Here is a 57,115-nt window from a genome sequence, read left to right as displayed (position 1 = left end):
GTTTAGCATCGGCCGCATGACTGTTCCCAGCCGAGAACTGACCCCCGACGACCTCGAACTCATCGAGTTCGCCCGCGAGATCGTCGACGCGCACTCCGACGGCGACGTCAGCGCCCACACCATGGCCGCCGCCGTCAGGGGCGCCGACGGGAAGGTGTACGGCGGAATCAACGTCTACCACTTCACCGGTGGCCCCTGCGCGGAACTCGTCGCGCTCGGCCACGCTCGGGCATCCGGCGCCAGAGACCTGTCCACGATCGTCGCGGTGGGTGATGCGGGCCGGGGACCCGTCGGCCCTTGCGGCAGGGACCGCCAGGTGCTGTTCGACTACCATCCCGGCATCCGGGTCCTCCTCCCCACCCCCGACGGCGTCAGGAGCGTCCGGATCGAGGACCTTCTGCCGCTCGCCGAACACGCCGGCCGCGCACAAGTCCTGAGCCGGCTCCGCAAGAATCGCCGGGCACGGACCGAGCCGCCCTCCCCCACAGCCCGCGCCTGCCGATGACCTTCCCCGCGAGAGCGCGGGGCACCTGCGTGCGGAACCACGCGTCAGCCCAGAAGGCCGTCCACGCTCCCGCCCAGCCACTCCGCGGTGGCCTCCTCCTCCACACCGAGTTCCTCGGTGAGCGAGGTCGCGAAGACCCGGTCGGTGTGCCCGCAGGCCCACGCCACCGGGCGGGCAAGGCCGTATGCGGCGACCGCGTCGAGGACCGACGCGCGTTCATCGGCGTCGAGCCGGCGCCACTCCCGCAGCACCTCGGCCACCTGGGACAGATTGGCGCCCTTGAGCCGGGCGAACCGGTCGACCCACCCCTCACGGAACAGGTGCAGGCACACGAACAGGAAGGAATGCGCGCTGGACAGCGCGGGCAACGACACCCCGCCCACCGTCAGACTCCGGCGCCCGGCCAGCACCTCATCCATCGGCACCTGCCACTCCGCGCCGTGCCAGGTGAGACTGTTGGCGACATCCAGGACGAACACCGGTACGACCGGGTCCGGGCCGATCCGGTGGAAGTGCGGCAAGTGGTCCGGTGACAACTGGTAGATGCGCAACTCGGCACGGGACCGGGGCAGCAGGCGGCCCGAGACCGAGTCCCAGACCCGCTCCGCGGCATACCCGGCATCGAGCAGCGCGGCGCTCAGCCGGCCCCGGTCCTCGGGCCGGATCATCAGGTCGATGTCGTTGAACTGACGCACCGCGCGTCCGTCATAGAGCCGGTCACGCGCGACCACTCCCTTGGTCCAGGCGGCATCGATCCCGGCCGCGGCGACGGCCTGCGACACGCGCGCGGCCTCTGCCGTCAACACGGCCTCCCGGTGACGGGCGCTCTGCAGGAACGACAACAGCGGAACCCGCAGCTGGACGGGGAACGAGCGGCGCAGTCCGTGCCGGTGCACATAGTCGGAGAGCGCCGCGCCGAGCTTGTGCCGCAGAGCGTGCTCGATCAGCCGCCCGTGGTCGAAACCGGGCCGGCGCAGCAGGTCCGCGACGCCGTCCGGCGCATGGTCGAGTCCCTGATGCTCGGCCACCGCCAGCAGCACGGCCCGCACATCGCCTTCCAGCGGAAAGTGTCGCGTTGTCCTGCCGGCCGCGGGGGCCGGCGCGTGTGTCGATGAGGTGGTCACTCGTTCCTCCACGAGGACGTGGTGCCCGGCGGACGCTCCGCGGGCCGCTGGTGGACGCTCTGACGAAAGCCGCCGGCCCAGCCGTCGGCGGCGAAGGCGACGGCGGGCGGCAGCGTGAGATCACCGGAGGAACGATCGCCGCCCGGGTATGTGGTCTCCACGACCGCGCCGAGCAGCGAAGCCGTCGCGCCGTCACAGTGCCGCGCGGGGCTCCAACTCAGCTGCCGCACGGGCACGTCCGCGACGAGTCGGCCCAGTGCCCGGCGCGCGGCGGCCGCATCCTCCCGGAAGGGCCGGGCGGCGAGCCAGTGTGTCCGGTACGCGGGGTCGGGCACGAGCAAATGGGCCTCGACCGCGGCGAGCGGATCGGCGAAGTGGGTCGCCTCCGGCCGGGCGATGTCCTGCGCCCGCAGCACGACGATCTGGTCGAGCGGGGCGGCGCTGAGGAAGCCGCCGCCCACCAGGGTGCGCACGTCCCTGTTGCTGAGCGACAGCTTGCCGGCGCTCCGGGAGGCCTCGTTCAGCACGCCGGAGCGGGCCAGCGACGCCAGCCAGTCGGGCCTGGACCGTCCCAAGGCGGCTTCGCCCGCGAGCCGGGGGGCCAGCCCGAGTGCCGCCACCGCCCCGGCACCGAGCCGGGTGGTGGACGGCAGGCCGACCATCCACCAGCCGCCCGAACCGCCCGCGCCACCCGGCGGCAGCAGGAGCAGACGGTCGGTGGCGACGACCTGGCCGCCCGCCTCGGCCACCCGGACGGCCGACGAGGTCTTGCCCGCTCCGGCGTCGCCGGGCAGCATCACGGCCCGGCCGCCGGGCAGCACGGCGGCCCCGGCATGGAACATCAGCGCTCCCCGCCGTACCAGGTCCTCACGGATCAGCTCGCGCAGCAGCCGGCCCACGGCGACAGCGGCTCCGTCCACTGTCGTGCCGACCACCGTCCAGGAAAGGAAGTCCTCGGTGAGCAGGACGTGGTCCCACTCCTGGCCCTCGCCGGAGGCCAGTACCCGCCCTCCGCCCTCGCCCGGCCAGGTCTCGTACCACCATCCGGCGAACGACTCCACCGAAGCGGACGGCCGTTCGGTGCCGCCCGAGCGGACGCGCTCAACAAGGCCGGGGTCGATGACCAGCGTCACCCGGCGGTCCGTGCGGGACCCGCCGGCGGCGTCCAGAACCTCGTGCTGCGCCGCGATCTCGGCGCGGACGCCGTCGAGGCCGGTGACCACCTCCAGCCGCAGGTCGAACCACGACAAGGTGAGAGGCAGGCCGGCGCCCCCAGCAGGGGAGGGTGTCCAAGGGAAGTCCGGTACCGCGTGTGGCCCGTTCACAGCAGCCCCACCTTCCGGTCGAGCAGCGCGAGGGAACCGTTGGCCGTCAGCAGACGGTCGTTGGCGTAGTTGAGGGCGGCCGACCGCAGGTCGCGGAAGGCGCGCTCCAGGCGCAGCGGGCTCTCGGCGCTGTAGCCCGCCGAGAGCCCGGCCAGCTGGACCATGCGGTCCACCGCGCTGAACGACAGCTCGGAAGCGGCGAGTTTGAGGGTGTTGAGCTGAATCTGCGTGGCTGGGGAGTCGAGGCTGCCACCGGCGGCGCGTACCTCGTCGACCCGTTCACGCATCCGCTCCAGATAGGCACTGACCAGCTCCAGTTCGAGCCGTACGCGGGCGATGCGCTCCCGGACCAGCGGGGACGACGTGTCGTGCGCGGAACTGTCGCGCAGCCACGCCAGCAGGCCGCGCAGCGCACCACGTGCCGCGCCGAGCCAGCACGCGCTCCAGCCGAGATGGGCGAGCGGAATCATGCTGTCGGTCGCCACCCGGCGAAACCCGCCCGGAGTACCGACGATCTGGTCGGCCGGGACACTGCCGCGCAGCCGTAGCGGCCCGCTGTCGGTACCGCGCATTCCCAGGGTGTTCCACCTGCCGGTGGACTCGACGGTCAGGGCCGACCGGTCGGCGTAGACGAGGGACACGGAGTGCCGGCCCGCGTCCTGCGCCGCGCGCATGGTGACGAGGAAGCCCTCGGCCCGGCTGCCCCCGGTGACGACGGGGGCGGTCCGCTCCAGCCACAGATCGCCGTCCGCCTCCGAGGCGTCGTCGCCCGTTACGCGCCGCAGTGGCTCGGCGGCGGTCAGCAGATGCCCGCCCGTCACCGGCCCGGTGGTGACGGAGGCCAGATACAGCTCCCCGCGGGCGACCGCAGGCAGGAGCCGGTCCAGCAGATCAGCGTCGGCGTGCCGCACCAGGACGTCGACCTGCTGGCAGTGCATCACCCAGATCATGGCGGTCGACAGACAGCCCCCCGCGAGGGCCTGGGCGGTCTCCACCAGCCCCGCCAGGTCGCGGCCCATCCCCCCGTGTTCGGTGGGGACCAGGAAGCCGAGATAGCCCGCGCGCCGCAACGCGTCCACGCTTTCCTCGGGGAACGCCGCCGTATGGTCGGCCGCATCGGCGTGCTCGGCGAGGACCTCGACGAGCCGGGCGAGCGTGTCGGGCTCCTCGCGGCACGAGGGCCGGCTCCGCTCGGGTTGCGGGCGGCGCTCACGAGGTGCCGAAGGACGCTGCGCTCCGCGCAGGCCGGTATCAGTCATTGGTGTCAACTTCCGTTGTCTGAAGCGTCAGTTGCCGGGCCGCCACCAATGTGGGCCCGTCCACTGTGATCTCGACGGGGGCCGGACGGCTGAGAAAGCCCACCAGGCTCGCGGTCAGTCCGTAGGCCCCGGTGTTGGGCACGGCCAGCAACTGGCCGGGCCGCGGATCGGTCAGCTCGACGGCCGGGTTGAGCACGTCCAGGGGGGTGCACAGCGGCCCGACGAGGCTCACCCGCACCGTGCCCGCCCCACCCGGCCCGGCTCCCTCAGCGGGCAGGACGGGCACCGGCACCGTCCGGGGAGCCATGAGACGGCCCAGCCCTGACATCCCGCCCAGGACGTTGACGCCCGCGTCCAGGACCACGAAGGTCCGGTCCCCGGACCGTTTGACGTCGACGACCGTGGTGAGCAGCGTGCCGGCGGCCGCGGTCAGATGACGGCCCGTCTCGAAGGCCACACGCGGTCCACCATCCTGGCCACGGCCGGGGAAGTGCGCGTCGAGAGCGGCCGCGAGCGTCCCCGCCAGGGCGGGAAACCGCCGAAGTGGGCCCGGCTGTGCCATCGGTGCGGGAAAGCCCCCGCCGAGGTCGAGGAGTTCCGGCACGAAGCCGGCGCTCCGGGCCACCTCGGCCGAGGTGGCCAGCGCCTGCCGGAGTTCGACGGCCAGCGCCTGCGGGTCCTCGACGTTGGTGGCCGAGAAGGTGTGGGTGCCGATCGGCCGGGCGGGCCCGGCCGAGGTGAACAGCGCGGCCAGGTCGTCCCGCGCCCGCCAGTCGGTGCCGAAGGCCGTCGGCCGGCCGGTCATCCGCAGCGACCCGCCGCGGCTGCCGCGCGGCCCGTTGAGCCGCACCAGATACTCCGCCTGCGTTCCGGTGTCCCGGCAGGCCCTGGCCAGCCGGTCGCGGTCGGCGAGCGACTCGACGGAGAACTGCCGGACACCGGCACCGAGCGCGCTGCGCAGCTCACCGGGCGTCTTGCCCGGCCCCGTGTACAGGACACCCTCGATCCGGGCGCCGGCGCTGCGCACCGCCGCCAGCTCGCCCAGCGAGCTGATCTCGGTGCGCAGGCCGCACGCGGCGAGTTCACGGATGACCAGCGGATGCGGATTGGCCTTCACCGAGTACAGCAGCTCGGCCCCGGCGGGCAGGTCGGCGCGCAGAGCGGTGGCGGCCTCGCGCAGGGCGGCCAGGTCGTAGACGTAGGCGGGGGTGCCGAAACGCTCCGCGAGGGCGTGCAGCCCGGCGTGGTCCAAGGGACGCGGAACGCCGTCGGCCAGGACGGCCGTGTCGCGGCTCATCGCGCGGCCCCTTCCGGCCGGGGCAGTGCGGCCCGGTCGACCTTGCCGTGCGCGGTGCGCGGCAGGTCGGCGACGACGACGCACCGGTCGGGGGTACGGGCGGCGCCGAGGCGCTCGAAGAGACCGCTCAGCACCCGCTCCGGCGCGAGGTCGGTGACCGCCCACACGGTCAGGGTGCCGTCCGGGGCGGGCGGGACCGCTGCCGCGGCCCGCACGCCGGGTATGTCGAGCATCGCGAGCTCCAGTTCCTGAGTGCCCATGCGCCAGCCGCGCCGTTTGAACAGGTCGTCCGCGCGACCGGCGAAGTAGAGCCGCCCCTCGGCGTCGAGGCAGCCGTGATCGCCCGTGAAAACGGCCGGCCCGTCGCCGTCCGGCGCCGGGCGGAAACGCCGGGCGCTCTGCTCCTCGGCCCTCCAGTAGCCGGCCATCACGTGGGAGCCCGCCGCCACGATCTCCCCGCTCTCGCCGGGCGGCAGGGGCGTCCCGGAAGAGTCCACCACCCATAGGCGGGTGCCGGGCAGGGCCCGGCCCACGGTCGCCGGGTGGGCGAGGTCCTCGTCGGGGTCGGCGACGGTGATCCGCTTGCACTCGCTCATGCCGTACATGCAGACCACCGCCGCACCGGGAAAGGCGCCGCGCAACCGTTCGACGTCCTGACCGACCAGCGCGGCACCGGTGTTGGTGAACAGACGGACCGGCAGCGGGCGTTGGTCGCGGGCCGCGAGCCGCGCCAGCATGGCGGCGTACGTGGGGACGACCGGCACGACGGTGGCCCCGGCCGCGCGCAGCGCCACCAGCTCACGGGACGAGGCGGTGCCCTGCGGCAGCACCAGTTCGGCCCCCGCGAGGGCGCAGAGGAAGATCTGGTAGAGCCCGTAGTCGAAGGAGAGCGGGAGCCGGGTGAACACCACGTCGTCCGGGCGGTAGTCCAGCCGCCTAAAGATCGCCCCGGCGGCGAAGGTGACCGCCCGGTGCGGGCAGACGATGCCCTTCGGGCGGCCGGTGGAGCCCGAGGTGTACAGCAGCAGGGCCGTGCCGTCGGCAGGGACCGCCACCGGCTCGGCCACCGGCCCGTCCAGCAGCTCCGCCGGGGTGATGGCCCTTGCTCCCACGCGCTCGGCGAGGGCGGTGAGTTCGGCGCGGTCCGACACGAGCACACGGGGCTCGGCATCGGTCAGCACCCAGTCCAGTTCGAACGGCGAGGCGGAGCCGCCTGCCGGTACGACGGCGGCGCCGACGCGCATCGCGCCGAAGAGCACTGCCGCGAACTGACGGCCGGGCGGCAGCACCACCAGCACCCGGTCGCCCGGGGCGACCCCCAGGGCCAGCAGAGCACCGGCGACGCGACGACTCGCGGCCTGGAGCCGGCGCCAGGTCCAACTGCCCGCGTGGTCGGTGACACCGGGACGTGCCCCGAAGCGTCCGGCCGCTCCGTCGAGCAGCGCCACCACGTCCGGCACGGCCTCGCCCGCACCCGCGAGTCGGTCGTCGGCCTGCGGCGTCGTGGACCTTCCGGCCGCGGCGCTCACGAGGCCAGCTCCCGGTACGGGCCGTCGGCGGCCATGAGATCGCGGTGCCGGCCGTGCTGCACGACGCGGCCCTTCTCCAGCACCACCACCTGGTCGGCATCCTCCACCGCGGTCAGCCGGTGGGCGATCACCACCAGGGTGCAGTCCAGCGCGGTCAGGCGGCGGAACACCTCCCGCTCGACCACCGGATCGAGCGCGCTGGTCGCCTCGTCGAGGATGAGCAGCCGCGGTCTGCGTACCAGCGCACGAGCCAGCACCACTCGCTGCCGCTGGCCGCCCGAGAGCCCGCCGCCGCCCGGGGCGAGGAGGGTCTGGTAGCCCATGGGCATGGCCGCCACGTCCTCGTGGATGCCCGCCACCCGGGCCGCCTCCTCCACGTCCGCATCCGAGACGTCGGTGCCGCCCCAGGCGATGTTGTCGCGGATGCTGGCGCCGAACAGCCGTGCGTCCTGGGCGACGAAGGCGATGGCGCGGCGGTATTCGGCGGTGTCGACCGAGGCGAGGTCCTGACCGCCGGCCAGCACCCGGCCCGCGGTGGGGGCGTACAGACCGGCCAGCAGCAGCCCGCAGGTCGACTTGCCCGAGCCCGACGCCCCGATGAGCGTGGTGAAGCTGCCGGGCGGCACGTCGAACGAGACGTCGGCGAGCACCGCAGGACCGCCCTGGTAGGCGAAAGAGACGTGCTCCACCGCGAGATCGCCCGCCTCGCGAGGCCCCGCCGCGCCGGGCATACGCTCCGCCGGGGACTCCAGGATGTCGCTCAGCCGGGAGAGGGACGCGCCCAGCGCCGACGTCTGCAGGCAGACCTGGGCAAGGTTGGCGAGCGGCACCAACAGACCCATGGCCAGCACGCTGAAGCCCAGCACCCTGCCTTCGGAGATCCCGCCCTGCGAGATGCGAACCGAACCAGCGACCAGGATGAGCAGCGGAGCACCGACCTGCAGAGCGATGCTCAGGCTCGACGCCAGGGCCGCCAGACGCCGACTCCGCAGCCGGGTGTTCAGCTCCTCGGCGAGGGTCTGGCTCCACCGGCGGCCGGCCACGGCTTCCAGACCGGCCGACTTCAGGGTTCCCATGCCTTCCAGAAGTTCGGTCAATTCCCCGTCCGCCCGCGCCTGCGCCTCCAAGGCGTCGGCGCCCGCGTACCCCTGGCGCCGCCAGAACAGGGCCACGAGCGCGACCTGGAGGAGCGCCAACACGATGACGAAGGCGGCGAGCAGCGGATCGGCGATCAGCAGCAGGGCCATGTAGACGAGGATCAGCAACCCGTCGAAGACACTGGCGAAGGCGGTGGCGGAGAGTGTCTGCCGCACGGTCGAGCTGGTCCGTACCCGCTGCTGGAGATCACCCGGACTGCGGCTGGTGAAAAACCCGTACGGCAGCGCGAACAGTCGGTGCACGATGCCCAGGGTCACCGTCTCGTCGACCAGCGTCTGGATGGCGAGGAACGCCGCGGAGCGGACGAACTGCAGGACGAAGTCGAGGCCGACGAGGCAGGCAAGCCCGACGGCGAGGAACTCCAGGTGGCCGAGGGCGTGCCCCGGCGCCACGTTCTCCACCACGTAGTTCGTGGCCAGCGGGGTGGCGAGGTTGAAGCCGAGCAGCAGCAGCGAGCACACCACGAAGGGCGTCCAGCGACGCGTTCTGGGAAGGAACAGCCGCAGATAGCGCCAGGGCCGGTCGGTTCCGGCCGGGCGCTTCGGGGACGGCCCCGCGGAGGGATTCTTCAGCGGCGGGGTCAGGACCAGCGCCACACCGGTGAACGAGTCTCCGACCTGCTCCAGCGGCAGCCGCCTGCGGCCGTGCTGCGGGTCGACGAGGTAGACCCACTGCCCGCTGACCCGCTCCAGCACCACGAAGTGGTCGAAGTTCCAGAACAGGATGGCGCCGGTGGGCAGATCGTGCAGCCGCTGCAACGGCACCCGCACGCCCCGCCCCTCGAACCCGTACCCGCGGGCGGCGTCCAGGAGCCGGCGGGCGGAGACGCCGTCCCTGCCGGTGGCGGTGGCATCCCGCAGGTCCCGCACCGGCACGTCGACGCCGTGCAGGGCCAGCACCATGGAGAGGCTGGCCGCACCGCAGTCGCTGGTCTGCGCCTGGAGCCGCACCGGCACGCGCCGTCGATCGCGCGAGGGCAGCCACCTTTCGGCCAGCCGCCGCACCAGGAGCGGACGGCTCAGCAGTCGGCCGGTCTCCAGTGCCTGGCCGCACTCCCTGGATCCGCCGCGTGCCTTGACCGCCTGGCGGCGGTAACGCAGCGGGCCGGAACGGGACGCCGAGGCCGGTGACGGGGTGTCCGCCGCGGGTGTGCCGTCCCCGTTCTGGGGCGACGCCGGCCGGGACGGGGAGGACGGGGACATGGTCACGAGGGGTCTCCCGGGAAGACGGCCCACGGCGATTCCGAGCGGGCGACGGCGCCGAGCGCCGTGTTCAGGTCCGCCGTGAAGCGGTCCGCCTGCGCCACCGAGAACTCACGGGGATCGAAACAGAGGACGAACGTCACGACCTGGCGGAATTCATTGACGATGAAACTGATGCCGTCGCAGGTGTAGCTGACACGCGGGGCGAAAGCGTTGTGTGTGATACGCAGCCCGCCGGGACCGGCGTCCACGAAACGCTCTGCATGCAGGGTGTAGCGGACTATGGCCTCGCGAAGACCGCCGCCCGCCCGGCCCGGCAGGTTCTGCGCCCGGTACAGGTCGGCGTACGAGATGTGCTGATGACGCATCGTCTGCATCAGTTCGGAGCCGATCCGGCGAAGAAGCGTCGTGATGTCGTCGGAGCGTTCGATGAGAATCGGAAGACCCCGTGAGAATTTTCCCATGATGGTCCGTTCCCCGGCGCTCCGTGCATCCAGTGGAAGGGTCATCGAAAGACCGGAGTGCGTCGTGTGCAGGAAAAACGTGCGGGCGAAATGGGCGAGCGCAAACTGGAAGAGCGTCACTTTGGCCTCCCGGCAGCTTCGCTGAAGGGAAGCGACAGCCGGGCCGGGAATGAACGAAAAACGTGTGATCGCGGGAGGCGCCGGGCCGTCGGAGGGGGCGTCAGCTCTACTCCCGGAATCTTCCAGGGGGTTGTCGGACAGCGCGGCCATGGTCTCGAATTTCCGGGACCAGTAGCGGTGCTCGACCGTGGCGGAGCGCTGGGCGTGCTTCTCACGGGCCTGCCCGATCGCGGCGAGCAGCCCGTCCCCCTCGGCATCACTCACGTAGTCCTGGCCCGCCAGCGCCGCGCCGTAGGCCTCCCACAGCCGGTCGCGGAAGAGGGACCGGCTGGCGAGATCGGCGGTCAGCGTCGGCAGATCGGCGGTGAACGCGTGCAACTGCTCGGAGTAGCGGAAGAGACGGAAACGGAAGGGAGGCCGGCTCGTCAGGTCGAAGGGCTCCGAGAGGGCTTGGGCGCGAACCCCGGCCAAGTACGTCCCGAACTGCTCCGGTGAACGGGCCTTGATCCGACGGGCGTCGAGCAGGCCGTCGGGCGGGGGCGCGTCGGCGAGCCACTGCACGGGCCGTCCGTCGGAGGCCTTGCCCACGCGCAGCCGCAGGGTCTCGTGCATGCTCACCAGCGCCGACAGAGCGCGGTGCAGGGCCCGCACGTCCAGCGGGCCCTCGATCCGCTCGGCGAGCTGAACGACCTTCATGGGCTGCCGCTTCTCCTGCTGCCGCCCGTACTCGTGCTCCTGAGCGTAGGAGAGCTCCGACACGGCGCCGGTTCGCTGCTGGGTCACTGGGCTGCCTTTCCGTACATGCTCCGGACGCGACGGTGGCCGGGACGGGCGCGCAGCGCCCTCCCCGGCCACCGTGCTCACTCAACGGGTTTGCTCAGCGAGCTCAGATGCACCCGGCGGCGATGACGGGTGCCGTGCCGCCGACGATCTCGTCGAGCTCCTCGTCCGTGAGAGCGTCGATTTCGACGGTCTCGAATGAAACATTCTCCATATGCCTACTCCTTTGTTGTGAAGGAATCCCCGGGCAATGATGTTGTTTCGGAGTTCACCGGAACAACATCCACGTCACAGTTCGAGTGACGGTAATTCCGGGGCGCAGAAAGAAAATATCAGCGCGGCGTCGGACCATTCCAGTCACGCAAGTTCGTGACACGTGGACCGGAATATGCGACTTATTGAGCGACCTTCGCGTCGCGCGCCAGAATATTCCGCTTGGACCTCAGCCGGCGCATTGCCTCGGTACGGGAGATGGGGTGCGCGTCGTCCCACTCGATGGTGCGGCGCATCATTTCACGCAGCGTCGGATGGACCGTTTCGAGGTAGCCGGGCTCGCGCATGAATTTCCACGACGTCTGGCCGCCCGCCGGCTCGTCCGCGGCCTGGAGGTTCATGTGGAGCGTCCGGCGGGGGCCGCCGTTCTCGCAGGAACCCCGGTGCACCGCGTGGTGGTTGAAGAAGAGGACGTCGCCCGCTTCGCACGGCACCCGTACCTCTCCCGGCAGCTCTCCGCTGCCCAGACGGCCGATCTCCTCGCGCTCGGCGTCGGTGAGAGGCCTGCGGTGCGAACCGGGCACCACACGAAAGGCGTCGTCCGCGGTGAGACAGACGTTGAACTGGACATGGGTGGGCCGGCCCGACGCCTCGTAGTGCTCGTGCTCCTCGTTGTCCTTGTGCCAGCTCAGCTCGTAGTCCACCGCCTCGGGTGACCACAGCGCGTGCGCCGTCCAGAACCGCAGGCGCGGGCCCAACACCTCCTGCACGAAGCCCAGCAGGCCCGGATGGGCGAGAACCTCGGCGAGCCGGTCGTCGTACAGCTCGGGAGTCATGATGTGGCTGACACCCCACACGTCGATCGGGCCCGGCGGGCGCGAGCTGTAGCGGACGGCATGCTTCTCGGGACCGGCCAGGACGGTGTCCCTGAGCTCCTCGAGGGCGGCCAGGGCCGGCGCCACCTCGGCGGGGGAGAACAGGCCGGGGACACGGACGAATCCGTCCCTTCGGAAGGCGTCCGCCTGTGTACTGGTCATCGGCTCTCCTCCTTGTTCTTGGCGCACACGAGAACCAGGTGCCGCGAGGTGGCGGTCCACGGCTCGCCGGCGAAGCCCCCGTACCGCTGGGTCACGGTGAACCCGCCCTCGGCCAACAGCCGTTCGACCTGTTCCAGGGCGAGCATCCGGCTGTGCCTGGTCACCCGCTCGACGTGTTCGACGCCGTCCCTGCGGTACTCCATCTCGTCCACCAGGACCTGGCTGACCGGGTCGTAGTGCCGGGCCCGGCTCACTTCGACGGCCTGGCCACTGCGCGGGTCGCGGTACTGGAAGGCGGGGCGCCACCGGCCGTCCGCCTCGGCCGTCAGGGTGGCTGCCGGGTTCACCATGTCGAGGGCGAAGACGCCGTCGTCGACGAGGTGTTCGCGCACCCGCGCCAGACAGGCGGCGATGTCGCTGTCGTTCAGCAGGTGACTGATCGAGCTGCACGGCAGCAGGACCAGGTGGAAACGCCGGCCCAGGTCGAAGTCGCGCATGTCGGCCTCGTGCAGCTTCAGGGGCAGCCCGGGGTTCCGCTTGCGCTCGGCCTCGCGCAGCATGGCAGGGGCGACGTCGATTCCCGTGACGTCGTGTCCGTCTTCTGCCAGCGGAATACTGATCCGGCCGGTACCGGCGGCCAGTTCGAGGACATCGGGACCGTGCCGGCGGGCGAGATCGCGCCAGAACGGCACGTCATCGGCGTAGTCGGCATAGCGCTGGTCGTACACCGCCCCGTCGTAGTAGAGATTGTCGACCAGAGCGGCGGCCTTCACGGGGCTCGGCCGCCGGGCGCCCGACGCGGACAGGAACCAGGCCAGCACCTGCTCGGAACCGGGAACATCGAGGACCTGTTTGAGGTACTCCGCGCTCCCGGGCCTCCCGGGGTAGCGATCGGGCAGCCCGACGCGGCGGAAGGGCATACCGCCTCCCGCTTCCGCGATCGTCTCGGCGACCGCGCTGCCCAGGCCCCCGATCACCGAGTGCTCCTCGAACGTGGCGACGGGGCGTCCCTCCGCGACGAGTTCCTCCACCCGCGCCGTGTCCAGCGGCTTGATGGAAGGCATGCTGACGAGCCGTACGGCAAAGCCCTTGCGGCGCCACTCGTCGACCCAGGCGACCGCCTGCTCCAGAACGTGACCGGTGGCGATCAGGGTGCCGAGATCGCCCTCACGCAGCACCGCGGAGCGGCCGAGCCGGATACGGGTGCCCTGCGGATGCAGGACGGGCAGCACCGTGCTCTCCATCGGCAGGCGGATGTAGGCGGGCCCCGGCAACCGGTCGATCTCGGCCAGCAGATCGAGGAGTTCGGTGCGATCACCCGGCGCGACCACGGTCATGTTGGGCAGGGCACGCAGGACCGCGATGTCCTCGATGGAGATGTGGGCGTTGCCGTACATCGCCCGGCTGAAGCCGGCGCTGGTGCCGATCAGCCGCAACCGCGCGTTCGCGTGGGCCGCGTCCAGCCGGATCTGGTCGAACGGCCTGTACAGCAGGAACGTGCTGATGTTCGACAGGTAGACGTTCTTGCCGGACTGGGCAAGGCCGGAGCCGATGGACACGGCGTTCTGCTCGGCCATCCCCACGTTGACGAAGCGCTCCGGATACCGCTGGGGGAAGGGATCCGACTCGGACATGCTGTCCGCGGTGATGTAGTACAGGTCCTCGTCCACCGCGGCCCGGTCGGTGATGAAACGCCCGAACAGCCGGCTGACCCCCTCCTCCTCGATGACGCCGGCCGCGGGCATCGCCGGGGCGCTCACCGCAACTCCCGCAGGGCTTGCGCGAGTTCGGGTCTGGTGATCCTCCGACCGTGCCAGGACACGTCGTTCTCCATGAATGTCAGTCCCTTCCCTTTGACCGTGTGGGCGACCACGCAGCGAGGACCCTGTTTGGGCCGCAGCAGGACGTCCGCGAGCGCGTCGCCGTCGTGTCCGTCGACGTCGTGGACGTCCCAGCCGAAGGCCGCGAAACGCCCGGAAGCACCGGAACGGGGCATCAGGGTCTCGGACGACGAGAACGCCTGGAAGCCGTTGTGATCGACGATGAGCGTGAGATTGTCCAGTCCCAGCGCGGGGGCCAGCGTCGCCGCCTCCCACATCTGGCCTTCCTGGCACTCACCGTCACCGGCCAGGACATACACCTGGTACGGGCGGTCCATCGACTGCGCCGCCAGCGCCATGCCGATACCCAGGGAAAGGCTGCGTCCCATGGACGTGGTGGAAGCCTCGACGCCCGGCAGCAGTTCCGAGCGTTCCGTGACCGGGAACAGGCCGCCGTCGGCCTTGTAGGCGGCCAGCCGCTCGGCGGGGAAGAACCCGCGGTCGGCGAGGACGGTGTAGAGCACCGCCGACGCGGTGCCCTTGCACACGAACCGGTCCCGGCCCTCCCAGTCGGGGCGGGCGGGGTCGACGTCGAGCACCCTCGAGTAGAGGGTGTGCACGATCTCCACCGCCGAGAGATTCCCGCCGATGTGCGCGCTTTCGGCCCGCGCGACCATCTTGATCATCGAGCGCCGGATGTCCTGTGGAGTGATCACACCATTCCTTTCTGTACGGTTCGGGTCCGATCGGTCAGGGGACCAGGTCGATCGGCTCGGCGGGCGCGCCGTCGGTGAGCAGGTCGACGAGCCTCGGGTGCAAGTCGTCCGGGACCAACCGGTCCGCTGTCGCGGCGAGTTCGTCCAGCGACCACCAGCGGTGGCCGACGATGGAGGTGCGTTCGTTCTCGGTGAAGCCGTCGGTGCTGATGTCGAAGGCGGGGACGCGGGCCAGGTAGTAGCGCTCATGGAAGAGGTAGGCGACGCCCCCCATGGACCCGGTCTTGCGGCGCCGCCACACCTCCGTCTCGGGGACGAGCCCGGTCAGCCCGGTCTCCTCGGCGACCTCGCGCGCTCCGGCCTGCTCATAGGTCTCACCGGCCTCCACGCCGCCACCGACCGGGTACCAGAACGTGTGCCCGTCGCTCTCGTCCTGGCTGGAGAAGAGCAGCAGACGGTCGGCCTCGTCGACCAGGAGCACCCGCACCGTGGGCCGCAGGACGAGGTCCGCTTCAGTGGGCTCGGCGTGTGCTTCATGCGCTGTTCTCTCGTGCATTTTCGAGTTCCTTTCCTTCAAAAACCTGACGATCACGCCCCGTGGGCCATGTACTAGAACGCGGGGCGTCGTCCTCAGGGACGTTCGGGGCGTTGGTCCTGATACGGCGGGTGCGTACCCTTCGGTGCCGGCCTGCGGTGCGCCCCCGAGCACGGCGTGACACCACTTCGACGGGAGATGCCACGGGAGACGGCGGCCTGCGACAGGCGGGCCGCCCTGTCGGGGCCGAAGCCGGACAGGAAGTCGGCGAGAGGCTGGTCGAGGCAGATATGAGCCGAGCGGGCGCAGGCCTCGTCCGCCCCCTCCACCGCCACCCCCAACCTGCACGAGGCCAGCAGGCAGGCGTCGTTGAACGCGTCACCGAAGGCGGTCACCGCGTCCAGCCCCGGACGCCCCGCCCGGTTCGCGAGATGGGCCGCGAGTCCGGACGCCTTGCACGTCCCACGCGGACGGATCAGCAAGGCCGCGAACGGGCCGATGCGGTCGGTGTCATGCCGCACCGCGAGCCGCCGGGCGAGGTCCTCAGGCGCGTCGAACACCGTGATCCCCGTCAACTCACCGCGGGCGGGGGCCGACTGGGCGTCCACCGTGACGGCGGAGCGGCCCAGCGCGTACATGCGCGTGTACAGCAGGGCCGCGCGCCGGGACGAGGAGACGAGCTCACCGTCGGCCTCGGCCACGAAGTCCCGGGCGCCGGCGTCCACAAGGGTGCGCACGACGCCCGCCGGTAGCCGACGCAATGCCGTGACCTGGCCGGTCGAGCGCCGCAACACCACGGCGCCGTCCCCCAGCAGCACCTCGTCCTCCAGCACGGACGACGGAAGACGGGCCAGCGGGAGCTCGCGGAAGGAACGGACGGCCCGGCCGCTGACCACCAGCGGAGCCAGGCCGCTCGCGGCGAGTTCGGCGAGACGGTCGGCCAGTTGCGGCCGTAACCGGCCACGCGTGTCGAGCAGCGTCCCGTCGAGATCGAACGCCGCGAAACGCACGGCGGGCAGAGACTCGGCTGCGGCGACGACCATGGCGGGGCGGCTCAGACGATCCGGTACTGGCGCAGGACGCGCGTCGCACCGTAACTGGCCGGCACCGGCCGGCCCGTCGACGGCGAGATGCTCGTGGTCCGGGCCACTCGCACCGGCTTGCGCCGGTCGGTGAGCAGTTGGTGACCGCCGAGCGCACGGTCCAGCAGGGCGGCGCCGTCCTCTTCGCCGACGAGCAACCGGCCCGGCGGGCGTTCCCCGGTGGAGTACGTGATGTCGCACAGGAGAGTGACCAGCACCGACCCGCCCGCGCGGGTCCGGTCGGCGAGCAGCGCGACCGTCTCCTCGACGCGCTCGGGGTCGGCACTGCTGTGATGGACCGAGTCGAAGCAGACGACGGCGTCGAGCGTCGACGGCGCCAGCTCGCGGAGCCAGGCGAACGCGTCCCCCTGGATGATGTCGCAGCCGTCGATCCGCTCCTCGTCGACCGCGCCTTGGAGCTCGGCGACAGCGTGGGCGCTGTGGTCGATCGCGGTCACCCGCAGGCCCTGGCGTGCGGCGTGCAGAGCGTGCCGGCCCGCACCGCACCCGAGGTCCGCCAGGTGAGGCCGCGGCCCGTCTGCCGAAGGAGCCAGCGCGTCGATCATCGCGCGCGCCGTGTCGGAGGGCGGACGGATGCCCTCCTGGGCCCAGATGTCCCGGTACACCAGGCGGTCACGGGCCGTCTGGCTCGCCCCGGTCGGCCGGGCACCGGGCTCCGACGCCGCGGCGGACCGGGCGGGAATCAGCCGGGATATTTCCATGGAAGTCCCTCGCATTGTTGGCTGAAAAGGCTTTGATGGTCTGCGTGCCTTCTGCCGAAGGGCCGCGATCTTCGACCTGGAGTGACGGGATGAGGACATCGCAGCGAACGCCTTGCGTTTAATCTGCGGTGCGGTCGATTGTAGTCGGCGATGCGGAGCGGCACGCGCCGCAGGGCGTCACGAGATTTCGCTACTTTTTTGTCCTGCACCCCCTGTGACAGGCTGCTCGCCATAAGAAGCGCGGTGTTGTCCGGCAGTTGCTTCGCCGCGTGTGCCCCGAGACCGGGGACGTCCATCGCGCCGCTCAGGCACCGTACTTGGGAGTGAAGAATGCGAGGGCTCGCGGGAAAGACCGTTATCGTCACCGGCGGTGCGCAGGGAATCGGGCGCGCGGTGGTCGACAGGGTCGTCCATGAAGGCGGAAACGTGGTGATAGCCGATTCCCATGCGGAATTCGGAAAGTCGGCCGCCCAGGAAGTCGACGAGACCGCGGGCCGACCGGCCGCACTTTTCGTCCACACCGACGTGTCCGACGAGGAATCGGTCCGCAGCATGACCGAAAAAGCGGTCGAGCATTTCGACGGCCTCGACCAGCTGGTGAACTGCGCCGCGGTGTTCATCATGCGCGGCCTGGAGGCCACCGTCGAGGAATGGCGTCGGATCATGGACGTCAACATCATGGGCCAGGCGCTGTGCGTGAAGCACGCGGCACCGTACATGCGGGAACGCGGTGCGGGATCCGTCGTCAACATCGCCTCGATATCCGGGCACATCGCGCAACCGGGATACCTCACGTACAACGCGACCAAGGCGGCGGTGGCCAACATGACCCGCTGCATGGCGATGGACCTGGCACCGGACGGCATCCGCGTGAACGCGGTCAACCCCGGCACGGTCTGGAACAAGAACAACGAACGCTTCCACCGCGAGCAACTCGGGATGGACCGGGCCCAGGCGGACGCGGACCCGGAGATCGGCGGCCGGCACATGCTGGCCCGTACCGCCGACCCCGAGGAGATCGCGTCCGCCGTGGCCTTCCTCCTCTCGGACGAGGCCAGTTACATCACCGGCGAGAACCTGATGGTCGACGCCGGCTACACGGCGATGTGAGGCGAGTACGTTGATCTTCGACCTGCACACCCACCACCGCCGTTGCGGTCACGCCCGCGGAGAACTGAGGGACTACGTCGAGGCGGCGCTCGCCGCCGGCCTGGACACCCTCGGGTTCTCCGACCACTCGCCCTTCTTCGCCCAGGAAGCGGACCACCACAAGCCGTGGGTGGCGATGGCCAGATCGGAGTTCGGGGCCTACCTGGCCGAAGCGGCCCGGCTGCGCGAGGAGTACCGCGGCCGCATCCGGCTGCTCATCGGGGTGGAATCGGACTTCTTCCCGGAGCACGCGCGGCTCTACGCGCAGACCTACGCGGGCCTCGACCTCGACTACCTCATCGGCTCCGTGCACGTAGTGGGCGACACGGACATCTTCCACCAGGACCGATGGGCCGGCGCCACCGAGGAGTACCTGCTCGCGGAGAAGGAGCGGTACTGCGACCTCGTCGCGGCCTCGGCCCGGTCGGGCATGTTCGACATCCTCGGCCACATCGACGCCCTACGGGGCAACTACCCCCGCCTGGACGAGATCGAGACGCCGGCCGAGGAACGCATGATCGAGGCCATCGCCGAATCCGGTGTCGTGGTAGAGGTCAACACCTCGGGAAGCACCAAGCGGTGCGGCGGCTGGTATCCGAGCGACCGTCTGCTCAGGCGGCTGCGGGAACACGACATACCGCTGACCTTCGGCTCCGACGCCCACGATCCTGAACGTGTCGGGGACCAGTTCCAGGAAGTCCGCCGGCACCTGCGGGCACTCGGCTACCGCGAATGGCACGTCTTCGAGCGCCGCGAACCCCGCCCGGTCCCCCTGTGACCGCACCAGGCACGAGGACGGGCACGACGGGCCGGCCGGCAACGCCCCAAGCACCGGCGGAAATCCCAGAGAACTCTGCTTTCGCACTGATCGTGAGGTGTCTGATGACCAAACGCAACGTCAGGGTCGCGCTCGCCGGCGCAGGCTCGTGCGCATCGAGCTTCGTCCAGGCGGTGGCCGCCGCCGCCCTCACCCGTGGTGAGGGACAGCCGGGCGTGATGTACGACCGGATCGGGGGCTACCACCTGTCCGACCTGACCTTCGTGGCGGCCTTCGAGGCGGACGCGAACAAGATCGGACGGGACCTCGCCGACGCCCTGCGCCAGCACCCCACCGTGGCCGTCCAGCACGTCCAGGTGCCCGACACCGGCGTGCTGGTCCGTCCAGGACCGGCACTGGACGGCATCGCCGGACGCCTTGCGGACGTCGTCGACGTCGCACCGGCCGCGCAGACGACCACAGTTGAGGACGTGACCGCCGAACTGCGCAGGACGGCCGCCGACGTACTGGTGTGCTTCCTGCCCACAGGGGCCACCCACGCCGTGCGGGCCTATGCGCGGGCGTGCGCCGCGGCCGGCACGGCGTTCGTCAACGCGACGCCGGAGGCGGTCGCGGGCGACGCCGACCTCGCCGCCCTCTTCGAGGACAGCGGCGTCCCCCTGCTCGGCGACGACCTGCGCAGCCACCTCGGAGCGACCACCCTGCACACCGCGCTGCTCGACCTGCTCATCGGCCGCGGACTCACGGTCAAGGACACCTACCAGCTCAACGTCGGCGGCAACACCGACTTCCTCAACCTCTCGGACCCCGCGCGGTCGGCCAGCAAGCAGGTCTCCAAGCGCCGTGCCCTCACCAACGCGGGGATCGACGCGACCGATGTGGCCGCCGGACCCAACGGCTACGTGAAGCATCTCGGCGACCGCAAGGTGTGCTTCCTGCGCATCGAGGCCGAGAACATCATCGGCGCGCCCGTCGCCATGGAAGTGCGGCTGGAGGTCGAGGACAGCCCGAACGCGGCGGCCGTGGTCGCCAACGCCGTACGGGTGGCGAAGGCCGCGGCCGACCGCAAACTCGCCGGCGTGGTCGACCCGGTCTGCGCCTTCCTCTTCAAGAGTCCCCGCGAGGGCATGTCCGAGCCGCAGGCACTCGCCGCCTTCCGCGCCTTCGTCACCGCCGTGCAGACAGAGCCCGGCGACGTTCACTCACCCCCGCCCTTCACCGCTTCGCTGGACGACCACTCTCTCGTAAGGACGGCCTGACATGGACCGGAAGATGGTGCAGGACATCATCCGCACCGAGCTGGAGCGGCTCCTGGGCACCGCTGTCACGTTCGGCGACGACGAACCGCTCGTCGACCACGGGCTCGACTCGCTCCTCAGCGTAGAACTCACCCTCAACCTGGAGGACGCCTTCGCCATCACCTTCGAGGACGACGAGCTGTCGTTCGAGAACTTCGCCTCCGTGGGGGCCGTCACCGACCTCGTCCGGGCGAAGGACTCGGCGTGACCGCCGAGGTCTCGGCCGGGCATCCGGCCGCCGCCGGCCCGGTGCCCGCCGCGGCCGGGCCGGCGGACACGACCGGCTGGCAGCCATGCGCCCCCGGCGACCCCGGCCCGACGGTCCTGCTCACCGGCTGGGGCCTTCACGCCTCCCACGCCGAGCGGCTGTACCGCGAAAGCGTCAACGACCTCTGGCGGTTCCGCACCGACCAGGGTGTCCTCATCCTCAAGGCGCTCGGCCGGCCCGCCACCACCGCCTGGCTCGACTTCCAGACGGCGGCCGGCGAACTGGCCGCCGGGGCCGGGCTCCCCGTCCCGCTGCCCATGCCGACCTCCGACGGCGCCCCGATGGTGCACCGCCACGGCCGGCAGTGGCAGCTCCGCCCCTACCAGCAGGGACGGCCCTTCGCCCCCGACTCGCCCGGCCACCTCGCGCAGACCGCACAGGCGCTGAACACGCTGCACCGGCTGCCGGTGACGGCATTCGGGCACGCCCCGACGTGCCCCGGCGACGAGACCGCGTTCTGGCGCGCCGCCGGCGATGAACCCTGGAACCACCTCGACCGTGCGCTCGCACACGTGCTCACGGCGCCGCAGCGGGCGAGCGCCCTGTCCACCTGGCGCACCATCCACCAGCGGGCCATCGCCGAGCTGGACGGCGCCGGATACGACACCCTGCCCGCCGTCCTCACCCATGGCGAGATCGCCGGCTCCAACCTGGTCTTCGACCAGGAGGGCACCCTGCGCGCGCTCCTGGACTGGGACGCCGTCCAGCTACGACCCCGTGCGTACGACCTGGCGAAGGCGGCGCTGTTCCTCGGCCGTGTGGCCCGCGGCAGCCTGGACATCGATCCGGACCGCGCCGCCACCGTGGTCGCGGGCATCGCCGGAGGGCAGCCACTGGAGGGCCGGGAGGCCGCGGTCCTCACCCCGCTCCTGGAGCTGTACTTCGTACCCACCCCCGACCAGCTGCACCGCATGGCGCACACCGTCCCCCAGCACCTCGACTGGTACGTCCACTGGGCCCTCGACGGGGCCCGACGCGCCCGCCGTCTGCTGGCCCCGGTGATCCGGCGCCTCGAGGGCGCGAGCACGCCATGACAGCCGTGCGCGGTCCGGGCCGGGCCGGCGAGCATACGGCGGTCCACCTGTCCGTCCCCGGCGCACAGGTACACCTGACGGGACCCGCGCGCCTCGTGAGCGGCGCGGCGGCCCGGCTGGCTCCGTTCGTCGCCTCTTCGGAGCCGGGCCTGCTGGATCAGCCGGGAAACACCTGGTCGATCCAGCACCCGACCGAGGCAAGGACGGACACAGCCGAACTCGAACACGTGACGATCACCGCCGCCACGGAGCCCACGGCCACGCTCGCGGTGGACCACGAGCGACGCCGCCTGATCCTCGACCCCGCCTGCACTCTTGAGTTCGCCACACACCTCGCCGCCCGGTACGCGAGAATCCTGCTGCGCCTGCAACGGGCCACGCGCGCCCAGGAGTTGTTCCTGCACGCCGGGATGGCGGCGAGCGCGCCCGGCGCCGGCGAAGCCGACCGCGGCATCGCCGTGATCGGGCCCAAGCGCGCGGGGAAGACCTCCACCGTCATGGCGGCCATGCGCGCCGGCGCCGCCTTCGTCGGCAACGACGACCTCAGCGTCACGCGATCCCCGGACGGATGGACCGGGCACGGCTGGCCCCGGTCGGTCTCTGTACGGTCCGACACCTTCACCGCTCTGGGGATCTCGCCGCCCGAGCGATCCGCGCACCCGGGCCGCCCACCCCGCCCGCAGGAACCGGCCGCGGGAGCCGCCCCGGTCATGCTGCTGCCCTCGGAACTGGCGAGCCTGCTCGGCGCACCCGGCGTCCGCCCGTCGGCACCGCTCACCGCACTGGTCTTCCCCCGCTTCGCCCCCGACGCCGGAGACACCGCACTGCGGGAACTGACCCCCGATGAGACGGCGCAGCGCCTGCGGCGTGAACAGCCCGTCCATGTGGTCAAGCAGGCCGACTTCCTGCTGCCCCACTTCCCGCGCCCCTCGCCCGCCGAGACGGAAGAGGTATGGCGGGCCCTCGTCACCGACGTACCAGGCTTCGAGCTGGCCCAGTCCTTCACCGGCCTGACCGTCGGAGCCCGGCGCCTGAAAAGCCTCTGGAGCTGAGGACCGCCCGCCTCCCGACTCCCGACCCACGACACGGCCCCGCCCCGGTCCGTGACACCCCCCCCATGCCCCGCACGCGGCACCCCGCGGTCGAGCCGGTCCACCCGCCGAGCACCCCGCACCGATCCGTTCCCCGATCCCGAACAGGGCCGTTGGGCCCACCCGAATGAGGAGCAGCCATGTCCGCAGCCACTACTCCGCACAGCGTCTCGGTGTACGCCGACCACGCCCAGCAGATCGAGGAGCTGCCCTACGAGCTCGTGGAACGCAAGGGCATCGGGCACCCCGACACGATGTGCGACGCCATCGCGGAGCGCGCCTCCCAGCTGTACTCCCAGTACTGCCTGGAACACTTCGGCCGGGTGGCACACCACTGGTTCGACAAGGTGATGATCTTCGGCGGAGAGGCCTACCTGGAGTACGGCCGAGGCGAGCTGACCAACCCGTACACCGTGCTCTTCGCGGGCAAGGGCGCCTACCGGTGCGGCGACCGGCCCATCCCCCTGGAAGAGATCCTGCGCCAGGCCGCCGCCGAGGTCCTCGACGCGGTGAGCACCGGCTTCGACGCCGACCGCCACCTCGTCATCGACTGCCGGATCGTGGACCACCAGGGCGCGGGGCGCCGCAACTCCCGCTACCGCCCGCGGTCCGCGGACGACCTGATCGCCATCGGCGACCCCGGCCTGGTGTCCAACGACACCAACCTCCTGCACGCGTACGCGCCCTTCAGCCGGCTGGAGCAGGCCGTGCTGGACGTGGAGCGGTTCATCAACGGGCCCGACTTCAAGGACCGCAACCCGGACACCGGGTGGGACGTCAAGGTGTTCGGCAGCCGCAGCGGCGAGGCGTTCAACTTCGTGGTGAACATGCCCTTCCTCGCGGGCCACATCACCTCCTTCGCCCACTACCTGGAACGCAAGAAGGCATGCCAGGCCGAGATCCTCGCCCTGCTCACCCGGAGCGTGGGCAGCACGCCGACGCTCACGGTCAACCCCACGGACCGCAACGGACTGCCCTACCTCACCGCACTGGGTTCGGTCGCGGACACCGGCGACGTCGGCGCGGTGGGCCGGGGCAACCGCGTGACGGGGCTGATCACACCGATGCGATCGATGAGCATCGAGGCACCGGCCGGCAAGAACCCGCTCGACCACACCGGCAAGCTGTACGGGGTCCTGGCCAGGCAGCTCGCGGTCCGGCTGCACGAGCTGCTCGGCAAGCCGGTCGAGACACACATCTTCACCTCCAAGGAAGCCCCGCTCAACCGGCCCGACGAGGTGGTGGTCCGGGTCCACGGACTCTCGCGAGACCCGGCCGAGGAGGACCTCGTCCGCAAGACCGTGGACGACGCGCTGGCCGACACCGCCGAACTGACCCGCGAGATCATCGTCACCGGGGTGACGATGTGGTGACAGCACACCCTTCGCTCGCCACCGACATCCTCACCGCGGCCGCCGCCGTCACCACGGACGGCCCCGCCGCCGCAGGGGGCGGCTGGGTCCGCCACTACACCCCGCCGGGCCCGGACGACGGCAGCCAGTTCCTGCTGATGCTGAAACCGGAACTGCTCGCCGAGGCCTCCACGGACGCCTCGGACGGCGGTGGGCTGCTGGGCCGGGTGCTGGACCGGTTGGCCGCCGGCGGCCTGCATCTGGGCGCCGTCCGCGTGGTCGGCGCGGCCGAACTCACCGCGCGGCGCGTAGTGGAGCACCACTACGCCGTACTCAACCGAGTCTCCACCCAGGGCCTCGACGCCCTACCGCCCAACGCCCGGCACCGGCTCGCCGAGCGGTACACCCACACCACCGAGCACTCGGACACCGTCCCGACCCGCATCCTCGGCGGCCACCAACTGCTCGCACAGCGACCCGACTTGACGCCGACGGCCCTGGACGCGTTCGCCCGCAATCTGCCGGTCGCCAAGGCCGCGGCCGGGGTCTACACGACGGAACTCCTGCTCGACGGCGAGAGGCTCGTGGTACTCAACGCCTTCCACCCCATGCAGCTGGCCCACTTCCAGCAGCCCGGCGGCGCCGTCGCCCTCCTGACCTGCACGACGCACCGGCCCACCGACCTGGTGCGACGCGAAGTGATCGGCGCGACCGACCCGGCCCAGGCACAGCCCGGCTCGGTCAAACACATGCTGTACCAGGACCGCGCCACCTTCACCGAATGGAAGGTCTGCACGCGACTCAACGGCGTCCACCTGTCTCCAGGACCGGTCGAAGCGATGTTCACCATCCAGAGGTACTTCACCGACGACTGGACGCCGATGCCCCTCGCCCGCACGGCGTTGGGCAGGAGGCTGCTGGCCGCCGGCGCGGACGAGCGCGCACTGTCGGCGCTCGGCGACAACCCGGTGGTCGAGTACGGCGGCGGTGGACACCTCTTCGACGTCACGGAGGACCTGACCACGCAGGAGTGCGAGCACATGCTGCTCCGGCTGCTGGAGCGCCCGCCGGCCGCCCGCCCGTACGCGGACCAGGAGACGACGGCGTGACCCGCGACCCCGAGGGCACGGACCTGCCAGGACTCGCCTCGGTGCCCCAGCGGATCTGGCTGCTCGGGCCGCCCGGCTCGGGCAAGACCACACTGGGCCGACGGCTCGCCGAGCGACTCGTCCGCCCCCACCACGAACTGGACGCGTACTTCTGGCACCGGGGATGGACCCGCGCCGACAGCGACGCATTCCACGCCGCGGTGACCGAACTGGCGGCAGGGGAGACGTGGGTAATCGACGGGCAGTACCACGACGCGCACCCGGTGCTGGCCTCGCGAGCCGACACCGTCATCTGGCTGGACGTCCCGCTGGGGGTGGCCCTGTGGCGGGTGACACGCCGCACGCTGCGTCGCCTGCTCACCCGGACGGCGCTGTGGAACGACAACCGGGAAACCCTTGGCAGTGCCCTGGGGCTGCTGGTGTGGACCGTACGCAGCCACCGCGCTGTCGCCGCCGTCAACCGGCCGCTGCTGGCCCGCCTCGCGGCCCGTGACGTGCGCACGGTCCGCACCGCCTCGGCAGAGGCCGCACTCACCGAACTGCTCGGCGCGCCCCCGCCCGCTGGAAACAACCCCCTCGCACCCGTCAGGAGACAGTGATGCCGCCCCCGCACACCACCCCACTGGCGCTACTCGGCGGCGAACCCACGACAAGCAGGCCGCCGGACCCGCGGCCGAGGCCGCCCACGGAGGAGGACCTGGCCCTCGTCACGGCGATGCTCCGCCGGGGCGAGGGTGCCTACGTCGGCGACGAGGGCCAAGTACGCGAACTGGAAAGCGAGTTCGGCCGGCTGGTCGGAGCGCGACACGCACTCGCCGTCAACTCCGGTACGTCCGCGTTGTACTCCGCGTTCTTCGGGATCGGCCTCGAACCCGGCGACGAGGTGCTCGCACCCACCTATACGTTCCTCGCCACCGTGATGCCGTTGTTCGCCGTGAACGCCGTGCCCGTCCTTGCCGACGTGGACGAGCGGACCGGGAACCTCGACCCGGCCGACCTGGAAAGGCACCTGACCCCCCGCACCAGGGCCATCGTCGTCACCCACCTCAACGGCGTGCCCGCCGACATGCCCGCGTTGACGGCGTTCGCACGCAGGCACCAACTCGCCGTCGTCGAGGACTGCTCGCAGGCGCACGGCGCGATCTGCGCCGGCAAGCACGTGGGCTCGTTCGGCGACGCGGCCGCATTCAGCCTCCAGGCCAAGAAGACGGTGAGCGCCGGGACGGGAGGCATTCTGCTCACCGACGACCAGCGGGTGTACGAACGCGCCGTGATGCTCGGGCACTTCCTCGACCGCGCCGAACAAGCCGTGACCAGCGACGAGTACGCCTGCTTCGCGAGCACCGGGTTCGGCCACAACCTGCGCATGCATCCGGTCGGCGCCGCTCTGGCCCGAGGCTCCCTGCGAGCACTCCCCGGGACACTGCGCAACCGGAAGGCGAACTACGACCTCCTGGACCAGCTGCTGACCGGCATCCCCGGCCTCCGCCCACCGGTCCGCGAGCCCTACATGGACGAGCTCGGCTACTACAGCTATCAGCCGCTGTACGTCCCCGGCGAACTCGGCGGCCTGTCCGCCGAGTTGTTCGTACGCGCGGCGGTCGCGGAAGGGGTGCCGCTGTCAAGGCCGCGCTCAGCACCACTGCACTGCCTGCCCGTCTTCACGGACCCCAGCTGGCACTCCCGGACCTTCACCCCGGGCGCCGGCACGGACCGCGGCTACCGGCACTACCGCCCGGAGCAGTTTCCCGGCTCGCTGCGCTACCTGGAGCGTGCTCTGCGCCTGCCCGTGTACTCGACCGACATCCGCGACCATGTGGAACGCTGGGCGCAGGCGCTGGCCAAGGTGGCCACACAGGCAGATGCGCTCCGGGCCTACGAGTCACGCTGAGCCCGTGCCCGGGCGATGCAGCGCGACGCCTCCCTCCACGAACTCTTCGGGCGGCTCCTGCCCAGCGACAGTTAGATAAGTCCGTTTTGGCGCGTTCTGCTTACCGTTCCCCATGCTGCCGGGCCACTTGCTGAAGAGGAAGCGTGCTGGAGGCCGAAGCCGACGCGATGACATTCTCGTCATGGGTCGCGGGGCGAAGTGGTAGGCACCTCCACAGCCCCTGGGGAGGGTGAGTGATCGCGCCCCGATGCTTCAGCCGGAAATCGCACTGTCCCGAAGAATCAGGGAGTCACGGTGAACTCGACCAACTCGACACAACCCCTCATCACTCCTCGCGAAAAGCAGGTTCTCTCACTCCTCGCGGAAGGCCTCACATACGGCAGCATCGCGAGAAGGCTCGGGATCAGCCCGCATACCGTCGACACGCACTTGCGCCGCCTTCGGGAAAAGACGGGTGCGGCCAACCGCATGCAACTCGCCGTCTTGAGCCACGTTTTGGGTAACGACAGCATGCGGAGCGCCGGCTGACGGCACACCTCATGCAGTCGGCAGACCTGGGGCACGCACTTTCTCACGAAACAGGGATCCCATGAATTCGACTGAAATGCATCGTTGGGTGGGCGATGTCGAGGCGTTCGGCTCCACGTATTGGCGGCAAGGGCCCGCGGTGTTCGACACGGCGCCGCCTCCGCCCATGAGCCTTGACGAAATTGACGCCGCTCTGGCTGGGGGAACGCTCAGGTCTCCCCACGTCGAGATGGTTCGAGCGGGTAAGGAAATGGCGCTCAGGGAATACACAGAAGCACGTGAGGTGGGTTCGAAGCCGGTCGGCGGTTTTGCAGACAGCACAGCGATACTCGCCCTTCTGCAGAAGGGAGCGACACTCCTCCTGCGGAACACCGAGCAGTGGCACCGCCCCACGGCCGAACTCGTAGCTCGGCTCGCAGACGAGGTGGGGCGGCGAGTGGAGGCCTTCTTCTTCGTCACGCCACCGGGAGGGCAAGGGCTTGCCGTACATCGGGATGACGCGGATGTGCTCCTCCTGCAAGTGGCGGGCAGCAAGCGGTGGACAGTCCAAAGCGGTCCGCCCGATCCCCATTGGCAGGCCGGAGAGGTGTCGGGAGACGCTGGTCCCGTTCTACTGAATGCCACCGTGTCCACAGGGCAAGTGCTCTACATCCCGCGTGGATACGCCCATTCCGCCGTGGGGGATCAGGGCTTGTCGGCTCATGTGTCCCTGACCATCCGGGAGATAGGCGGACTTCACCTCACGCGTGCCATACCGCGACTGCTCTGCGAAGGAGTGCGGCTGCCTGCGCGCCCCCTTGAGGAGTCCGGACTGCTGGAGTCCGCGAGCCGGCTGCTCGAGGCCGCACGTGAGCGGCTGGCGACCCTTGAGCCAGGCGACCTGGTGCGGTACGCGCGGGAGATGCAGCGTGACCAGAAGCTCAACAACGCAGAACCCGCATCCGTGGCCCGATTCGCTGAGCAGCTGACCGAATAGAAATGCCTCCTCTGTGAGCCGGAGTGGCTTTGAGGCCCCTGCTCGTGACAGTTGGCACGCTCCCTCGCTCGTGACGATCGGGCGCGGACCTTGGTCCCGATCACGTCCTCCTCCGCGAGGACGGGTCCGTACGGGTTGGTCTAGAGCCAGTCCCGCCGCTTGAAAATCACGTACAAACTGACGCACACCACCCCCATCAAACCGATCGCGAAGGGGTATCCGAACCTCCAGCCCAGCTCCGGCATGTTCTCGAAGTTCATGCCGTAGATCGTTCCCACCAATGTGGGAGCGAAGAGGATCGCCGCCCAGCTCGAAATCTTCTTGATCTCTTCGTTCTGTTCGAACCCCGCCTCCGCGAGCGCCCGCATCTCCGCGTTCTGTTGCTGCGTGACCAGCGTCGCGTTCACCGTGAGGATGTCGGCGAGCGCCTGCCGGAAGCCGTCGACGCGTTCGCTGGTGTGGGTGACGTGGTCGGCGACGTCGCGCAGGTAGCGCTGCAGTTCCTCGTCCGTGCCGTACTTCGCGAAGCCCGCCATCAAGGCGTGCAACATGCCGACCAGGGGGCGGGTCGCGCGCTGGAACTCGACCATTTCGCGGGAGAGTTCGTAGATGCGGCGCGAGACCTGAGGGGCGCCGGAGAAGACCTCCGTCTCGATCTCGTCGATGTCGTTCTGGACGCCGTCGACGACGGGGACGTAGCCGTCCACGACCGCGTCGAGGATCGCGTACAGGATCGCCTCGGGGCCCAGCTTGAGGAGTTCGGGACTCGCCTCCATGCGGTGCCGTACGGCCGAGAGGTCGGGGGCCGCGCCGTGCCGCACCGTGATGACGAAGTCCTCGCCGACGAACACGTGCAGCTCGCCGAAGTCGACCTCCTCGGACGCGTCCAGGTAGCGGGCGGCGCGCAGGACGACGAAGAGGGTCTCGCCGTAGCGCTCCAGTTTCGGGCGCTGATGCGCTTCGAGCGCGTCCTCGACCGCGAGCTGATGCAGGTCGAACTCGGCGGCCAGCGACTTCAGTTCGGCCTCCGTCGGGCGGGCGAGTCCGATCCAGGCCACCGTCCGCGGATGCTCGTGCAGTTGCCGGTACGTGTCCGTGAGGGTCTCGGGGCTCGCCACCCGCAGCCCGTCGCGGTACAGCGCCGTGTGCACGACGCTGTCCTCCGGTTCCAGCGAGGGTGCCGCGCCGCAGGCGGGCGACGCGGGCGGTTCGGCCGCCGGGCCCGAGGCCGTGCCCCGGCGCCAGGTGTAGCGGCGCCCACTGCCGCGCTGGTCCCGGTCAGGTCGCTCCTGCCGTCGCGGCATCGCCGCCTCCTTCCGCCGTCGGGTCCTGGGCAGCGTAACCAGCGAAGGTGTCCCACCTCGGCAGCGGCATCCAGCGGCATTGAGCAGCCACAGGGAGCATCTAGGACACCGTCTGGCCTCGATGGCCGCTACCGTCCTCCTATGACGACGAAGCCGATGACAGCCCGAGCCCTGGGCCGGGCCACCCTGGAGCGCCAACTGCTGCTGCGGCGCGCCCCGATGGGCGCGGTCGAGGCCGTCGCCCATCTCGTCGGGCTCCAGGCGCAGGACGTCCGGCCGCCGTACGTCACGCTCGCCGCCCGCCTCGCCGACTTCACGCCGGCTGCTCTCTCGACAGCATTGGAGGAGCGGCGCGTCGCCCGCCTCGTCACGCTGCGCTCCACGATCCATCTGCACACCGCCGAGGACTGCATGAGGTTGCGTCCCCTCGTGCAGCCCGCGCGCGAGCGTGAGCTGCACATGTTCCGCAAGGGGCTCGTCGGTGTCGACCCGGCGCGGCTGCGCGCCCTGACCCGGGAGTACGTCGAGGCGGAGCCGCGTACCTCGAAGGAACTGCGCGAGCTGCTCCTGAAGGAGTGGCCCGGGGCCGACCCGCAGTCCCTCTCCGTCGCCGCCCGCTGCTCACTGCCGCTCGTTCAGGTCACCCCGCGCGGCCTGTGGCGGCGCAGCGGTGGCGTGCGGCTGACCACCGCCGAGCAGTGGCTGGGGCGGGCGCCCGAGGCGACGCCGACGGCCGACGCCACCGTCCTGCGCTATCTCGGTGCTTTCGGTCCCGCCTCGGTGAAGGACTTCCAGCAGTGGTCGGGGCTCACCCGCACCAAGGACGCCTTCGATCGGCTGCGCCCGCAACTCGTGACCTTCCGCGACGAGCACGGCGTCGAGCTGTTCGACCTGCCCGACGCGCCCCGCCCCGACGAGGACGTCCCGGCGCCGCCACGGCTCCTCGCCGAGTTCGACAACCTGCTGCTCTCGCACGCCGACCGCACCCGTGTGGTGAGCGACGCGGACAAGGCCCGCACCTGGCACGGGAACGCGCCCCATGCGGCCTTCCTCGTCGACGGCACGCTCGCCGGACTGTGGGCCCTCAAGGAGGGCAAGGAGGGGGGTGGCGAGGGCAGTGCTCTGACCCTGGAACCCTTCCGCGAGCTGACCCGCACCCAGCGCGACGAACTCGCCGCCGAGGCAGAGCGCACCGCCGCCGTCCTGGAGGCCCCCGGCACGGTCACAGTGGACTTCGGCACCATACGGAAGAAATAACGGAAGAAACAGGCATAGGCGGAAGCCGGCGCGGACCTGAGGCCCGCGACGTCCCGAGGCCGCGACGGCCCCGCGACGACCCGAGGCCTCGACGGCCCCGCGACAACCCGAGGCCGCGGAAAAGTCAGTCCGCGCGGCCCGTCACCGCAACTGTCACACCCAGGCCTATCAGCGCGAAGCCACCCGTCCCGCCGATCAGCGAGAGACGGCGGTCCGAGTGCGCGAACCAGTTGCGCGCCGCCGACGCCGTCAGACCCCACAGCGTGTCCGTGACCAGGCCGATGGAGATCGGCACGAGCCCCAACAGCAGCATCTGCGCGGGCAGTCGACCCGCATCGTGGTCCACGAACTGCGGCAGCACAGCGGCGAAGAATACGATGCCCTTCGGATTGGTGACGCCCACCAGCGCACCGTCGAGCACGGTACGCAGATCACCGCGCGCCGGGCCCACGGGCCCGCTGATGTCCGCCGCCTTCATGGCGTGCCGGTGCCGGAACGCCCGTATACCCAGATGGACGAGGTACGCGGCGCCCGCGAGCTTCACCGCGACGAACAGCTCCGCCGAGCGCTCCACCAGGGCGCCGATACCGAGTGCCACGGCCACCACCAGCAGATAGGAGCCCACCACATTGCCGAGCGCCGTCGCCACCGCCGTGCGCCGACCGTGCGCGAGCGCCCGGCCGATCACGAACAGCACGCTCGGCCCAGGAACCACGATCACCAGCAACGACATCGCGGCGAACGCCAGGAACCGGTCCGTCGACACCATGTGCCTCACCCCCGCACACCATTGAAGCCCACCCCACCGACAATCGGGCCCTAGGGTCACGGTCATGGAACTGCGCCAGCTCTCCTACTTCGTGGCCGTCGCCGACGAACTGCACTTCGGGCGGGCGGCGGAGCGGCTGCACATCGTCCAGTCGGCCGTCAGCCAGCAGATCCGCCGGCTCGAACGGGAGCTGGGCGCCGCCCTGTTCGACCGCTCGCCCCGGCATGTGCGGCTGACCGGCGCCGGTGAGCGGCTGCTGCCCGAGGCGCGGGCCGTGCTCCTCGCCGCCGACCGGGCCAGGGCCGCCGTGGCCCGGCGGCCCGCGCTGCGCCTTGGCACCGGCAGCGGACTCGGAGCCCATCTCGACCGGATGCTCGCCGCCCACGCCGAACTCGCCCCGGACACCGACGTCGAGCTGGTCGACGTACCGGCCGACGAGCGGCTGCTGCGGGTGCGCGACGGCCGGCTCGACGCCGCGTTGCTACGGTTCGGCGCGGCCGGGCCCGATCCGGAGGCGGGTCTGCGCACCGTGCCGGTGTGGTCCGAGCCGCTGGTCGCCGTGGTGCCCGCCCGCCACCCGCTTGCCGCCGGGCCCGACCTCGACGTCGCCGACCTCGCCGGACTGCCGCTCGCCCTGACCGGGCGCCGCAACCACCCGGCGCTCGTCGACCTGGTGGTCGGGGCCTGTCACGATGCCGGGTTCGAGCCGGTTCCCGCGTCCGTCAGCGGGCCGTTGCAGAACATTCTCGCCGTGATCGGCACGGGCACGCGCGCGTTGTGGACGGTCGCGTACGCGGCGCACGCCCGTGTCCTGCACAGCCCCCGGGTCGCGTTCGTTCCGTTCAAGGCCCCGGGGCTCGCCCTGACCACCGGTCTCGTGCTGCCCGCGGGGGCTCCGGACCCGGCTCTCGAACTTCTCCGGAAAGCCTGCTCGTCCCGCTCGGCCTGTTCATCCCGCCCCACCAGCGACGATCACGAAAGCTGATCGCTGCGGTCGCGGACTGCTTCTTGGTCACCGGCCGCCACCGCGATGAACTGTGGATGAAGCAGGAAGCAGAACACAGGACGTAGGAAGCAGACAGGAAAAGGGAGTTCAGTCATGCCGATCGTCACCGTCCAGCAGGGTCCCCGCGATGTCGAGCTCAAGCGCGACCTCGTGCAGCGGATCACCGACGCCTTCGTCGACGCGTACAAGATCCCCGCCGAGACCGTCCAGGTCTGGATCCACGAGGTCCCGACCGACAGCTGGGGCGCGGCCGGGACGCTGACCGTGGACAAGTAACGGACGTGGAAGGGCAGGACAAGCAGCCGCCTGAGCGCGAACGGCGGGGCCGGCACCGGAAGGACTACGGCAGCAGCCCCGCCCGCCGCGCCGCCACCACCGCCTCGCCCCGGGTGTGCGCCCCGAGCTTGCGCATGGCGGCGCGGAGATAGCCCTTGACGGTTTCCGGGCGCAGCCCGAGCCGCTCGGCCGCCACCGCGTTCGTCGTGCCCGCCGCCACGCAGACGAGGACGTCCACCTCGCGCGGGGCGAGGACCACCGCCACCTCCCGCGCCTGCGGTGCCGAGGCCGACGCCAACCGGCCGCACACCGCGAGGAGTTCGGCCCGCAGCCCCGGGTCGGCGATCTTCGGGGCGAGTGCCCGCAACGCCCCGTGCGCCTCGCGGACCTCCTCCCAGGCCCCGGCCCCGTCGCTCACCGGCGTGGTCGCCGCCGCCAGCAGCGTCCGGGCCTCGTCCCGCACCACCAGCGCCTGCTCCACGTCACGGGCCGCCGCCATCGCCGCGTCCAGCGACCGGTCGCCCAGCGGATGAGCCGCGCGCAGCGCCCCGTACAGCACGCCCCGTACCCGGCGGCGTACGACGACGGGCACCGCGAGGACCGAGCGCAGCCCCTCGGCCCCGACGGCGGCGTCGTACTCGTGGCTGATGTGCCGCGAGCCCTGGTAGTCGGTGACCGCGCAGGCCCTGGCCAGGGTGAGGGCCTTGCCGCCCAGGCCGTGGCCCGCCGACACCGCGAGGCCGCGCAGCGCGCCCGTCGCCGTGCCGCTCAGCTCGGCGATGCGGACCTGGCCCGCGCTCGGGGTGAGCCCGCCGAACGCCACGGGCAGCCCCGTGCCCCGGCGCAGCCGGACCAGCGCCGCGCGCATCTCGACCGCCTCGGCGGCTTCTGCCGTCACCCTCGATCTCCTTGCCGTGCTCTGTTCACCCCCGTTCGGGGGTGGTGAGACCTGCGTCACGCATACACGATGGCAGACACGGTTCCCCCTCACACGGGTCGGGCATGACACGGTCCGCGACGACGCGGGACGAGCAAGGACTCCAGGAGCGCACATGACGACGCCGGACAGCCCCACGCAGCAGTTCCGCAGGGCCCGTGACTTCCTGCTGCGGCATGCCCAGGACTACGAGACGGCGTACGAGGGCTTCGCCTGGCCCCGGCCCGACCGGTTCAACTGGGCCCTCGACTGGTTCGACGTCATCGCCGACGGCAACGAGAAGACCGCCCTGCACATCGTCGAGGAGGACGGCGACGACAACCGTTTCTCCTTCGACACCCTGCGCCGGCGCTCCAATCAGGTCGCCGGCTGGCTGCGTGCCCAGGGGGTGCGGCCCGGCGACCGGGTCCTGCTGATGCTCGGCAACCAGGTCGAGCTGTGGGAGGTGATGCTCGCCGCGATGAAGCTGCGGGCCGTCGTCATCCCCGCGACCCCGCTGCTCGGCCCCGCCGACCTCACCGACCGCGTCGAGCGTGGCCGCGCCCGGCACGTGGTCGTCCGTCCGGAGGACACCGCCAAGTTCGACGAGGTGCCGGGGGAGTACACCCGGATCGTCGTCGGTGGCGGCGGGGCGCCCGTCGAGGGGTGGCTCGCGTACGAGGACGCCGCCGACGCCGCCGACACCTTCGAGCCCGACGGGGTCACCCTCGCCGACGACACGCTGCTGCTGTACTTCACGTCCGGCACGACGGCCCACCCCAAGCTCGTCGAACACACTCATGTCTCCTACCCTGTAGGCCACTTGACGACGATGTTCTGGATCGGCCTGCGTCCCGGCGACGTCCATCTGAACATCTCCTCGCCCGGCTGGGCCAAGCACGCCTGGTCGAACTTCTTCGCGCCGTGGAACGCGGAGGCGACCGTCTTCCTCTACAACTACACGCGCTTCGACGCGGGCAGGCTGATGGCCGCGATGGACCGCGCGGGTGTCACGTCGTTCTGCGCGCCGCCCACCGTCTGGCGCATGCTCATCCAGGCCGACCTCAGCCAACTGGCCACCCCGCCACGGGAAGTGGCCGCCGCCGGGGAGCCGCTCAACCCCGAGGTCATCGAGCAGGTCAAACGCGCCTGGGGCGTCACCGTCCGCGACGGCTTCGGGCAGACCGAGACGTCCGTACAGGTCTCCAACAGTCCGGGCCAGCTGCTCAAGTCGGGCTCCATGGGCCGCCCGAGCCCCGGCTTCACGGTCGAACTCCTCGACCCCGTCACCGGCGAACCCGGCGCGACAGAGGGCGAGATCAGCCTCGACCTGTCCGCGCGCCCCGTCGGCCTGATGGTCGGCTACCACGGCGACCCGGAGCGCACGGCGGAGGCGATGGCGGGCGGCTACTACCGCACCGGCGACATCGGATCCCGTGACGCCGACGGCTACTTGACGTACGTGGGCCGGTCCGACGACGTCTTCAAGGCCAGCGACTACAAGATCAGTCCGTTCGAGCTGGAGAGCGCGCTCCTGGAGCACGAAGCCGTCGCCGAGGCGGCGGTCGTGCCCGCGCCCGACGCGCTCCGGCTCTCCGTCCCGAAGGCGTACGTCGTGCTCGCCGAAGGCTTCGAACCCGGCCCGGACACGGCAAAGCTGCTCTTCGAGCACTCCCGGGCCGTCCTCGCGGCGTACAAGCGGCTGCGCCGCATCGAGTTCGCCGAGCTGCCCAAGACCGTCTCCGGCAAGATCCGCCGCATCGAGCTGCGCGAACGCACCGCGCAGGGCTCGGCCGCCGAGTACCGCGAGGAGGACTTCCGGTGACGACAGATCCAATGGCGACAGACCCAATGGCGACAGATCCGGTGACGGCAGAGCTTTCCTACGCGCACGGCACCGGCACCGCGCCCCTCCTCGGCGACACCATCGGGCGCAACCTTCGGCGTGCCGTCGAGGCGTGGCCGGACCGGGACGCCCTCGTCGACGTGCCGAGCGGGCGGCGCTGGACGTACGCCCAATTCGGCGCGGCTGTCGCCGAGTTGGCGCGCGGGCTGCTCGCTCGCGGTGTCGCCAAGGGGGATCGCGTCGGCATCTGGGCGGTCAACTGCCCCGAATGGGTCCTCGTCCAGTACGCGACCGCCAGGATCGGCGCGATCATGGTCAACATCAACCCGGCATACCGTGCGCACGAGTTGGCGTACGTGCTGAAGCAGTCCGGCGTCTCGGTACTGATCGCGTCCCCCGGCAACAAGGGCGTCGACTATCGGCAGCTGGTCCGCGAAGCCGGCCCCGAATGCCCGCAGCTGCGTGAGCGGGTCTACATCGGCGAGGAGAGCTGGGACGCGCTCGTCGCCGCCGCGTCAGCCGCAGCGGACGAGCAACTGGCGGCGCGAGAGGCGGAGTTGTCCTGCGACGACCCCGTCAACATCCAGTACACCTCCGGCACCACCGGCTTCCCGAAAGGTGCCACGCTCTCCCACCACAACATCCTGAACAACGGCTACTGGGTGGGCGAGACGGTCGGCTACACCGAGCAGGACCGCGTGTGCCTGCCCGTGCCCTTCTACCACTGTTTCGGGATGGTCATGGGGAACCTGGGGGCCACCTCCCACGGTGCCTGCATCGTCATCCCCTGCCCGTCCTTCGAACCGGCGGCGACGCTGCGGGCCGTGCAGGACGAGCGGTGCACGGCGCTCTACGGCGTACCGCCGATGTTCATCGCCGAGCTGAACCTGCCGGACTTCGCCTCGTACGACCTGTCGTCGCTGCGCACCGGCATCATGGCGGGCTCGCCGTGCCCCGCCGAGGTGATGAAGCGGGTCGTCGCCGAGATGCACATGGCCGAGGTGTCCATCTGCTACGGCATGACCGAGACCTCGCCCGTCTCGCTGCAGACCCGCCGCGACGACGACCTGGAACGCCGCACCGGCACCGTCGGCCGCGTCCTGCCGCACATCGAGGTCAAGGTGATCGACCCGGTCAGCGGCGTCACGCTGCCCCGAGGCGAACCCGGGGAGCTCTGCACCCGCGGTTACAGCGTGATGCTCGGCTACTGGGACGAGCCGGAGAGAACCGCCGAAGCCGTCGACGCCGGGCGGTGGATGCACACCGGGGACCTCGCGGTGCTGCGCGAGGACGGCTACGCGCAGATCGTCGGCCGCATCAAGGACATGATCATCCGCGGCGGCGAGAACGTCTATCCGCGCGAGATCGAGGAGTTCCTCTACGGGCATCCCGGCATCGCCGATGTGCAGGTGGTGGGCGTACCGCACGAGAAGTACGGCGAAGAGGTGCTGGCCTGCGTGATCCTGCGGGACCCGGCCGCCGGACTCACCCTCGACGAACTGCGCGCCTACTGCCGCGACCGGCTCGCGCACTACAAGGTGCCGACCCGGCTGCGGATTCTCGACTCCTTCCCGATGACGGTGAGCGGGAAGGTCCGCAAGGTGGAACTGCGGGAAGGATACGGGGAGGTGTAGACAGGGAGCCGGAGCGGGAATGGACGCTACAGCTCCCGCCGCATGCAGACCCTCGGCCACCGGTCGAGTCCGCTGTCCGCCTCCGCCGCGCGGAGGGAGCGCAGGCCAGGCGTGAGGTCGGATTCGGTGAGCCGGCGGAAGCCAAGACGCTCGTAGTAGGGAGCGTTCCACGGCACGTCGGTGAAGGTGGTCAGGGTGAGACCGGCCAGGCCTTGGTCGCGCGCGCAGTCGGCGGCACACGCGATCAGGGCCTGGCCCACGCCGCGCCGGGCGGCGTCCGGATGCACGGTCACCTTGCACGGGATCACTGGATCAGGCCCCGCTCGCGATCAGTTCGTCCGCCGGGCTGTTCACCGGCTGGGGCACCCCGGCGAGGTCGAGGACGAAGAGCGGGACGCCCAGTTCGTCCGCGCGGGTACGGGCCCCGTCCGCGTACCCCGCGAGGGAGAAGAACACGGACGTCGCGGACTCCGTCATCGACTGGAGCCACAGGCACTCCACGTCGCGCTCCGTCGCGGGCCGCACCGACGGCTCGACCTGGGCGACGACCCCCTGTGCCGCGAGACCGATACCGGACACGGGGCGCTGGTCGGCGCGGCGCACGTCCCGGTAGCCGAGCCAGCCCAGGTACAGCGCGGCGGCGGTCACCGCGTCACGCGCGGTACGGATGGCGACGGGCTGGAACGCGGGCCGGGGTGTGGCCGCCGTCCGTGGCAGCGGTATGTGGGAGGGCGCGGGGGCCTGGTCGCTCTGGACCGGGACGCGCAGCAGGGTGCCGCAGTCACAGCCCAGCTCGGGGCGTGGCCAACGGTCCCGGCGGCCGCACATGGGGCAGCGCAGGGTGACCCAGTCGTCGGCCCAGGTGCGGTCGCTGACCCGCTCGGCCTCGGCTCCGCGCAGCAGCGGGGGAGCGACGGGGGCGCCGCACGCGCAGGGCAGTACGGCGGGTGTGTAGAGGTGCTCGCGCAGGCAGGCCGGACACCGTACGCGTACTGGCTCGGCGATGGCGCACCCCCCTCGGGCCCCGCGGGTTCCACTTCGACGTCCGTCTCATCATCCACCTTGACGGCCTTCAAGACCCCCCTCTACATTGCTTCCATATAGCAGAACATAGTTTCCACATTGTGGAAACTGTGCTTTGTGGAAGCACGACGGAATTCAGAGCTCGCCGCGGGGCGCGACGGGAGCGCGAATCCGACATCCGGACCCAGACGTAGTCAGTCACATACGTACTCAGTCACAGCAGAAGTCGGGAGCACCTCATGGCTCGAATGACCGCCGCCCGCGCGGCCGTTGAGATCCTCAAGCGCGAAGGCGTCAGCAATGCGTTCGGCGTGCCCGGTGCCGCCATCAACCCCTTCTACAAGGAGCTCAAGGAGAGCGGTGGCATCGACCACACGCTCGCCCGCCACGTCGAGGGCGCCTCGCACATGGCCGAGGGCTACACCCGCGCCAACCCCGGCAACATCGGGGTCTGCATCGGGACGTCGGGCCCGGCCGGCACCGACATGATCACCGGCCTGTACTCCGCCATCGGCGACTCGATCCCGATCCTGTGCATCACGGGCCAGGCACCGAGCCACCTGCTGCACAAGGAGGACTTCCAGGCCGTCGACATCGCCTCCATCGCCAAGACGGTGGCGAAGATGGCCGTGACGGTCCTGGAGGCCGCACAGGTCCCCGGCGTCTTCCAGCAGGCGTTCCACTTGATGCGCTCCGGCCGTCCGGGGCCGGTCCTCATCGACCTGCCGATCGACGTCCAGCAGACCGAGATCGAGTTCGACCCGGAGACGTACGAGCCGCTGCCGGTCTACAAGCCGGCCGCGACCCGCGCCCAGATCGAGAAGGCGATCGGCTTCCTCCTGGAGTCCGAGCGGCCGCTGATCGTCGCGGGCGGCGGCATCATCAACGCGGACGCGAGCGACCTGCTCGTCGAGTTCGCCGAGCTCACCAACACCCCGGTCGTTCCTACGCTGATGGGCTGGGGCACCATCCCCGACGACCACGAGCTGAACGCGGGCATGGTCGGCCAGCAGACCGGTCACCGCTACGGCAACGCCACGTTCCTGGAGTCGGACTTCGTCCTCGGACTCGGCAACCGCTGGGCCAACCGCCACACCGGCTACAAGCTCGACGTGTACCGCGGTGAGCGGAAGTTCGTGCACGTCGACATCGAGCCGACCCAGATCGGCAAGATCTTCGCCCCGGACTACGGGATCACGTCCGACGCCAAGGCGGCCCTGGAGCTGTTCGTCGAGGTCGCGCGTGAACTCAAGGCCGCGGGCAGGCTCCCCGACCGCTCCGCCTGGGTCGCCTCGCACCTGGAGCGCAAGGAGACCCTCCTGCGCCGTACGCACTTCGACAACATCCCCATGAAGCCGCAGCGCGTCTACGAGGAGATGAACAAGGCGTTCGGCAAGGACACGCGGTACGTCAGCACGATCGGCCTCTCGCAGATCGCCGGCGCCCAGATGCTGCACGTCTACAAGCCGCGGCACTGGATCAACTGCGGCCAGGCGGGCCCGCTCGGCTGGACCATCCCGGCCGCGCTCGGCGTCGCCAAGGCCGACCCGGACACGCAGGTCGTGGCCCTGTCCGGCGACTACGACTTCCAGTTCATGATCGAGGAGCTGGCGGTCGGCGCGCAGCACCGCATCCCGTACGTCCACGTCCTGGTGAACAACGCCTACCTGGGCCTGATCCGCCAGGCCCAGATCGGCCTGGACATCAACTTCCAGGTCAACCTGGAATTCGAGAACCAGAACAGCCCCGAGCTCGGCGTCTACGGCGTCGACCACGTCAAGGTCGCCGAGGGCCTGGGCTGCAAGGCGATCCGGGTGACCGACCCGAACGAGCTGGGCGAGGCCCTGGAGCGGGCCAAGAAGCTCGCCCAGGAGCACCAGGTGCCGGTCGTCGTCGAGGCGATCCTGGAGCGCATCACGAACATCTCGATGAGCCCCACGGCCGACATCAGCGCGGTCAAGGAGTTCGAGGAGGTCGCCACGGAGGCGGGGCACGCGCCCACGTCGATCCGTCCGCTGAAGGTCTGACAGCCTCCTCGCGAGGGGCGGGTCACCGGTTCATGTGAACCGGTGACCCGCCCCTTTTGTGTTATGGCTGCGCTGCGCTGCGCTGCGCTGCGCTGCGCTGTGCGGGAGGGGGTGGTCGGGTGACCGCGGCCCCGGTGGGGGCTGGTCGCGCAGTTCCCCGCGCCCCTGAGATGCGCACTGCGTGCGCCATCTCAGAGGGCGCACGCAGCGCGCCCCATGGGGCTGCGGCGGAGCCGCATGCTCCAGGGGCGCGGGGAACTGCGCGACCAGCCCCCACCGGCCCGCAGGCAAGCACCCCCCCCGGGAGCAAGGGCGACCACCAAGCACCCGGACCCGCCGGCCAGGCACGCGCGCATGCCGAAGCCCCGGGTACGGACCGTCGTACCCGGGGCTGGTGCGGGAGGTTGGGGCCGTCCGACGGCGCGCGACTGGCGGAACATGCATGCGCGCCACCGGACGGAGTCGATGTGGCTGGGACCGCGGCGCCTGGGCGACGGCTTGCCGGGTGCCCTTCCTCAGGTCGAAAGGGAGCCCGGAGCCTTCACCACCGCACTGGCTCGCACCAGTCGCCGCGGTCCTCGTCCTCCCGCATCACCCGCGCGGACACCCCTCATCCGGGTCGCGCGGGCGGTGCGGGCTTGTGCGTACGAAGCTGACCTCCCGTCAAGCTCCGTACGCAGTCTGTGCAGTTACTGGGGTTCAGTCCTCGCGCAGGGCGCGGACCGCTTCCTCGACGCGCTTGCCGTAGTCCGGGTCGGCGGCGTGGAAGTGGGCGACAGCCTTCTCCACGATGTCGTCGCGGGAGACCTGGGAGAGGCCGCCGGCGATGTTCGCCACCAGACGTCCCTTCTCGTCCTCCGACATCAGGCGGTACAACTCGCCCGCCTGGAAGAAGTCGTCGTCCTTGTTGTGGGCCGGGGCCTCGTGCGTACCCGTGTGGCCGGAGACGGCGAGCGGCGCGGCGAGCGCGTTGCCGGTCTCGGTCGGGCCGTCGAAGGAGTTCGGCTCGTAGTTCTTGCGGGAGCGGGCGTAGGCGTTGGCCGCCATGAGACCGTCGCGGCCGTAGTTGTCGGCTCCGCCGACCACCGCCTTCGGCGCGTTCACCGGGAGCTGCGTGTGGTTGACGCCCAGGCGGTAGCGGTGCGCGTCCGCGTAGGCGAACAGGCGGCCCTGGAGCATCTTGTCCGGCGAAGGACCGATGCCGGGCACGAAGTTGTTCGGGGAGAACGCGGCCTGCTCGACCTCGGCGAACACGTTGTCCGGGTTGCGGTCGAGGACCATCCGGCCCACGCGCTGCAGCGGGTAGTCCGCGTGCGGCCACACCTTGGTGAGGTCGAACGGGTTGAACCGGTACTCCGCGGCCTCGGCCGCCGGCATGATCTGCACGTACAGCGTCCAGGACGGGTTCACACCACGCTCGATGGCCTGCAGCAGGTCCGTCTGGTGCGAGTTGGGGTCCTTGCCCGCGAGCTCCGCGCCCTGCTCGGCGGAGAGGCAGCGGATGCCCTGGTTCGTCTTGAAGTGGTACTTCACGAAGAAGGCCTCGCCCGCCTCGTTCGTCCACTGGTAGGTGTGCGAGCCGAAGCCGTTCATGTGGCGGTACGAGGCCGGGATGCCGCGGTCGCCCATCAGCCAGGTCACCTGGTGCGTGACCTCGGGGGAGTGCGCCCAGAAGTCCCAGACGTTCTCCGGCTCCTGCTTGCCCGTGAACGGGTCGCGCTTCTGGGAGTGGATGAAGTCGGGGAACTTCAGCGGGTCCTTGATGAAGAACACCGGGGTGTTGTTGCCGACGAGGTCGTAGTTGCCCTCTTCGGTGTAGAACTTCACCGCGAAGCCGCGCGGGTCACGGACGGCGTCCGCGCCACCGAGGTTGTCGGCGACGGTCGAGAAGCGCGTGAACAGTTCGGTGCGCTTGCCGACGGTGTTCAGGAAGTCGGCGTGGGTGAAGGCGGTGACGTCGTCCGTCACCTCGAAGTAGCCGTACGCGCCGGAGCCGCGGGCGTGCACCACGCGCTCCGGGATGCGCTCACGGTTGAAACGGGCGAGCTTCTCCAGGAGGTGCTGGTCCTGGAGCAGGATCGGGCCGCCGACGCCTGCGGTGGCGGAGTTCTGGTTGTCGGCGACAGGGGCGCCGGACTCGGTCGTGAGCACACGCTTCGGCATTATTTCGAGGCGACCTTCCGTGCAGTGGCTGCTGACGATGTGGGGGAGCGTAAGGACCCCTGAACTGCTGCGTCAACAGTTTGTTGAAGTTATGGGCGTACTTGGTTCAACTTTTTGTTGAATAAGTGGGCATGGTTCCGGGCCGCGGCGGCGCCTGGGCGCGACAGGACAGGTGTCAGCGACGCCACGGCCCGGAAGTCTGTGGGGGTCAGGCGACCTGGTCGCCCGAGAGGCGCTCGACCGAGCGCAGCAGCGCGGAGTGGTCGAGGCCGCCGTCACCCTGGGCGCGCAGCGAGGCCACCAGTTGGGCGACCACGGCGCCGACCGGCAGGGCCGCACCGACATTGCGGGCGGCGTCGGTGACGATGCCCATGTCCTTGTGGTGCAGGTCGATGCGGAAGCCCGGCTTGAAGTCCCGGTTCAGGAAGTTGTCCTTCTTGCGGGTCAGGACGGTCGAGCCGGCCAGGCCGCCGTTGAGGACGTCGAGCGCGGCCTTGAGGTCGACGCCGGACTTCTCCAGGAAGACCACGGCCTCGGCGCACGCCTGGATGTTCACGGCGACGATCAGCTGGTTGGCGGCCTTCACGGTCTGGCCCGAGCCGTGCGGACCGCACAGCACGATGGTCTTGCCCAGCGCGTCGAGGAGCGGCTTGGCCTCGTCGAAGTCGGCCTGCTCACCGCCGACCATGATGGACAGGACGGCCTCGATCGCGCCGGCCTCGCCACCGGAGACCGGGGCGTCCAGGACGCGGATGCCCTTGTCCTTCGCGGCCTTCGCCAGGTCCACCGAGGTCTGCGGCGTGATCGAGGACATGTCGACGAGCAGCGCGCCCGACTTCGCGTTCTCCAGGATGCCGTCGGCGCCGTAGGCGATCGCCTCGACCTGCGGGGAGGCGGGGACCATGGTGACGACCACGTCGGCGTCCCTGACGGCCTCGGCGATCGACTTCACGGCCGTGCCGCCGGCCGCGGAGAGGCGGTCCAGCTTGTCCTGCTCCAGGGTGAAGCCCGTGACGTCGTAACCGGCCTTGATCAGGTTCTCCGCCATGGGCGAGCCCATGATGCCGAGACCGATCCACGCGACCGCCGGGCGGGTGGGCTGGGAACTAGAAGGCAGGTTGTTGCTCATGAGGGTGACTCCAAAAGCGTTGATACGTCGATGAGTTGAGAGTCGCTTCAGGCGGCGCGGTGCTCGTGCGGCAGCCAGCCGAAGGACTCGGCGCTCGGGGCGTCGCCCGGCTTGTACTCCAGGCCCACGTAGCCCTCGTAGCCGGCCTTCGTGAGCTGGTCGAGCAGCTCGCCGAGCGGCAGCGAGCCGGTGCCCGGCGCGCCGCGGCCCGGGTTGTCGGCGATCTGCACGTGGGCCGTCTTGTCGGCGTAGGCGCTGATGACGCCCGGCAGGTCCTCGCCGTTCATGGACAGGTGGTAGAGGTCCATGAGGAACTTGGCGTTGCCGAGGCCGGTCGCCGTGTTCACCTTGTCCACGATCTCGATCGCCTTGGGGGCGCTCACGATCGGGCAGGCGGGCGACTCCGGCTTGTTCAGCGCCTCGATCAGCAGCACGGCGCCGACGCGGTCGGCCGCGCGGGCCGCCAGGACCAGGTTCTCCAGGGCGAGTTCGTCCTGGACGGCCGGGTCCACGCCCTCGACGCGGTTGCCGTACAGCGCGTTGAGCGCCGTGCAGCCGAGCGAGGCGGCGAAGTCGGCCGCGACGTCGACGTTCGCGCGGAACTTCGCGCTCTCCTCGCCGGGGATCGACAGGGCGCCGCGGTCGGGTCCCGGCAGCTGTCCCGCGTAGAAGTTCAGGCCGGTGAGCTGGACGCCCGCGTCCTTGATCGCGTCACGCAGGGCGTCGAGCTCGGACTGCTCCGGGGTGGGGGCGTCGACCCAGGGCCACCACAGCTCGACCGCGGTGAAGTCGGCCGCGGCGGCGGCCGCGGGGCGCTCCAGGAGCGGGAGTTCCGTGAAGAGGATCGACAGGTTGACGGTGAAGCGCTGGTCTGCGGCTGTGCGCGATCCAAAAACGGGCATCGGGGTCGGCGCTCCCTTCTGGTTCGTGTTCCGCATGGCGTTGAGTTCCGTATTGCGGAAGTTCGTTTCTGCTTGATGGAAGGTTGCCTGGGGAGCGTGGGAGCTGTCAAGAGGGGCTGCCGGAAAAGTGCCGATCGGCATTAGGTTGAGCGGGTGCGATTGAGAGTGGAGTTCACGACCGAGCCCTTCGACCTCGACGAGGCGCCGCCGCACGCGGTCGTCGCCCGGGACGTCGTGCAGGGAGCCGACCTGGAAGCGGTCGATGTCGGGCCCTTCGGCAACACGGCGGAGGGGGAGGCCGGTCGGGTGCTCACCGCCGTCGACGCGCTGCTGCGCCAGGCCCTCGAAGCCGGAGCCACCCGCGTCTCGCTCCAGGTCAACGTGCTGGCGGAGGAGCCTGTCGAGACCGGGGAGGGTGATAAGTGACCGGTCTGGGGGACGAGCCCTTCGTCCGGGCGGTCAAGCCGCTCGTCGACGCCATGGGGGCCGAGATGCTCCCGCCGAGCGAGGCGGGCAAGGATGACGTCGTGCTGAGCTGGGAGGGCGTCGAGGTGATAGCCGTGCGGCTGCCCCAGCTGGCCGACTCCCTCGATCACATTCTGGCCGCCATGGAGCGCAAGGAGGGCAAACCGCTCGCCGAGCTCGACCGCAAGGAGAAGCAGGAGGCTGTCCGCCTGCTGGAGGCGCGCGGCGCCTTCTCGGTGCGACACGGCGTCGAGACCGTGGCCGGCGCACTGGGGGTATCCCGATTCACTGTGTACAACTACCTCAACCGCGAGAAGGCCACCTGAACCGGCACGACCCGGTTTGACCTGCGGTGATCGCGCGCTCACCGAACCGCCGTCCGGATATCGGACGGCGGTTTTTGTCACTCAAAGTTTTCAACAAAGTGTTGACGCAGTGTTTCCGAGGGCGTTAGCTATCCGCAGCCCGTCCAGCACCAGGCCACGGAGGCACCCCGTGACTTCAGGATCGACAGCTACTTCTCGGGGACTCGCCCGGTTCAACGCCTCGCAAGAGAGCGCGGCCCGGACCGATCTCCACGAGGTATGTGCTTCATCGGCGTGGGGGAGCAAGATCATCGCCCAGCGCCCCTTCGCCACCACCGAGTCCCTCTTCGAAGCCAGTGACGCCGCGATGGCCGAACTGACCGCGGAGGATCTCGCCGAGGCGATGGCGGGGCACCCGCCGATCGGCCGCCCGAAGCCCGGCGACCCGACCTCGTCACGCGAACAGCGTGGCATGGCGGGAGCCTCCGAGGAACTCAAGGCGGAGATGCTCGAGCGGAACCTGGCCTACCAGGACCGGTTCGGACATGTCTTCCTCATCTGCGCCACCGGGGCGAGCGCGGAGCAGATGCTCGAAGCGCTCACGACGCGTATCGGCAACACGCCCGAGCAGGAGCGGGAGATCGTCCGCACCGAACTGGGCAAGATCAACCGTATCCGCCTCACCCGCCTCGTAGAACAACGTGACGCTGAACAAGGGGACAACGCCTGATGAGCACCGAGACCACCGCTTCGGTGTCCACGCACATCCTGGACACCAGCATCGGACGCCCCGCCGGGGGCGTCGCCATCTCCCTTGCCGCGCGCGCCGGTTCGGGCGCCGCCTGGGTGGCGCTCGGCGGCTCGGCCACCGATGCGGACGGGCGCTGCAAAGACCTGCCGGCTCTGCCGGAGGGAACCACCCACGTCCGTCTGGACTTCGAGACGGAAGCGTATTTCGCGACCTCCTCGACGTCCGCCAACCAGCAAGCCGATGCGCAGCAGGACGCCCCCGCGAATCGGGACAGCGGCGCGACCGGAGCGTTCTTCCCGGAGGTGGCGATCACGTTCGCCGTCACGCCGGGCGAGCACTACCACGTGCCGTTGCTGCTCAACCCGTTCGGCTACTCCGTTTACCGAGGGAGCTAGCAGACATGCCCACGATTCTCGGCCAGAACCAATACGGCAAAGCAGAGAACCGCGTCGTCAAGATCACGCGGGACGGCGACACCCACCACATCAAGGACCTGAACGTCTCGGTCGCGCTCAGCGGCGACCTCGACGACGTCCACTACAACGGGTCCAACGCCAACTGCCTGCCGACCGACACCACGAAGAACACCTGCTTCGCCTTCGCCAAGGAACACGGCATCGACTCGGCGGAGCAGTACGGCATCCACCTCGCGCGGCACTTCGTCGACAGCCAGCCGTCCATCCACCGGGCGCGCATCCGCATCGAGGAGTACTCCTGGGAGCGGATCTCCGGCTCCGACGCGAACGCCAAGTTCATCGGTGCCGACGAGGTCATGCACTCCTTCGTCCGCAAGGGCCAGGAGACGCGCGTCGCGCAGATCACGTATGACGGCAAGAGCTTCGAAGTCCTGTCCGGGCTCAAGGACTTGACCGTGCTGAACTCCACGAACTCCGAGTTCTGGGGCTACATCAAGGACAAGTACACGACCCTCAAGGAGGACTACGACCGCATTCTCGCCACGTCGCTGTCCACCTGGTGGCGGCACAACTGGACCAGCGACGAGCAGCGCATGCCGCAGTGGGAGAAGTCCTACGACCAGGCCAAGAAGCACATCCTCCAGGCCTTCGTCGAGACGTACTCGCTCTCGCTGCAGCAGACCCTGTACCAAATGGGTTCGCGCGTCATCAACAACCGCAGCGAGATCGACGAGATCCGCTTCTCCGCGCCGAACAAGCACCACTTCCGCCAGGACCTGTCGCCGTTCGGCCTGGACAACGACGCGAAGGACGGCGCCGTGTACCTCGCCGCCGACCGTCCCTACGGCCTGATCGAGGCCACCATCCTGCGGGACGGCGCCGAGCAGCGCATCCCGGTCGACATGACCAACCTCTGACGCCTGAAGGCGTACTCGGACGCGACAGCGCACCCCCGTCCACCCCGGTCGGCGGGGGTGCGCCGCACCGGAGGGAACAACGCAATGGCAGTGCCAGCAAAGGGGCCGGCTGAAGCCGAGGGCCCGTGTTCTGAATTCCCCGGCCCATCGGAGAGCGCCGACGCGGTGCACCCGGTGGACGAAAAGCTCCACGTCTCGCGGCTCGTCCCCGCCGCTCTCCAGCACATCGCCGCCATGTACGCGGGCGTCGTCACCCCTCCGCTCATCATCGGCCAGGCCGTCCATCTGGACACCGCGGGCCGCACCCGGCTGATCGCCGCGTCCCTGCTCATCGCCGGCGTGGCCACCCTGCTCCAGACCCTTGGCGTCAAGGGCTTCGTCGGCAACCGGCTGCCCTTCGTCAACGCCGCCTCGTCGGCCGGTATCGCGCCGATGCTCGCGATCGCCGAGACCAACGCGACGGGCGACCAACTCCCCGCCATCTACGGGGCGGTGATGGTCGCGGGTGTCTTCTGCCTGGCCATCGGCCCGTTCTTCGGACGCCTCCTGCGCTTCTTCCCGCCGCTCGTCACCGGCGTCGTCATCACCCTCATCGGGGTGACGCTGATGCCCGTGCCCGTCGGCTGGGCCCAGGGCGGCGACGCGACCGCCGCCGACTACGGCGACATGCGCTTCCTCGCGCTCGCCGGCTTCACCCTCGTCGTCATCCTGCTGATCCAGCGCTTCGGCAAGGGCTTCGTCAAGCAAGTCGCCCTGCTCTTCGGCCTGTTGATCGGCACGCTGGCCGCGATCCCGTTCGGCATGGCCGACTTCAGCGCGCTCGGCTCCGCGCCGGTCGCCGCGCTCCCGACGCCGTTCGCCTTCGGCGCCCCGGAGTTCCAGCCCGCCGCGATCGTCTCGCTCTGCCTGGTGATGCTCGTCCTGATGACCGAGTCCTCGGCCGGCATGCTCGCCATCGGTGAGATCTGCGAGCGCGAGACCTCGGGCCGGACCATCACGCGCGGCCTGCGCACCGACGGCATCGCCACCTTCGTCGGCCCGGTCTTCGGCGGCTTCCCGACCTCCGCCTTCGCCCAGAACGTCGGCGTCGTCTCCCTGACCAAGGTGCGCAGCCGGTACGTCGTCGCGGTGGCAGGCGGCGCGCTGCTGATCCTCGGCATCTTCCCGATGCTCGGCGCGGTCGTCTCCCTGGTCCCCATGCCGGTCCTGGGCGGCGCGGGCATCGTCCTCTTCGGCTCCATCGCCGTCAGCGGCATCCGCACGCTCTCCGAGGCCGGCCTCGACGACAGCTCCAACATCATCCTGGTGGCCGTCTCGCTCGGCGCGGGCATCATCCCGCTCGCCGCCCCCACCTTCTACGCCGACTTCCCGGCCTGGGCGCAGACCGTGCTCGGCTCCGGCATCAGCGCCGGCGCGCTCGTCGCCGTATCGCTGAACCTGTTCTTCCACCATCTCGGCACCCGCGGCGGCGCCAGCGCCGCCGCGGCACTCAAATCCACCTAGGGTCCTGCCGTGCCCCCATCGCCACAAAAACGAAATGAAGGAAGCACCATGGCACCTTCTACGGCAGACCGCACCAGCGCAGACCGCACCGCCACCGACCGCATCGTCATCGAGAACGTCGCCATCGCGACGGTCGACGCCACCGACACCGAGTACGCCTCGGGGTACATCGTCGTGGCGGGCAACAAGATCGAGTCCATCGGGGCAGGAAAGGCGCCCGAGGGCCTGGCGAACGTGGTCCGTCGCATCGACGGCACCGGTCACCTCGCCACGCCCGGCCTGGTCAACACCCACCACCACTTCTACCAGTGGATCACCCGGGGCATCGCCACGGACCACAACCTGTTCAACTGGCTGAAGACGCTGTACCCGACGTGGGCGCGCATCGACGAGCAGATGACGTACGCGGCGGCGCAGGGCTCCCTCGGGATGATGGTCAGGGGTGGCGTCACCACCGCCATGGACCACCATTACGTGTTCCCGCAAGGGTCGGGCGACCTCTCCGGGTCGATCATCCGCGCCGCCTCCGAGATGGGCGTGCGCTTCACCCTGGCCCGCGGCTCCATGGACCGCAGCGAGAAGGACGGCGGGCTGCCGCCGGACTTCGCCGTCGAGACCCTCGAAGGCGCGCTCGCCGCGACCGAGGAGACGGTCAGGAAGCACCACGACTCCTCCTTCGACGCGATGACGCAGGTCGCGGTGGCGCCCTGCTCGCCGTTCTCCGTCTCCACCGAACTCCTCAAGCAGGGCGCCGAGTTGGCTCGCCGCCTCGGGGTGCGCCTGCACACCCACGGCAGCGAGACGGTCGAGGAGGAGAAGTTCTGCCACGAGCTGTTCGGCATGGGCCCGACCGACTACTTCGAGTCGACGGGCTGGCTCGGCGAGGACGTGTGGATGGCGCACAGCGTCCACATGAACGACTCCGACATCGCCGCCTTCGGCCGGACGAAGACGGGCGTGGCGCACTGCCCGTCGTCAAATGCCCGGCTGGCAGCGGGTATCGCCCGCGTCCCCGACATGCTGGCCGCCGGTGTGCCGGTCGGCCTCGGTGTCGACGGCACCGCCTCCAACGAGTCGGGCGAACTGCACACCGAACTCCGTAACGCGCTGCTCATCAACCGGCTCGGCGCGCACCGCGAGGCCGCCCTGAACGCCCGTCAGGCGCTGCGCCTGGGGACGTACGGCGGCGCCCAGGTCCTCGGCCGCGCGACCCAGATCGGCTCGCTCGAAGCCGGGAAGCTCGCCGACCTCGTCTTGTGGAAGCTGGACACCCTGGCCCACTCGTCCATCGCCGATCCGGTCACCGCGCTCGTCTTCGGCGCGGCCGCACCGGTCACCCTCTCCCTCGTCAATGGCAAGCCGGTCGTGGAGGACAGCCGCCTCCTGCATGTCGACGAGGACGCCATCGCCCGCTCCACGCGGGACGAGGCACAGCGCCTCGCGCGGATCGCCGCGCAGAGCTGACACACCCGGAACTCCGGCCGGGGAGGACGGTCCCCGGCCGGACCCGAGCAGCCGAGCGGGCTGTTCGGGTGCCGCCCCGGTACGTGGCCCAAAGCTTCACGTTCCCGGGGCGGTCAGAGCTGCTTGACCTTTCTTGGCCTGGGCGCACCACGACAACTTCATACCGAGCTCGACAGCACGACCTTGCACCACCTCCCAGAAGCGAAAAGTGCCGGCGGCCCGCCGGGGCTGGAAAACAACCGGAGGAGCCGAAGTGGCGACAGCGCCCAGGTTCACCAAGCAAGGCACCACCCCCGCGGACGAAACAGCGGGGCATACCAAACATCCGGTCGACGAGACGCTGCCCCCGCTGAAGATGGCGACCACGGGTCTTCAGCACGTGGCGGCGATGTACGCGGGCGTGGTCGCGCCCCCGCTGATAGTCGGCGCCTACATAGGCCTCTCGGCGAAAGAACTCACCTTCCTCACCGGCGCCTGTCTGTTCACGGCAGGCCTCGCCACCTTCCTCCAGACGCTCGGCATCTGGAAGATCGGCGCCCGGCTGCCCTTCGTGAACGGTGTGACGTTCGCGGGCGTGGCTCCGATGCTCGCCGTCGTCGACTCGACGAAGGACAAGGACGACGCGCTGCCGGTCATCTTCGGAGCGGTGATCGTCGCGGGCGTCCTCGGGTTCATCGCGGCGCCCTTCTTCTCCAAGGCGATCCGCTTCTTCCCGCCGGTCGTCACCGGCACGGTCATCACCCTCATCGGGATCTCCCTGATGCCGGTCGCGTTCGGCTGGGCACAGGGACCCGACACCAAGGCGTCGGACTACGGCTCGATGAAGAACCTGGCCCTGGCCGGCATCACGCTCGTGATCGTGCTGCTGCTGCGCCGGTTCACGGCCGGGTTCGTCAAGCAGATCGCGGTCCTCCTCGGCCTGGTCATCGGCACGGTCGCGGCGATCCCCTTCGGCGTCACGGACTTCTCGCCGGTCGGCGACGCGGACATCGTCGGCTTCCCGACCCCGTTCCACTTCGGCGCACCGCAGTTCGCGGGAGCGGCCATCGTGTCGCTGTGCGTGGTGATGGTGGTGTCGATGACCGAGTCGACCGCCGACATGCTGGCGCTCGGCGAGATCGTCGACCGCCCGGCCGACGAGAAGACGATCGCGGCGGGCCTGCGCGCCGACACGCTCGGCACGGCACTCAGCCCGCTCTTCAACGGCTTCATGTGCAGCGCGTTCGCGCAGAACATCGGGCTCGTGGCGATGACGAAGATCCGCAGCCGGTACGTCGTGGCGACCGGCGGTGCGTTCCTCGTCCTGATGGGCCTGTGTCCGATGGCGGCCTCGCTGATCGCGGTGGTGCCGCGCCCGGTGCTCGGCGGCGCGGGCGTCGTCCTGTTCGGGTCGGTCGCGGCCAGCGGCATCCAGACCCTGGTCAAGGCGAACCTGGAGAAGGACAACAACGTCCTCATCGTCGCGGTCTCGCTCGCCGTGGGCCTGATCCCCATCGCGGCGCCGGAGTTCTACCACGCGTTCCCGGACACCGCGAAGATCATCCTGGACTCGGGCATCTCCACGGGCTGTGTCGCGGCCGTCCTCCTCAACCTCGTCTTCAACCACCTGGGGCGGCGCGGCGACGCGGACGACGTCACCAACCCGATGGAGCCGGGCGGAGCCATCGCCGAACAGCGGACAGGGAAGTCCGCGGCGACGGTGCACTGACGATCGGGCGATATCGGGTGCGGCGGAGACCGGTCCCGGGTGATGATCGTCCGCATGTCACAGACACTCCCCGACCCGACCGTGCTGCACCCGATGCCCGGCCAGGAGCGTGTGGTGCTCCTGAAACCGCTGATCACCTCGGAGTTGATCGAGGTGGGCGAGTTCACGTACTACGACGACCCGGACGCGCCCACCGAGTTCGAGACCCGCAACGTCCTCTACCACTACGGTCCCGAGAAGCTCCGCATCGGCCGCTTCTGCGCCTTCGGCACCGGTATCCGCTTCATCATGAACGGTGCCAACCACCGGATGGACGGCGCGTCCACGTTCCCCTTCCCGATCATGGGAGGGGCCTGGTCGGACCACTTCGACCTGATCACGGACCTGCCGTCCCGGGGCGACACGACCGTCGGCCACGACGTCTGGTTCGGCAACGGGGTGACGGTGATGCCGGGCGTCACGATCGGGCACGGCGCGATCGTGGCGACGGGCTCGGTGGTCACCGACGACATCCCGCCGTACGCGATCGTGGGCGGCAACCCGTCCCGGGTGATCCGCACCCGGCACGACGCCGACACGGTCACCCGCCTCCTCGAACTGGCCTGGTGGGACTGGCCGTTGGAGCACATCACCGAGCACGTCCGCTTGATCATGGCCGGTTCGGTGGACGCGCTGGAACGGGTGGCGCCCTGCTGAGAGCCTGTCTCTGAGCGAGGGGATGCCACCCGCCCCGGGGTGTCACCCGATGTGGTAGCTGTCCCCGTACACCTTCCAGTCCAGCGGCGGGTCCAGGTTCAGGTTGCCCTTGTCCAGGAAGACGCGCTGTGCCGTGTCGACGCGGCTGGTGTCGCTGTGCGCCTCCTCCTGCTTCATGGCCCACACCCGGGCGTCGAGGAAGGCGTTCAGCCACGCCACCTCGGCGCCGCCCTGCGACGGTGGCTTCGCCCGGCCCAGGGCGCGCTTGCGGATGCCGCCGAAGCTGGTGCCGTCGGAGCCGTTGCCGTGCATCACGATGGCGTCGTAGTACGTGAACTGGCCGAGCGTGCCGACCCCGTCGGCCTTGCCCTGCTTGACCGCGGGGTTGAAGTAGACCCGGTCGCGCTCGTCGTTCTGCGCCTGCTGGAAGGCGGCGTCCCTGGCCGCCTTCGCCCAGTCGCCCGGGAAGCCGGGGTCGAGGCCGTCGTGCGAGTCGCTGCCGTCGACGTCGCGGAGCGCGGGCAGGTACTTCGCCAGGACGTTGCCGGGCACGCGGTCCGCGTACAGCTCCACGAGGTCGAGCATGTCGCCGGTGCCCGAGCAGAAGCCGATGATGCCGGCGGTGTACCCGCGGCCGTCGCCGATGTCCTCGATGTACCCGTACTGGGCCTTCCAGTCGAGCGAGGAGTTCTCCGCGCTCGACACCAGCTTCATGGCGATCTCCTTCTTCGCCGGGTCGTCGAGCCCGCTCGCGGCCGCCGGGACGGGAGCGGCACCGGCGAGCTGTGTGGTGAGCAGGGGCGCCGCCACGACGGTGGCGCCGAGGAAGGCGAGGAGTGTGCGACGGGAGGTGCGTATGTGGGGGGTGGACACGGGTCCTCCTAGGGGGAGTTCGTCGTTCCGTCGACTGTTAGGAAGGTTTCCTACCAGAGATTGCGGGTGACGTATACCCGTCAAGTCGACTTCGGAGGAAGCGAGTCGGGGCCGCGAGGGGCGGGGTCCTCAGGCTCTACGCAGGCGTTCGCGCACCTGAACAGCGACTTTGTACGTGTCCCCGGTGGGGCGGGTGAGAAGCCTGCCCGGAGCACGCACCCAGGCCTCCTCCAGCGCGAACCAGTCGATGGGGCGAGGCGGGCGCCGCTCGTCGAGCGCGGTGCGCAGCGCGGCGAAGTACGTCTCCCAGCGCTCACGGTAGAGGCCGCCGACGAGACCGGCCCACTCCCGGTTGGCGTAGTCGTGCAGTCCGGCCTCGGCCCCCGAACGCGTCCCCCAGACCGTGACCAGGGACAGCTGGTCGTACGCGAGGCGGGCGCGCTCCGCGTCGTCGGAACCCCAGGCGCGCGCCTCGGCCACCCAGCGGCCAAGGAGCTGCCGGGAGTCGGTCGCGAGAAGCCGCTCCAGCAGGTCCATCAGGCCGAGCCAGTCGCGGGCCAGCCGGTCCAGACCGGCCGCGTCCCCGGCCTCGTACACATCCTTGACCCGGGGCAGCAGCGCCCGGCTACGGTTCGAGAGGGCCTGGCGGCTCACGTCGAGAAGGTCGTTGCGGTACGCCGATGAGCGCCGCAGCTGCGGTCGCACGGCCAGCAGGCGGTCGAGCGCATCCTCGAACTCGGCCGCGTCGTAACGCAGTTGCTTCGGCGACCAGGTGGCGGCGGTACTGGCCACGAGCGCGGGGCGCGCCCCGAACAGCCCGTCCGCACCCTCGGCCCAGCCGTCGGCCCGCGTCGTGCCGTACACGGTGCGCCGCAGCACGTCCCAGGCGGCGACCGCATCGGCGTCGCGCCCGCCGTACCGCGCCACGGACCACTTCTCGAACCAGTCCCGCAGATCCAACGGGCCGTCCTGCCAAGCGAGTTCGGAGAACAGCTCGAACGCCGCCGGGTTGTTGTCCGCGGCCTCGGGCAGCAGGGCCGTGCCGCGCAGGGCGCCACCCGGCCGGGTACGCCAGTGGTCGTAGTGCCGCGCCCACTCCGGGGTGTTGGCGCCGAGCGTCGTGTGCCCGCCGAAATTCCAGATGGAGCCGAACGCGTAGGGGGTGCCGCCCCAGTCCGCGTCGCGGTCGGGCACCGTCGGAAGCCGGTCGGAGATGCCGTCGACGACGAGCATGCGGTCCTTGTCGACGGCGTTCACGATCTCCTTCGGCGGGTTGCGGCGCCAGCCGAGGATCACCCAGAGCGCTTCGGGGTGCGCCGTGCGCAGGGCCTTCTCGACGCCGCGCGCCGCGTCGGCGACCGGCACGTCACCGGCCTTGCCGCCCTCGTGCAGCAGATCCATCTTGTAGAGCTTCGCCGGGCCGAACATCTCCTCCTGCGTGCGGTAGAACGCGGCCGCCACCCGTGCGAAGTCCGGTCCGCGCGGATCCAGCCAGTCCGGCCGCCGGTACCCGTACCAGTCGCCCTGCTGCACCACATGCGCACCCGGGTTGTGTTCCGCGAACCCGGGCGGCACCGTACCGAAGTAGCCGGGCAGCACCGGCTCCATCCCCAACTCCCTTAACCGGTCGGCGATCCGGCGCCCGAGGCGGGCCCGCGCGGCGAGCAGCCCGGCCGACACGGGGCCGCTCGCGGGACCCGCCATGTTCTGCAGCAGCCACCACGGCTGATGGGCGGGGGAAGGGATCCACTCCCGCACCTCCTGCTCGCCGTAGCCGAATCCGGTCAGCACCCGGTGGTACAGCGCGTCCGCCCCCACGTACACGAGGACCTCGTTGAAGCCGTGCAGGGCGAGCACGTCCAGTTCCCGCTCCCAGTAGGCCCAGTCGTGGTACGCCCCCGTGTAGCCGTCGTTGGTGTCGTTGAGGACGAAGCGGTGCGGGACGTTCGCGCGGCCGGTGAGCGCGTGCGGCGGTGCGGGCAGCAGGCCGGGGAGGTCCAGCTGCTCGCCCGTCCACGAAATGTTGGCGTGGGCCACCTGCTTCAAGTACTGGCGCAGGCCCGCGAGTTGGACCGCGGGCGAGGTGCCGGCGATCCGGATGCTGCCGGGGCGCCCGTCGACGCGGAAGCTGTCGTGCGCACCCGGCAGCGGACGGAAGGACAGCTGGTCCGCGTGGCGGCCGAGCAGGCGACGCGCGGCGGCCGCCGCGGCGTCCCGGGAGCGGAGCGTGCCGTCCGCCCGGTCGGCGGAGCCCTTCGGGTCGTCGGAGTCCTCCTGGTCGGCGGCGGCGCTGGTGCAGGACACCGCGGCCGATCCGGCGAGCGCGGTCAGGAACGTACGTCTGGCCAAGGGCATGGTGAGTGCATACCCGCCTTCGCGGCGCGGTGGGTGACGCCGCGCGGACGGGCCGGGGTGGCGCACGTGAACGGAGGGTTCGGCGGGGTCCTCGTCGGGACGGGGCGGTATGCCGGCGGGCTCAGGGCTCACCGGGCGGCCCGCGAGCGGCACGGGGTGCCCGCCGGGAGCCGGCCGTCCACGAACGCCGTCGGCGCGACCCCGAACAGGGCGCGGAACTCGGCGGCCATGTGCGACTGGTCGTAGTAGCCGGTGGTCTGGGCGAGACCTGCCCACGGGACCGGGGAGCCGGGCCGCGCGGTGGCCCCGGCCAGGAGCTGGTGCACGCGGTCGATGCGGGCGAAGTGCTTGGGCGACAGACCCGCATCCTCGGTGAACAGAGTTCTCAACAGGCGTTCGCTGACCGACAGTTCCCGGGCCACCTCGGTGACGGGCGCGGGCCGCGGGCGGCCCGGCCGGGTCGACAGGCGACCGACCGCCGCCCGCACCAGATCCGCACGCGAACGGTCGGCCCGATCGCGCGGCCCGATCGCGGGCGGCAGCACCTCGGCCAGTACGGACAGCGCCTCGTCCACCGTCGCGTCCTCGCCGACGCGGCCCAGCCGGCGCGCGATCCGGGCCGTCGCCGCGCCCGGCAGCTCGGCCAGCGGCACCACCCGGCCCACCAGGTCCCGGGCCGACGCCCCGAGCAGCGGCCTCGCGGCCCCCGGCCGGATCCGCAGGTCGAGGCAGAGCGGCAGCCGCTTCCCGGCGTTGTACGAGGCCCGGGTGCGGGGCCCGACCGCCAGGACGTCGCTGCCGCCGCCCGGCAGGGTCCGCAGCACGAGCCGCACCGCCGCGTCCGGCACATGCGTGATCGAGCGCGGGGCCTCCGGGGTGTGCGTGACGACCCCGACATCGGAGATCCACGGGCGCAGCGCGTCGGGCGGCTCGACCAGACGCGTCGGCACCTGAGAGGTGCCGCCCGCCGTCCTGATCGCCGTCTGCCGCGCGAGGTCGGCGGAGAGGGGCTTGGTCACGGTGGTCACCGCACCACGGTAACCAGGCG

At 70.5% G+C, this 57,115-nt stretch carries 51 protein-coding genes and 1 pseudogene; 28 read left to right on the top strand and 24 right to left on the bottom strand.

What is annotated here, in order from left to right; all coding sequences use genetic code 11:
- Nucleotides 1-16: 16 nt before the first annotated feature.
- Nucleotides 17-505, top strand: a complete 489-nt coding sequence (locus ACIREE_RS15245; RefSeq protein ID WP_404151166.1) for a cytidine deaminase family protein — start codon at nt 17-19, stop codon at nt 503-505.
- Between the two features lie 44 nt (nt 506-549).
- Here ACIREE_RS15245 and ACIREE_RS15240 read toward each other — a convergent pair whose 3' ends face one another.
- The 13 genes from ACIREE_RS15240 to ACIREE_RS15180 all read right to left on the bottom strand — a co-directional run bounded on the left by ACIREE_RS15240 (nt 550) and on the right by ACIREE_RS15180 (nt 16,888).
- A complete protein-coding gene (locus ACIREE_RS15240; RefSeq protein WP_404151164.1) occupies nt 550-1,629 on the bottom strand; it encodes a nucleotidyltransferase family protein in 1,080 nt (359 codons plus the stop codon).
- Complete coding sequence (locus tag ACIREE_RS15235) at nt 1,626-2,879, bottom strand: hypothetical protein (RefSeq protein ID WP_404151162.1); 1,254 nt, start codon at nt 2,877-2,879, stop codon at nt 1,626-1,628. The genes ACIREE_RS15240 and ACIREE_RS15235 overlap by 4 nt, the downstream gene beginning before the upstream one ends.
- Nucleotides 2,880-2,950: 71 nt before the next feature.
- Complete coding sequence (locus tag ACIREE_RS15230; protein ID WP_404151160.1) at nt 2,951-4,213, bottom strand: acyl-CoA dehydrogenase family protein; 1,263 nt, start codon at nt 4,211-4,213, stop codon at nt 2,951-2,953.
- Nucleotides 4,206-5,510, bottom strand: coding sequence for a type III PLP-dependent enzyme (locus tag ACIREE_RS15225; RefSeq protein WP_404151159.1), 1,305 nt, complete (start codon nt 5,508-5,510; stop codon nt 4,206-4,208). Before ACIREE_RS15225 ends, ACIREE_RS15230 begins: the two co-directional genes overlap by 8 nt.
- Entirely contained in the window at nt 5,507-7,039 is a 1,533-nt protein-coding gene (locus tag ACIREE_RS15220) for a class I adenylate-forming enzyme family protein (protein ID WP_404151157.1), read from the bottom strand. The genes ACIREE_RS15225 and ACIREE_RS15220 overlap by 4 nt, the downstream gene beginning before the upstream one ends.
- Entirely contained in the window at nt 7,036-9,399 is a 2,364-nt protein-coding gene (locus ACIREE_RS15215; protein ID WP_404151244.1) for a peptidase domain-containing ABC transporter, read from the bottom strand. Before ACIREE_RS15215 ends, ACIREE_RS15220 begins: the two co-directional genes overlap by 4 nt.
- A gap of 2 nt (nt 9,400-9,401) precedes the next feature.
- Nucleotides 9,402-10,847, bottom strand: a complete 1,446-nt coding sequence (locus ACIREE_RS15210; RefSeq protein WP_404151155.1) for a condensation domain-containing protein — start codon at nt 10,845-10,847, stop codon at nt 9,402-9,404.
- 311 nt (nt 10,848-11,158) lie between these two features.
- Nucleotides 11,159-12,013, bottom strand: a complete 855-nt coding sequence (locus ACIREE_RS15205) for a phytanoyl-CoA dioxygenase family protein (RefSeq protein WP_404151154.1) — start codon at nt 12,011-12,013, stop codon at nt 11,159-11,161.
- Entirely contained in the window at nt 12,010-13,773 is a 1,764-nt protein-coding gene (locus ACIREE_RS15200) for a transketolase C-terminal domain-containing protein (protein ID WP_404151152.1), read from the bottom strand. The genes ACIREE_RS15205 and ACIREE_RS15200 overlap by 4 nt, the downstream gene beginning before the upstream one ends.
- Nucleotides 13,770-14,549: a transketolase gene (locus ACIREE_RS15195; protein ID WP_404151150.1), complete on the bottom strand. Its 780-nt coding sequence runs from the start codon at nt 14,547-14,549 to the stop codon at nt 13,770-13,772. Before ACIREE_RS15195 ends, ACIREE_RS15200 begins: the two co-directional genes overlap by 4 nt.
- Nucleotides 14,550-14,583: 34 nt before the next feature.
- Nucleotides 14,584-15,105, bottom strand: a complete 522-nt coding sequence (locus ACIREE_RS15190) for an NUDIX hydrolase (protein WP_404151148.1) — start codon at nt 15,103-15,105, stop codon at nt 14,584-14,586.
- Between the two features lie 74 nt (nt 15,106-15,179).
- Entirely contained in the window at nt 15,180-16,127 is a 948-nt protein-coding gene (locus tag ACIREE_RS15185; RefSeq protein WP_404151146.1) for an HAD family hydrolase, read from the bottom strand.
- An 11-nt stretch (nt 16,128-16,138) separates the two neighbouring features.
- Complete coding sequence (locus ACIREE_RS15180) at nt 16,139-16,888, bottom strand: class I SAM-dependent methyltransferase (protein WP_404151144.1); 750 nt, start codon at nt 16,886-16,888, stop codon at nt 16,139-16,141.
- Between the two features lie 330 nt (nt 16,889-17,218).
- Between ACIREE_RS15180 and ACIREE_RS15175 the strand changes: the two genes are divergently transcribed.
- The 12 genes from ACIREE_RS15175 to ACIREE_RS15120 all read left to right on the top strand — a co-directional run bounded on the left by ACIREE_RS15175 (nt 17,219) and on the right by ACIREE_RS15120 (nt 28,362).
- Nucleotides 17,219-17,998 (top strand): SDR family NAD(P)-dependent oxidoreductase, encoded by a 780-nt coding sequence (locus ACIREE_RS15175; protein WP_404151142.1) that lies wholly within the window; start codon nt 17,219-17,221, stop codon nt 17,996-17,998.
- Between the two features lie 10 nt (nt 17,999-18,008).
- Nucleotides 18,009-18,815, top strand: coding sequence for a histidinol-phosphatase (locus ACIREE_RS15170; protein ID WP_404151140.1), 807 nt, complete (start codon nt 18,009-18,011; stop codon nt 18,813-18,815).
- A 104-nt stretch (nt 18,816-18,919) separates the two neighbouring features.
- Nucleotides 18,920-20,074 carry an inositol-3-phosphate synthase gene (locus tag ACIREE_RS15165; RefSeq protein WP_404151138.1) on the top strand — a complete coding sequence of 385 codons (1,155 nt, stop codon included), beginning with the start codon at nt 18,920-18,922 and terminating at the stop codon, nt 20,072-20,074.
- A 1-nt stretch (nt 20,075) separates the two neighbouring features.
- Complete coding sequence (locus tag ACIREE_RS15160; protein WP_404151137.1) at nt 20,076-20,321, top strand: phosphopantetheine-binding protein; 246 nt, start codon at nt 20,076-20,078, stop codon at nt 20,319-20,321.
- On the top strand, nt 20,318-21,415 hold the full coding sequence (locus ACIREE_RS15155) for a phosphotransferase (RefSeq protein WP_404151135.1): 1,098 nt from the start codon (nt 20,318-20,320) through the stop codon (nt 21,413-21,415). The genes ACIREE_RS15160 and ACIREE_RS15155 overlap by 4 nt, the downstream gene beginning before the upstream one ends.
- On the top strand, nt 21,412-22,467 hold the full coding sequence (locus ACIREE_RS15150; RefSeq protein ID WP_404151133.1) for a hypothetical protein: 1,056 nt from the start codon (nt 21,412-21,414) through the stop codon (nt 22,465-22,467). Before ACIREE_RS15155 ends, ACIREE_RS15150 begins: the two co-directional genes overlap by 4 nt.
- 179 nt (nt 22,468-22,646) lie before the next feature.
- Entirely contained in the window at nt 22,647-23,879 is a 1,233-nt protein-coding gene (locus ACIREE_RS15145) for a methionine adenosyltransferase (protein ID WP_404151131.1), read from the top strand.
- Complete coding sequence (locus tag ACIREE_RS15140) at nt 23,876-24,967, top strand: hypothetical protein (protein WP_404151129.1); 1,092 nt, start codon at nt 23,876-23,878, stop codon at nt 24,965-24,967. The genes ACIREE_RS15145 and ACIREE_RS15140 overlap by 4 nt, the downstream gene beginning before the upstream one ends.
- Nucleotides 24,964-25,566: an AAA family ATPase gene (locus tag ACIREE_RS15135; protein WP_404151127.1), complete on the top strand. Its 603-nt coding sequence runs from the start codon at nt 24,964-24,966 to the stop codon at nt 25,564-25,566. The genes ACIREE_RS15140 and ACIREE_RS15135 overlap by 4 nt, the downstream gene beginning before the upstream one ends.
- A complete protein-coding gene (locus ACIREE_RS15130) occupies nt 25,566-26,858 on the top strand; it encodes a DegT/DnrJ/EryC1/StrS family aminotransferase (protein WP_404151125.1) in 1,293 nt (430 codons plus the stop codon). Before ACIREE_RS15135 ends, ACIREE_RS15130 begins: the two co-directional genes overlap by 1 nt.
- A gap of 294 nt (nt 26,859-27,152) precedes the next feature.
- Nucleotides 27,153-27,386: a response regulator transcription factor gene (locus ACIREE_RS15125; RefSeq protein ID WP_404151123.1), complete on the top strand. Its 234-nt coding sequence runs from the start codon at nt 27,153-27,155 to the stop codon at nt 27,384-27,386.
- 61 nt (nt 27,387-27,447) lie between these two features.
- Nucleotides 27,448-28,362, top strand: coding sequence for a JmjC domain-containing protein (locus ACIREE_RS15120; RefSeq protein WP_404151121.1), 915 nt, complete (start codon nt 27,448-27,450; stop codon nt 28,360-28,362).
- Between the two features lie 140 nt (nt 28,363-28,502).
- Here ACIREE_RS15120 and ACIREE_RS15115 read toward each other — a convergent pair whose 3' ends face one another.
- Nucleotides 28,503-29,666: a magnesium and cobalt transport protein CorA gene (locus ACIREE_RS15115; protein WP_404151119.1), complete on the bottom strand. Its 1,164-nt coding sequence runs from the start codon at nt 29,664-29,666 to the stop codon at nt 28,503-28,505.
- 141 nt (nt 29,667-29,807) lie between these two features.
- Here ACIREE_RS15115 and ACIREE_RS15110 point away from each other — a divergent pair, with 141 nt between their 5' ends.
- A complete protein-coding gene (locus tag ACIREE_RS15110; RefSeq protein ID WP_404151117.1) occupies nt 29,808-30,923 on the top strand; it encodes a winged helix DNA-binding domain-containing protein in 1,116 nt (371 codons plus the stop codon).
- A 124-nt stretch (nt 30,924-31,047) separates the two neighbouring features.
- Here the strand turns inward: ACIREE_RS15110 and ACIREE_RS15105 are convergent, their stop codons facing one another.
- Nucleotides 31,048-31,692, bottom strand: coding sequence for a LysE family translocator (locus ACIREE_RS15105; RefSeq protein WP_404151115.1), 645 nt, complete (start codon nt 31,690-31,692; stop codon nt 31,048-31,050).
- A gap of 64 nt (nt 31,693-31,756) precedes the next feature.
- Between ACIREE_RS15105 and ACIREE_RS15100 the strand changes: the two genes are divergently transcribed.
- On the top strand, nt 31,757-32,677 hold the full coding sequence (locus tag ACIREE_RS15100; RefSeq protein ID WP_404151113.1) for a LysR family transcriptional regulator: 921 nt from the start codon (nt 31,757-31,759) through the stop codon (nt 32,675-32,677).
- Nucleotides 32,678-32,791: 114 nt separating this feature from the next.
- Complete coding sequence (gene dmpI, locus ACIREE_RS15095; protein ID WP_404151111.1) at nt 32,792-32,974, top strand: 4-oxalocrotonate tautomerase DmpI; 183 nt, start codon at nt 32,792-32,794, stop codon at nt 32,972-32,974.
- A gap of 64 nt (nt 32,975-33,038) precedes the next feature.
- Here the strand turns inward: dmpI and ACIREE_RS15090 are convergent, their stop codons facing one another.
- Nucleotides 33,039-33,872 (bottom strand): response regulator transcription factor, encoded by an 834-nt coding sequence (locus ACIREE_RS15090; protein ID WP_404151109.1) that lies wholly within the window; start codon nt 33,870-33,872, stop codon nt 33,039-33,041.
- Between the two features lie 154 nt (nt 33,873-34,026).
- On the opposite strand from ACIREE_RS15090, the gene ACIREE_RS15085 reads away from it, so the two are divergent.
- A complete protein-coding gene (locus tag ACIREE_RS15085; RefSeq protein WP_404151107.1) occupies nt 34,027-35,715 on the top strand; it encodes an AMP-binding protein in 1,689 nt (562 codons plus the stop codon).
- A gap of 26 nt (nt 35,716-35,741) precedes the next feature.
- On the top strand, nt 35,742-37,370 hold the full coding sequence (locus tag ACIREE_RS15080; RefSeq protein WP_404151242.1) for an AMP-binding protein: 1,629 nt from the start codon (nt 35,742-35,744) through the stop codon (nt 37,368-37,370).
- Between the two features lie 26 nt (nt 37,371-37,396).
- On the opposite strand, the pseudogene ACIREE_RS15075 reads toward ACIREE_RS15080, so the two are convergent.
- A pseudogene (locus tag ACIREE_RS15075) lies at nt 37,397-37,666 on the bottom strand (GNAT family N-acetyltransferase); the annotation flags it as partial.
- A 16-nt stretch (nt 37,667-37,682) separates the two neighbouring features.
- A complete protein-coding gene (locus ACIREE_RS15070; RefSeq protein WP_404151241.1) occupies nt 37,683-38,375 on the bottom strand; it encodes a hypothetical protein in 693 nt (230 codons plus the stop codon).
- Between the two features lie 266 nt (nt 38,376-38,641).
- Between ACIREE_RS15070 and gcl the strand changes: the two genes are divergently transcribed.
- Nucleotides 38,642-40,420, top strand: a complete 1,779-nt coding sequence (gcl, locus tag ACIREE_RS15065; RefSeq protein WP_404151239.1) for a glyoxylate carboligase — start codon at nt 38,642-38,644, stop codon at nt 40,418-40,420.
- Between the two features lie 699 nt (nt 40,421-41,119).
- Here gcl and ACIREE_RS15060 read toward each other — a convergent pair.
- The 3 genes from ACIREE_RS15060 to ACIREE_RS15050 form a co-directional block, all read right to left on the bottom strand.
- Nucleotides 41,120-42,583 (bottom strand): catalase, encoded by a 1,464-nt coding sequence (locus ACIREE_RS15060; protein WP_404151105.1) that lies wholly within the window; start codon nt 42,581-42,583, stop codon nt 41,120-41,122.
- A 208-nt stretch (nt 42,584-42,791) separates the two neighbouring features.
- Nucleotides 42,792-43,712 carry a 2-hydroxy-3-oxopropionate reductase gene (locus tag ACIREE_RS15055; RefSeq protein WP_404151103.1) on the bottom strand — a complete coding sequence of 307 codons (921 nt, stop codon included), beginning with the start codon at nt 43,710-43,712 and terminating at the stop codon, nt 42,792-42,794.
- Nucleotides 43,713-43,759: 47 nt separating this feature from the next.
- Entirely contained in the window at nt 43,760-44,614 is an 855-nt protein-coding gene (locus ACIREE_RS15050; RefSeq protein WP_404151237.1) for a TIM barrel protein, read from the bottom strand.
- Nucleotides 44,615-44,767: 153 nt separating this feature from the next.
- Between ACIREE_RS15050 and ACIREE_RS15045 the strand changes: the two genes are divergently transcribed.
- The 9 genes from ACIREE_RS15045 to ACIREE_RS15005 all read left to right on the top strand — a co-directional run bounded on the left by ACIREE_RS15045 (nt 44,768) and on the right by ACIREE_RS15005 (nt 52,839).
- Nucleotides 44,768-45,040: a hypothetical protein gene (locus ACIREE_RS15045; RefSeq protein WP_404151101.1), complete on the top strand. Its 273-nt coding sequence runs from the start codon at nt 44,768-44,770 to the stop codon at nt 45,038-45,040.
- Nucleotides 45,037-45,405: a helix-turn-helix domain-containing protein gene (locus ACIREE_RS15040; RefSeq protein ID WP_404151099.1), complete on the top strand. Its 369-nt coding sequence runs from the start codon at nt 45,037-45,039 to the stop codon at nt 45,403-45,405. Before ACIREE_RS15045 ends, ACIREE_RS15040 begins: the two co-directional genes overlap by 4 nt.
- Nucleotides 45,406-45,574: 169 nt before the next feature.
- Nucleotides 45,575-46,114, top strand: a complete 540-nt coding sequence (gene uraD / locus ACIREE_RS15035; RefSeq protein WP_404151097.1) for a 2-oxo-4-hydroxy-4-carboxy-5-ureidoimidazoline decarboxylase — start codon at nt 45,575-45,577, stop codon at nt 46,112-46,114.
- Nucleotides 46,114-46,530 carry a hydroxyisourate hydrolase gene (gene uraH, locus ACIREE_RS15030; RefSeq protein WP_404151095.1) on the top strand — a complete coding sequence of 139 codons (417 nt, stop codon included), beginning with the start codon at nt 46,114-46,116 and terminating at the stop codon, nt 46,528-46,530. The genes uraD and uraH overlap by 1 nt, the downstream gene beginning before the upstream one ends.
- A gap of 5 nt (nt 46,531-46,535) precedes the next feature.
- Nucleotides 46,536-47,468, top strand: coding sequence for a factor-independent urate hydroxylase (gene pucL, locus ACIREE_RS15025; protein WP_404151093.1), 933 nt, complete (start codon nt 46,536-46,538; stop codon nt 47,466-47,468).
- An 84-nt stretch (nt 47,469-47,552) separates the two neighbouring features.
- Nucleotides 47,553-48,971 (top strand): nucleobase:cation symporter-2 family protein, encoded by a 1,419-nt coding sequence (locus ACIREE_RS15020; RefSeq protein WP_404151091.1) that lies wholly within the window; start codon nt 47,553-47,555, stop codon nt 48,969-48,971.
- 48 nt (nt 48,972-49,019) lie between these two features.
- The gene (locus tag ACIREE_RS15015; RefSeq protein ID WP_404151089.1) at nt 49,020-50,435 is read left to right on the top strand and encodes an 8-oxoguanine deaminase; all 1,416 of its coding nucleotides are present in this window, start codon (nt 49,020-49,022) and stop codon (nt 50,433-50,435) included.
- Between the two features lie 355 nt (nt 50,436-50,790).
- Nucleotides 50,791-52,143 (top strand): nucleobase:cation symporter-2 family protein, encoded by a 1,353-nt coding sequence (locus tag ACIREE_RS15010; RefSeq protein ID WP_404151235.1) that lies wholly within the window; start codon nt 50,791-50,793, stop codon nt 52,141-52,143.
- Nucleotides 52,144-52,197: 54 nt separating this feature from the next.
- Nucleotides 52,198-52,839: a CatB-related O-acetyltransferase gene (locus tag ACIREE_RS15005; RefSeq protein WP_404151088.1), complete on the top strand. Its 642-nt coding sequence runs from the start codon at nt 52,198-52,200 to the stop codon at nt 52,837-52,839.
- Between the two features lie 42 nt (nt 52,840-52,881).
- On the opposite strand, the gene ACIREE_RS15000 is transcribed toward ACIREE_RS15005, so the two are convergent.
- The 3 genes from ACIREE_RS15000 to ACIREE_RS14990 form a co-directional block, all read right to left on the bottom strand.
- Nucleotides 52,882-53,712: a chitosanase gene (locus tag ACIREE_RS15000; RefSeq protein WP_404151086.1), complete on the bottom strand. Its 831-nt coding sequence runs from the start codon at nt 53,710-53,712 to the stop codon at nt 52,882-52,884.
- A 129-nt stretch (nt 53,713-53,841) separates the two neighbouring features.
- A complete protein-coding gene (locus tag ACIREE_RS14995) occupies nt 53,842-56,067 on the bottom strand; it encodes an alpha-N-acetylglucosaminidase (protein ID WP_404151084.1) in 2,226 nt (741 codons plus the stop codon).
- Between the two features lie 128 nt (nt 56,068-56,195).
- Nucleotides 56,196-57,095, bottom strand: a complete 900-nt coding sequence (locus tag ACIREE_RS14990) for a helix-turn-helix domain-containing protein (protein WP_404151082.1) — start codon at nt 57,093-57,095, stop codon at nt 56,196-56,198.
- Nucleotides 57,096-57,115: the final 20 nt, after the last annotated feature.

Source organism: Streptomyces sp. NPDC102467 (genome assembly GCF_044765445.1).
Lineage (GTDB): Bacteria > Actinomycetota > Actinomycetes > Streptomycetales > Streptomycetaceae > Streptomyces.
This window is presented reverse-complemented; position numbering and strand designations above follow the sequence as displayed.

Excerpts from the sequence above, each read along its gene's own strand:
- ACIREE_RS15245 (WP_404151166.1), top strand. The coding sequence starts at position 17 with ATGACTGTTCCCAGCCGAGAACTGACCCCCGACGACCTCGAACTCATC.
- ACIREE_RS15230 (WP_404151160.1), bottom strand. The coding sequence starts at position 4,213 with ATGACTGATACCGGCCTGCGCGGAGCGCAGCGTCCTTCGGCACCTCGT.
- ACIREE_RS15225 (WP_404151159.1), bottom strand. The coding sequence starts at position 5,510 with ATGAGCCGCGACACGGCCGTCCTGGCCGACGGCGTTCCGCGTCCCTTG.
- ACIREE_RS15215 (WP_404151244.1), bottom strand. The coding sequence starts at position 9,399 with ATGTCCCCGTCCTCCCCGTCCCGGCCGGCGTCGCCCCAGAACGGGGAC.
- ACIREE_RS15205 (WP_404151154.1), bottom strand. The coding sequence starts at position 12,013 with ATGACCAGTACACAGGCGGACGCCTTCCGAAGGGACGGATTCGTCCGT.
- ACIREE_RS15190 (WP_404151148.1), bottom strand. The coding sequence starts at position 15,105 with ATGCACGAGAGAACAGCGCATGAAGCACACGCCGAGCCCACTGAAGCG.
- ACIREE_RS15185 (WP_404151146.1), bottom strand. The coding sequence starts at position 16,127 with ATGGTCGTCGCCGCAGCCGAGTCTCTGCCCGCCGTGCGTTTCGCGGCG.
- ACIREE_RS15180 (WP_404151144.1), bottom strand. The coding sequence starts at position 16,888 with ATGGAAATATCCCGGCTGATTCCCGCCCGGTCCGCCGCGGCGTCGGAG.
- ACIREE_RS15175 (WP_404151142.1), top strand. The coding sequence starts at position 17,219 with ATGCGAGGGCTCGCGGGAAAGACCGTTATCGTCACCGGCGGTGCGCAG.
- ACIREE_RS15165 (WP_404151138.1), top strand. The coding sequence starts at position 18,920 with ATGACCAAACGCAACGTCAGGGTCGCGCTCGCCGGCGCAGGCTCGTGC.
- ACIREE_RS15160 (WP_404151137.1), top strand. The coding sequence starts at position 20,076 with ATGGACCGGAAGATGGTGCAGGACATCATCCGCACCGAGCTGGAGCGG.
- ACIREE_RS15150 (WP_404151133.1), top strand. The coding sequence starts at position 21,412 with ATGACAGCCGTGCGCGGTCCGGGCCGGGCCGGCGAGCATACGGCGGTC.
- ACIREE_RS15145 (WP_404151131.1), top strand. The coding sequence starts at position 22,647 with ATGTCCGCAGCCACTACTCCGCACAGCGTCTCGGTGTACGCCGACCAC.
- ACIREE_RS15130 (WP_404151125.1), top strand. The coding sequence starts at position 25,566 with ATGCCGCCCCCGCACACCACCCCACTGGCGCTACTCGGCGGCGAACCC.
- ACIREE_RS15120 (WP_404151121.1), top strand. The coding sequence starts at position 27,448 with ATGAATTCGACTGAAATGCATCGTTGGGTGGGCGATGTCGAGGCGTTC.
- ACIREE_RS15115 (WP_404151119.1), bottom strand. The coding sequence starts at position 29,666 with ATGCCGCGACGGCAGGAGCGACCTGACCGGGACCAGCGCGGCAGTGGG.
- ACIREE_RS15110 (WP_404151117.1), top strand. The coding sequence starts at position 29,808 with ATGACGACGAAGCCGATGACAGCCCGAGCCCTGGGCCGGGCCACCCTG.
- ACIREE_RS15105 (WP_404151115.1), bottom strand. The coding sequence starts at position 31,692 with ATGGTGTCGACGGACCGGTTCCTGGCGTTCGCCGCGATGTCGTTGCTG.
- ACIREE_RS15100 (WP_404151113.1), top strand. The coding sequence starts at position 31,757 with ATGGAACTGCGCCAGCTCTCCTACTTCGTGGCCGTCGCCGACGAACTG.
- dmpI (WP_404151111.1), top strand. The coding sequence starts at position 32,792 with ATGCCGATCGTCACCGTCCAGCAGGGTCCCCGCGATGTCGAGCTCAAG.
- ACIREE_RS15085 (WP_404151107.1), top strand. The coding sequence starts at position 34,027 with ATGACGACGCCGGACAGCCCCACGCAGCAGTTCCGCAGGGCCCGTGAC.
- ACIREE_RS15080 (WP_404151242.1), top strand. The coding sequence starts at position 35,742 with ATGGCGACAGATCCGGTGACGGCAGAGCTTTCCTACGCGCACGGCACC.
- gcl (WP_404151239.1), top strand. The coding sequence starts at position 38,642 with ATGACCGCCGCCCGCGCGGCCGTTGAGATCCTCAAGCGCGAAGGCGTC.
- ACIREE_RS15060 (WP_404151105.1), bottom strand. The coding sequence starts at position 42,583 with ATGCCGAAGCGTGTGCTCACGACCGAGTCCGGCGCCCCTGTCGCCGAC.
- ACIREE_RS15055 (WP_404151103.1), bottom strand. The coding sequence starts at position 43,712 with ATGAGCAACAACCTGCCTTCTAGTTCCCAGCCCACCCGCCCGGCGGTC.
- ACIREE_RS15050 (WP_404151237.1), bottom strand. The coding sequence starts at position 44,614 with ATGCCCGTTTTTGGATCGCGCACAGCCGCAGACCAGCGCTTCACCGTC.
- uraH (WP_404151095.1), top strand. The coding sequence starts at position 46,114 with ATGAGCACCGAGACCACCGCTTCGGTGTCCACGCACATCCTGGACACC.
- pucL (WP_404151093.1), top strand. The coding sequence starts at position 46,536 with ATGCCCACGATTCTCGGCCAGAACCAATACGGCAAAGCAGAGAACCGC.
- ACIREE_RS15020 (WP_404151091.1), top strand. The coding sequence starts at position 47,553 with ATGGCAGTGCCAGCAAAGGGGCCGGCTGAAGCCGAGGGCCCGTGTTCT.
- ACIREE_RS15015 (WP_404151089.1), top strand. The coding sequence starts at position 49,020 with ATGGCACCTTCTACGGCAGACCGCACCAGCGCAGACCGCACCGCCACC.
- ACIREE_RS15010 (WP_404151235.1), top strand. The coding sequence starts at position 50,791 with ATGGCGACCACGGGTCTTCAGCACGTGGCGGCGATGTACGCGGGCGTG.
- ACIREE_RS15005 (WP_404151088.1), top strand. The coding sequence starts at position 52,198 with ATGTCACAGACACTCCCCGACCCGACCGTGCTGCACCCGATGCCCGGC.
- ACIREE_RS14995 (WP_404151084.1), bottom strand. The coding sequence starts at position 56,067 with ATGCCCTTGGCCAGACGTACGTTCCTGACCGCGCTCGCCGGATCGGCC.